Genomic DNA, 57,671 nt, shown 5'->3' with positions numbered 1-57,671 from the left:
GTTCCTGGACCCGGGACAGCAGAGCCGGGTCGGGGACGTCGACGGGAGCGAGGTGGGGATTCATCGGATTCATGGGGCAACCTCGAGTGTGGGCAGGTAGGTCGACGCCCAGGCCGACACGTAGGCGTCCAGGTAGGGCTGGAGCGGCTCGTCGACGGCCAGGCCGCGGAAGTCGATCTGCTCGGTGGTCCGGGTCATCACGACGTAGTCGGTGAAGCCGTCGCCTTCGGGGCGCATCGCCGGGTAGAGGGCGCTCGGGATGAAGCCCTGGGCGAGGCAGGCGGAGAGCAGGCCGTGCTGGGACAGCGGCAGCAGGGCTTCGACGTAGCCCGCGCCGGCGCGGGTGAGGGTCCGGGTGATGGGCTCCAGCCACGCGGCCGCGTCGGCCGGGCCGGGGTGCGCGGCGACCAGGGCGCAGTAGCCGCCGGTGCGGTTGAGGTAGGCGTACACCTCGAAGCGGCCGTCGTCGGGCATCAGCAGCACATTGGGGGTGTGCAGCGGGTAGAACCACTGGGCGGCGTCGGGGAAGCGCTCGGTGAAGCGGCGGCGGACGAAGGCCGGTGCCTCGATCATCTCCAGCGGCGTGGCCGTCGGTCCGGCGGGCGCGGGGAGCGGGGCGGTGGCCTCGGTGCTGGCGTAGCTGATGCCGAGGCTGCGTTCGACGGTGCGCAGCAGGGGTGCCAGCGGTGCGGGCACCTCGGGCACGGGGAGCCGGCGGTCCAGTACCCCGGCGGAGTGACGCGCGTAGAGTGCGAGGCTTTCACGGCTGCTGAGGTCCACGGCGTTGGGCAGGATGCCCATCGGCCGGAAGCCGTTGCGGGAGACGACGCGCTGCGGGCCGACGCTGACGGTACGGACCGTCGCGTACACCGAGTCCAGCCGCCCGGTGTCCAGCATCCGCGCGCACAACTCCTCGGTCAGCGTCCCGGCCAGTCCGGCCGCCCGGTGATCGGGGTGGACGGCGAGGCCCTCGAGCTTGCCGGTGCGGCTGCCGGCCTCGCCGCGGATGGCCGCCGATCCGGCCAGGCCGCCGGTCCGCGGGCAGCGGGCGACCAGCCAGAGGGAGTGCGGGTCCGCGATGAGGCGGGACATCTCGGCGGGGTCGGTGCCGAGCGCGACGGGGTAGTGCGGTCCGTAGACGGCGTAGTAGAGCTGGCGCAGATCGGCGATGTCGGCGGGGGTCGCCGTGTCGATCGTGGCGGTCATCGCGCTCCTCCCGCGTCGGCCATCGGCCGGCTCCCGGACGCCGGCGCGTCCGCCGCCGCGGCCTCGGTGTCGGTCGTGGTGGCGCTCTCGTGCAGCAGGGCCAGGGCGCAGGCCGCGGGGACGAGCCCGGCCGCCTGGATCAGGCACAGCGTCTGCGCGGAGAGATGGTCTCCGAGCAGGCCGAACAGCAGCGAGGCCACGGGGAACGTCGCACCCAGCAGGGCCTGCATGACGGCGAAGAAGGCGGGCTTGTCGGAGGTGGGGACCAGTCGCTGGAAGAGGGCCACGAAGCGGACACCGATCACACCGACGCACCAGCCGGCCACCGCGAGGCAGCCCGCGATGACGGGCCGTTCGGCGATCAGGCCGGGCAGGGCGAGGGCGACGGCCATGGTGCCCAGGCAGAGCGAGCCGACGACGGTGGGGCGGCCGGGTACCCGGGCGCCGGTGAAGGAGCCGATCAGGGTGCCCGCGCCGAGGGAGGCCTCGAGCAGGGCGACGGTGCCGCCGCCGCCCTGGAGGGACGACCTGGTGTAGAGCGGGATGATGACGAAGACGGCGGTGGTGAAGAGATTGGCCGCGGCGAAGCAGACCAGGATCTTGCGGACGAAGGGCAGGTCGGCGAGGACCTGTCGGAGCGTCCGCCGGGCTTCGGCGCCTTCCCCGGTCGCCTCCGCTGCCTCGGCGCCCTCGGCGGGCGCGGTGCGGAAGCGCGCGGTCGCGATGAGTGCCGCGGCGCACAGATAGGCGGTGGCGCAGCCGACCGCGAGCCCCGCCACCCCGGCGCGGTCGACGATCAGGGCGCCGAGCAGGGCCCCGCCGAGGCTGGCCAGCGACTGGGTGGACAGCTCGAAGCCGGTCGCGGCCTCGATGTCCTCGTCGTCGACGAGTTCGGGCACGGAGGTGGTCAGACAGGGGTCGAAGAACGCCTGGCAGGTGGCGAGCGCCAGCGTCGCGGCGTACGCGGCGGCGAGCGGCAGATTGCTCGTGCCGGCCCAGAGGGCGAGCGCCGCCGCGGTGGCACCGGCGGCGCCGGCCGCCGTGCGCAGCAGGGAGCGGTGCGCGAAGCGGGCGATGGCCCGGGCGACCACGGGGGCGAGGGTCACGGCGGGCAGGGTGCTGACCGCCATGAACAGACCCGAGGCGAGGCCGCGGCCGCTGGACACGGCGTAGGCGACGAGCCACCAGGACACGCCGACCTGGAACATCCGCACCGCGGCCTGGGTGAGGACCTGGCCGAGCCATACGGTGCCGAACGCGCGGTTGCGCAGCACGAGCGGCCGGGTGCGGCCGGTGCCGGTCGTCGGGGTGCTCATGCGGTCGGCCTCTCGTCGATGACGCGGACGAGCTTGCCCGAGCGGGAGTTGACGGCGAGGTCGCGGTGGCGCGCCCACTCGACCGTCAGGGGGTGCACGAATCCGGCGTGCTCGCTGTCGGGGTACAGCGGCCGGGCCGTGTACAGCTCGGTGATGATCTCCTTGGCGAGGACCTCCAGCTCCGCCGGGTCGTCGTCGCCCGGTGCGGTGGCCAGGCGCAGGATCAGGCCGTCGCGGCCGTCCCAGCGGCGGACCACGAGCTGGGAGCCCATGACGCGGCCCCGGGTGTCGGCGGCGGTGACGGCGGCCTGCGCGTCCTGCGAGTACAGCGAGACGGGTCCGACACGGACGCCCTCCTCCGCACGGCCGAGGATGCGGAAGTGGCCTTCGGTCTCCGTCCATTCCGCGCGGTCGCCCGCGGGGTAGCGGATGATCGGCATGAGGCGGCGGAAGAGGCTGGTGACGACGACGCGACCGGGCCGGTACGGCTCGGTGATCACTTCGCCGGTGGTCTCGTCGAGGATCTCGACGACGGAGTGCGGGGTGAACGCGCGGTGCAGCCGCGCGTCCGGTCCGGGCACGGGGCAGCCGAGCAGTCCGGCGTCGACGCTGGCGTAGCCGAGCGAGCGGGCCTCGGCGTTGGGGAAGGCGGCGGCCAGCAGTCGGCGCTGGTCGTCGAAGAGCGCCTCGCCGCCGAAGAACAGCAGCTCCACGTCGGGGAGCTGACGGCCCATGGAGATCAGGTGCTCGGCGAGCCGGCACAGGGTGGTCGGGGTACCGGCCACCACCTGTGCGGCGAAGTCATGGAGGGTGGGGATCGTCGACTCCAGCGGGGCGCCGCCGCCGATGGGCAGCCGGACGTTGTCGACCGGGGCGTGCGCGAGCGAGTCGAGGATGAACAGGAAGCTGGCGTACAGCTCCCCGGCGTAGAAGAGGTCCGCGACCCGGTGGCCGGGGCGCAGCCCCGCCTCGAGCAGACCTTGGCCGAAAACGGTGACGAACTCCCGCCACTCGTCCCGGGTGTAGCAGGAGAACTTCGGCGCACCACTGGTGCCGCCGGTCTTGAAGACGGTCGCTTCGGCAAGGGGCGCGGTCAATACGCGGTTGTTCTGCAAGGTGTTGGCTTGCCAGAACGCGCTCTGGTCCACGACGGGAAGGTCCGCGAGGCGGTCCGCGTCCGGCGGGAGGTCGGCGTAGAGCTCGGCGTAGAACGGCGAGTGGTGACGGGCGTGGCGTATGAGGTCCGAGAGCTGATGGACGGGCATGAAGGCCTTGTCTGGATGAAGACGAGAAGGGCAGGAGTGTGCGCGGCAAGGCGGGTCTCAGAGCCCGCCACCTGCCTACGGTGTTCGACGGGGATCGCAACGGCGTCAGAACTGACGCGCGGTCACGTCCCCGGAACATCGAAGAAGATACCGCAAACTTTCCTTCGCTTCTTACACAGATGGCCTGAATTGGCAATGATTTAACGGTGTACGAATGGGAAGCGCCTCGTTCTGGAACCTCGGTCCGGAACCTCAGGGAGTCAGCGGGGTGACGACCACGAAGCGCAGCCCCGGTGACTGCATGGGCAGGAACATCTGGGTGGTGACGAGGACCTCCGCCCCCTGATGGCACGGCAGGCGCAGCCGGAAGCGGCGGCCGTCGTGGTGTTCGGCGACCTCATAGCCCTCCGCCCAGATCCGCCGGCAGACGGCGTCGGCGGCCAGGACCTCCCGCAGCAGCTCCTGGAGCTGGGTGTTGCCCTGGTCCTGACAGCTCGCGACGCGCAGTGTGGCCAGATACACCCGCGCGCAGCTCTCCTCCCAGTCGAGCACCTGCTCACGGGCCTCCCGCGAGGTGAGCCCCCAGCGCATCAGATTGGGGCGGGGCCCCTTGACCCAGGGGAACCACTCGGCCATGGGCGCGTTCGCCGCGACGATGTTCCAGGCGGCGTCGGCGAGATAGGCCGGATGCGGCGCCTGGTGGCGCAGCAGCGCGAGCAGGGCCGGGTCGAGCGCGGTGTGCGCGGGCGGCGGATCGGTGGGCGGCCGACGCCCCAGGACGCCGAGGAAGAGCGTGAGCGTCTCGGTCCCGTTCAGCCGCAGCGCCGCCGCGACGCGCAACAGAAAGGCGTCGGAGAAATCGCGGTGGGAACCGGTTTCCAATGCCCGGTACCAGCCTTCGCTCACACCTGTCAGACGGGCCACGTCCGCCTGCGACAACCGCCCTCTCGACCGGTAGCCGGGGCCCCGCAACTCGGGTATGGAAGCACGGTCGACCCGGGCCCGCCAGGCGCGGAGCAGTCGGCTCATGGGCTCTTCACCGGGCCGCGAAAACCCTCGCGATCCCGTGACGCACCCTTGACTCTCCGTCATTCCGCTTGCCCCTCTTCGCTCGCCGTCGCAGATCAGGTTCTACATGATCAACACCAGAACACGCCAACATATGGCAAGTAAAGGACAAGGGGGATGAGGGGCGCGTTAGTTGATGCCAATACTTATTTGCTTTAGCAATCGAGCATAGAACCGTCACTGACACTCTCGGTACTGCGAGTGGCGGACGATCTGGTGCACACTCTGGCGGCACAGGGCACCGCCCACCTCCCGCTGGGCCACATGTCCGCAGGTGCGAGCCGGTATGCGGTGGCCGTGGGCGCAGCACGAAGCCGTACAGATCCGCGGAGGCACATCGGAATGCAATTCCAGGTTCTCGGGCCGTTGAGCATCACCGACGGTTGTGACAGTGTCGTGCTGCAGCCCTCGAAGCCGACGGTTCTGCTCGCCACCCTGTTGCTCCGCCATAACTCCGTGGTGTCCACCGAGTTCCTCCAGAGCGCGATTTGGGGCGAGGATCAACCCGCCTCCGCAAAGGCGGCTCTGCAGAATTGCGTGCTGCGGCTGCGGCGCATCTTCCTCAAGTACGGCATAGCCAACGCGCTGATCGAGTCGGTCCCCGGCGGATATCGGATATCGATCGGGACCGCGGCGCTCGACCTCATGAGGTTTCGGCAACTGCTCGATTCCGCCGATGCCGCGGGGGATCCCGATACGGAACTCCGGGCGCTCAAGGAGGCACTCGCCCTCTGGCAGGGCCCCTTCCTCTCCAATGTGCCCTCCGATGTGCTGCGCCGGGACGAGATTCCGCATCTCGTGGAGGAACGGCTGCGGGCGGTGGAACGCGCCCGTGACATCGAACTGTCCCTGGGACGGTGCCAGCAGGTCATCACGGAGCTGTGGACCGTGGCCCGGGCGTACCCGGCGCGCGAGCGGTTCCGGGAACAGCTCATCGAGGCCCTGTACCGGTCCGGCCGGCAGGCCGAGGCGCTGGCCGAATACCGTGCGGTCAAGGGATATTTGCGGGAGGAACTCGGCGTCAGTCCCGGCTCCTCGCTGCAACGGCTGGAGATGACCATTCTGCGGGGCGGCGACATCGGCCCGCCCGTCCCCGACGACCGCGGCGCCCTGGAGGGCCCGGCCGTTGCCGCCGCGGCAGCGGGCCTCCCGCCCGCCGAGGTCCCGCCGGCGCCGCCGAAGGCACGAGCCGCCCTGACCGCAGCACCACCCCCGACGGCGCGACCGATCGCCCCCGTCCCGCACTTCACCGGGCGGACGGCCGAGACGGCTTCCCTCGTCACCCGGCTCACCACCGGTGCCTCCCGGCCCGTCACCGTGGTGCTCTCGGGCGCGCCCGGCATCGGCAAGACCGCGCTCGCCCAGCACATCGCGCTGCTGACCCGTGACGCCTTCCCCGGCGGCCGGTTCCTGGTGCCGATGTCCCACCCCGACGGCACCCCCCGCTCCCCCGGCGAGATCGCGTCCGCACTCGCCCGGCGCGAGCACCACCGGGCGGACGACGCGCCGGACCACGGCGCCGGACGGCTGCTCGTGCTCGACGACGTCACCGACGCGGAGCAGGTACGGCCGCTGCTGCCGACCCGCCCCGGCAGTGCGGTGATCATCACCAGCGGTCTCGGCCTGGCCGGGCTGGTCGCCGCGCACGGCGGCTGGGCGCACCGGCTCGACACCCTCACCGAGGAGGAGTCCTGCCGGCTGCTGGCCGCCGTCCTGGGCACCGAGCGGGCCGAGGCCGAGCCGGACGCGCTGCGGCTGCTCGCCGCCGGGTGCGGGCACTTCCCGCTGGCCCTCACCATCATGGCGGCCCGGCTCCTCACCCGGCCGCGGCTGCGCGTCGCGGACTGCGCGGCCTGGCTGCGGGACGACCCGGTCACCCGGCTGTCCCTGGCCGGCGACCCGCGCCTGTCGGTGCCGAGGGTGTTCGCCACCGCGCTCGACCGGCTCGACCCGCTCCTCGCCGACGCGTTCCTGGCGATCGGCCGCTGCGACCGCCGGCGGTTCACGGCCCGGCTGGGCGCCCGGCTGCTGGGCGTGGCGCCGCAGGAGGCCGAGGAGACGCTGGAACGGCTGGTGGACGCCGGGTTGCTGGAGGAGGAGCCGGCCGGTGAGTACCAGATGCACGAGCTGCTCCGGGCGTTCGCGCGCGCCCGGCCGGGCGGCGGCGGCCCAACAGCGGTGCCGGCCGCCACCGCCGCGGCTTCCCCCTGAGTCTCCCGGCTCCTCCTGACTGGCCCTGACTTCCCGCTCGCCTGCCCCCGAAGTGCCCCCCGTAGCCGCCGACCACAGAGGTGTTCCACATGCCCGAAGCCTATGAGGCGATCGCCCGGACCCGGCCCCGCATCCGCCGGGACGTGCTCTTCACCGAGACCCCCGACGGGGTGCTGTTCCACAACGCGCACGGCGGTTTCCACCTCAATTCCCCCTCCGCCTACCGCTTCGCCACCCTGGTCGTCCCGCACCTCAGCGGCGAGAACCGCGTCGAGGACATCTGCCGGGGTCTCGGGGAGAAGCAGCGGGCCATGGTCGCCCGTCTGGTGATGACGCTCTACGAGCGGAAGTTCGCCCGCGACGCCCCCGCCCCCGACGAGGCGGCGACGGCCCTCGCCCCCGAGGTCGGCCGGCGCTTCGCCGCGCAGCTCGCCTACGTCGACCACTACGTCGACGACGCACCCCGGCGCTTCGAGCGGTTCCGGGACACGCGGGTGGCGGTGCTCGGTGACGACCTCGTGGCCCGCTGGTGCGTTCTCGCTCTCGTGCGCAACGGCTGCGCGTCGATCGACGTCCTGCCCGGCGCCGACACCGAGGAGAACCGGTTCGAGGAGGTCCGTGCCGAGGCGTCGGCCCTGGCCGCCGAAGGCTGCCCGGTGGAGATCGGCGTCCTCGGTGACGGCGACGCCGACCTCGGCTGGGCGGACCTCGCGGCGTACGACGCCGTTGTGGTCACCGGCGGGCCCGCCGGACCCCGGCGGCTGCTGCGGCTGCTGACGGCCGGTGTTCCCGAGGGCACGTACCTGCTTCCCGCCTCCATGTTCGGCTCCCACGCGGTCGTCGGCCCGCTGATGGCATCCGGCACCACCGGCTGCTGGGCCTGCGCCGTGCTGCGGCTGGGCGCCAACGGCGACGCGGGCGCGGCGGCCGAGCTGTGGAGCGGGCTGGCCCTGCCCACGGCCGGGGCGCCGGTGGGCGAACTGCCCGGCCGGAGCCTGTCGGCGATGATCGGTAATCTCCTCGGGTACGAGATCTTCCGGATCGCCACGGGGGCGCTGCCCGCCGAGACACGCGGACAGGTCATCGTCCAGGACACCGATTCCTTCGACGTCGTCGCGGAGCCTTTGCTGCCGCACCCGCGCTGTCCGTTCTGCGCCACCCACGACGAGACGCCCGAGGACCTCGCCCTGGAGGCCCTGCCGGGGCCGGGGCAGGCCCCCGTCACGGTGGAGGTCGACCCGGACGCGCTGCTCGCGGAGCTCAACGGCCGCCAGGCGCTGGTCCGCCCGCACACCGGTGTCTTCCACCGGTTCACCGACGAGCCCTGGCCCCAGACCCCGCTGAAGGTCGGCAGCGTGAGCCTGTCCGTCGGGCACACCGCGCGGCGGCAGATCGCCGCGTTCGACATCCACACGGTGGCCGGCGCCCGGCTGAGGGCCCTGGACGCGGCCGCTGCCGTCTACGCCGAACACGTCGCCCCGCTGAAGGGGGTCCGCGCCACCGAGGACGTCACCGCCGCCGAGCTGGAGCACGCCCCGGACCCCGCCGCGTACTCCGTCGCCGGCGGCCTTCCCGCCGGCCCCGGCCAGGTGACGCACTGGGTCCCCGCGACCTCGCTGCTCACCGAGGAGCGGGTGCTCGTACCGGCCGGTGCCGTGCGCACCTTCGGCCCGTACAACCGCCACCGGCTGTACGTTTCGACCTCCGCCGGTACGGGCGCGGGCCCGACGGCCGCCGCGGCGGCGGGCCGCGGGCTGCTGTCCGCTCTCGCCCACGACGCCCTGGGGCACGCGGTACGCGGCTCGGGGCAGGTGACGCGGGTGGCGGCGGAGACCGTCGGGGACGACGCGGAGCTGGTCTTCCTCCTCGCCTCCGCCCGTAACCTCGGCATCGGTATCGAGCTGGTGGACCTCGGGGAGTCGACGCGCTCCTCGGCCCACGTCCTGCTGTGCCGCGCCGCCGACCCGCGCGGCGGGGCCGGGCTGTGGGCGGTGGCCGGGGAACTCGGCTGGCGGGACGCGGCGGCCGCGGCGGTCCGCGATGTGCTCGGCCGCGCCCAGCTCGAACGGGAGCTGCCCGAGGGCGAGTCGGCCGACACCGGTGACCCGCTGCTGGGTGACCTCGCCCCCGAGACCCTGGCCGTCACCGGGGAGAGTGCCGCCCGCGGCGCCGAGGGCACCTCGTACCCGGCGGTGCTCGCGCGGCTGCGGGCGACGGGCCGGGACGCCCTGGCCGTGCCCACCGGCCCGGCCGATCTGGCGGCCGGCGGCATCACCACGGCCCGGGTGCTGCTCGCTTCGGGGGCGGCCCGTGCCCAGCGGTGACGCCGCCGGAGCGCCCGGCCCCGTGGCGGAGTTCTGCCGGGCCCTGGGCGACGCCGTGCGGCGGGCGCTGCGGGGGCGGGACGGCGAGCCGGTGGAGGTGGAGGTGTCGGCGCTGGGCGTGCGCGACGAGCTGACGGCCGGGCCGTCGGCGCCGTCCGACCCGGCGGCCGTGCCCGTGCTGCTCTACGGTCACCACGCGCTGGTCGGTCCGCTCCCCCGCCCCGGCGGCGAGCGGCGGCCCTGCGCGCGGTGTCTGGCCCGCCGTTGGCAGTCGGTGCGGCGGCGTTCGCTGCGCGACGCCCTGGAGCTCGGCTCCGGCACCCGGGCTGCGGGCGTCGCGCCCTACGCGACACCGTTCGCGGCCGACGCGATCGCCGCGCTGATCGTGTCGGCCCGGGCAGCCGACCGGGCAGCCGGCGAGGGGCCCTTCGCCGCCGTCCACCTCGTGGACCTGGAGACGCTCCGGGTGAGCCGCAGGCTGCTGGTGCCGGACGCGGAGTGCCCCGGCTGCGGGCGGCGCGTCCCCGACAGCCCGCGGGCCGCGGCGGTGGAGCTGCCGCCGACGCCCAAGCACCGTCCCGGCTCGTTCCGGCTGCGCGGCATCGAGACGTACGACCTGCCGGCGGATGCGTTCGCCAACCCGGTCTGCGGCGCGCTCGGCCCCGCCGTCGTGCACGACGTGGGCTCGGCGTCCACCGCCGCGACCGTCGGATGCTTCGAGCTGCGCTCCGGCTCCTACCTCCGGGAGACGTTCTGGGGCGGCCACGCCGATTCCTACGCGCACAGTGAGCGCGTAGGGATTCTGGAGGGGCTCGAACGGGCCGCGGGCATGCGGGCCCGGGCCAAGGCGACCGGGGTGGTGGCCTCCTGGGAGTCGCTGGGCGAGAACGCGCTGGACCCGCGCGTGTGCGGTCTGTACGACCCGGCGTTCCACCGCGACAACCCCCACGTGGTGCCCTTCTCCCCCGGCCGGCGCATTCCGTGGGTGTGGGGTCACTCCCTGCGGGACCGGCGCCCGGTGCTGGTGCCGGAGGTACTGACGTACTACGGCACACCCGGCCTGGAGAACCGCTTCGTGCAGGAGAGCTCCAACGGCTGTGCCTCGGGCGGCAGTCTCGCGGAGGCCGTCTACTTCGGGCTGATGGAGGTGATCGAGCGGGACGCCTTCCTGCTGGCCTGGTACGGCCGGGCGGCGCTCCCGGAGATCGACCCCCGCTCCAGCCGCGACCCCCGGACCCGGCAGATGGTCGACCGGCTGGAGATGTACGGGTACGAGGCGCGGTTCTTCGACACCCGGGTGACGTTCCCCATCCCGGTCGTGACCGCGGTCGCCGTCCGCCGGGACGGCGGGCCCGGCGCCCTGTGCTTCGGCGCGGGGGCGGGCCTCGACCCGGAGGCGGCGATCAGCGGCGGGCTCTGCGAGATCGCGACCGACGCCGTGAATCTGCGCGGCAGGACCGAGCGCGACGGGGCGCGGCTGCGCGCGATGGCCGCCGACTTCGACAAGGTGCTGGCGCTGCACGACCATCCGCTCGTCTACGGGCTCCCGGAGATGGCGCACCACGCGTCGTTCCTGCTCGGTGCGGCGGGCGCGCCCCGGCCGCCGAAGCTCTCCGTCGCGGAGCTGTACGGTCGGCAGCGGCCCGTGCTGCCGGTCTCGGCCGACCTGGCGACCGACGTGGGAACCTGCGTCGACGCGGTGGCCGCGGCGGGCTTCGACGTGATCGTCGTCGACCAGACCCTGCCGGAGCAGCGGGACCTGGGGCTGCACACGGTGAGCGTCCTCGTCCCCGGGCTGGTCCCCATCGACTTCGGCCGGCGGCGCCAGCGGGCGCTGCGGATGCCCCGGACCCGCACGGCCCTGTACGAGGCGGGGCTGCGCGAGCGGGAGCTGCTGCCCGGTGAGCTCAACCCCGCCCCGCACCCCTTCCCGTGACCCCGCGGCGTCCCGTCGCGCCCGCGACCACCGGCTCACGACCGACAACCCCCAGACAAGGAGTTCCCATGGGTTTCGCCCATGAATACGCGGCTGCGATCATGCAGCGCGGCCGGGTTCACATGGAACCCGTCAGCTTCGTGCCCGACTGGTCGGACCGGCCGCGCAAGGGCAAGTTCTATCCGGGGGCCGAGTCCTTCCCGCTGCCGGAGGGCGACTGCCCGGCCACCGCGACCGTGCGGGCCGGTGTCCTGCCGGACCGTGCCGAGCGGGACGATCTGTTCACGCTGCCGCTGCTCGGCGGCATGCTGCTGGACTCCTACGGCCGGGTGGGCCGCCGCCTCGGCGTCCAGGCCAACACCGATCTGCCGTCCCTGCCGTGCTACACGGATGCGAACTTCTCCCGCGGCACCGCGTCGGGGGGCGGCCTCTACCCCGTCACCGTCTACTGGGTGTCGGGTGCCTCCGGTCCTCTGACCCCGGGGGTGTACCACTACTCGACGACCCACCACGCGATGCAGCGCCTCCTGGCGGGCGACGTCAGCGCCGAGGTGCGCGAGGTGCTCGGGGACCCCGAACTCCACCGGGACTGCGACCAGTTCCTCGTCCTGGGTGTGAAGTTCTGGCAGAACTCCTTCAAATACAACAGCTTCTCCATGCACGCGGTGAGCATGGACGTCGGCGCCGTCCTGCAGACCTGGCGTATCTGGGCGCGCGCCCGGGGGCTGCGGGTCGAGCCCGCCCTGTGGTTCGACGAGGAGCGGCTGGGCCGGCTGCTCGGGGTGTCCATCGAGGAGGAGGGCGTCTTCGCGGTCGTCCCGCTCCGCTGGGAGCGGACCCGCCCCGCGGCTGCCCGCCCGGCGGCGGTGCCCGGCGATGCCCCGTCCGTGCGCCGTCGGGACAGCGAGCGTTCCCGGCGGGTGCTGACCTTCGAGACCGTACGGCGGATCCAGGCGGCGACCGCCGAGCACGCGACGGCCCGCCCGGCCGCCGGTGCGCTGCTGCCCGCCGCGGTGGCGGCCGTGCCCGGCGGGGAACGCCTCGCCCTGCCGGAGCCGCGGCCCCCGGAGATGCGGGTGCGCGAGGCGCTGCGCGGGCGCCGCAGCAGCTTCGGCCGGTTCGACGCGCGGCGCCCCGTCGAGGGCGAGGACCTGGCGGCCGCGCTGGCCGCCTGCGCGGCCGCGTCGCTCGACAGCGACGCCGGTGACGGCGCGGGCGGGGCGCGGCTGACCCGGTTGTACGTCTTCGTCAACCATGTGCGGTCCGTCGCCCCGGGCGCGTACGCCTACGACCCCGACACCGGGGAGCTGGTGCTGGTGAAGCCCGGTCCGCCGGGCGGTTTCCTCCAGCGCAACTACTTCCTGTCCAACTACAACCTGGAGCAGGCCGGGGCCGTCGTCGTCCCCGCCGTGCGCACCACGGCGGTGCTCGACGCGGTGGGTGACCGGGGGTACCGGCTGGTGAACGCCACGATCGGGGCGGTCGCCCAGACCTTCTACACCACCGCCACCGCGCTGGGGCTCGGCAGCGGGGTCGCGCTCGGCTTCGACAACCTCTCCTTCGTCGAGGAACTGGGGCTCGCGGCGACCGGTGAGGCACCGCTGCTGGTCATGCTGATCGGTCACGAGCGGCCGGGCACAGCCGACTTCCGCTACGAGATCGCCTGACGTGGGCAGGAGGAGAGAGACCGCCGTGGCACCCCCCGCCGTGACATCCGCCGTGACACCCCCCGGCACCCCGACGGCCCGGGACGCGGACCGCGCGTCGTGGGTCCTCCGCCGGCAGTTCATGCTCCGCGTCGCCGGGCTGCCCATCGCGTCGGTGGCTGCCTTGCGCTGTCCCGACAGCAGCCGGTGGGCGGACCGTGTGCTGCGCGAGGAGGACCGGCTGCTGGCCCGTGGCGCCGAACTCAGCGACCTGCTGCACCCCTTGGTCAAGGACACCCTCAATGACGGGGACCGCCGCGGGCTGCTGGGCCTGCGCCGCCGGCTCTTCAACGGGCGCCCGCCGAGGGACGGCGACGCCGCCGTGGCCCTGGTGGCCGGTGCCGACCCCGGCGGCACGCTGGCGGGCGAGGTGGCCGACTGGCTGCGCGACGGGCGGCGGCTGGCGGAACTCCACGCCGCCGGCGGGCCCGTGCTGGCCGAGGAAACCGTCCGGACGCGGGCCGCGCTGCGGCGCCTGATCGGTGAGGAGCGGCTTCGGCGGGGGCTGTTGCTCGCCTCGCCGACGCTGGAGGGCAGGCTCGATGCCTACGCGGCCCACGACCCGGCGGCCCCGCCGGACAAGCGGCTGCGCAAGGTCGAGCGCTCCGCCCTGGCCTATCTCTACCGGACCGCATGCAAGACCAGCCCGTTCAGTACCTTCACCGCGGTGGCACCGGGCGAGCTGGTCACCGGCGGCGAGGAGACCACCCTCGTCCCCGACACGTGGCACAGCCATCCGCGGCTCAATGTGGTCGCCCTGGCCCGGCTGGCCGAGCTGATAGCCGCCGAGCCCGGACGGCGGGCCGACCTCCCGGTCTCCCTCGCCTCGGGCTGGGAGCTCGACGACGACCGGATCCGCTACGTCCGGCGCCAGGTCACCACCGGCGACGACCAGGCGGCCGTCACCTTCGACGCGGCGGGTGACCAGCTGTTCTTCCTGCGCCGCAGCGGAACGCTGGAGCGGCTGCTCGGCCTGTTCGCCCAGCGGCCCGCACTACGGTACGGCGAGTTGGTGCACTGGCTGAGCGACGACCAGGGCGCCGGGACCGAGGAGAGCGAGCGCTATCTCGCCGCGCTGCTGCACCTCGGCATGCTGCACGTACCGTGTCTGCGCACCGACGTCCACAGCACCGACCCGCTGCGCTCCTTCCGTGACGCGCTGCGGGCCCTCGACCGCCCCTGGGCCGACCGCCTCGCGGACGCCCTGGGCCGGCCCCTCGCCTGCGTCGACGGCTACGCCACCGCCACTCTCGCCCGCCGCCGGGAGCTGCTGGCGGAACTGCGGGACGCGCTGCGGAGCATTCAGCGGGACCTGGGCGGGGACCACACACCCTCGTCCCCGGGGCTTCCGCAGACCCTCCTGTACGAGGACGTCACCGCCGGGCACACCGACGTGACCTGCGCGCCGGGGCCGCCGGGCGCGTCCGGCGCGCTGGACGCGCTGCGGGAGGTCGAACGGATCCTGCCCGCCTTCGATCTGACCCTGCCGCAGCGCATCACGCTGAAGGGCTTCTTCGTGGCCCGTTACGGCAGCGGCGGCCGTTGCACGGACCTCTTGAAGCTCGTTCACGACTTCCACGAGGACTTCTACGATCAGTACCTGACGTTCACCGCACGCCGGAAACCCTTCGACGAGGACGGCGCGTACGTCCCGGAGGCCAACTGGCTCGCGCTGCCGGGCATCACCGCCGTCGACCGCGCCCGCACCCGGTGGGTGGAGGGCATGCGCGGTGTGTGGGACACCGCGCGGGACGCCGAGGAGGTCCGTCTCGACACCGGCCTTCTCGACGCGGTCGCCGCCGAACTCGCGCCCGTGGCACCGGACTTCCTCCCACAGAGCCACTTCGTCCAGCTGGTGCGGAGGGACGGTGACCCGCTGGCGGTGCTCAACCAGTCCTACGGCGGGCTCGCGTTTCCCTTCAGCCGCTTCACGCACTGCTACCCGGGCGAGGGCGGTCTCACGGAGCGGCTCCGGCGGGCCGCGGCCGCGACGGCACCCGGGGGTGCGGTGTTCGCGGAGATCACCGGCGGGTCGGTCACCAGCAATCTCAATCTGCACGGGCGGCTCACCGACTACGAGATCGTCTGCCCGGGCGAGACCGGATCGGGTCCGGCAGACAGTCACATCCATCTGGACGACCTCTCGGTCGAGCACGACGCGGCCACCGACCGCCTCGTCCTGAAGTCCCGGCGGCTGGGGTGCGAGGTCGTGCCGGTCTACCTCGGCTATCTCGTACCGCTCGCACTGCCCGAGATCCCCCGCACCCTGCTGCTGCTCTCGCCCACCTCCATGGCCCCGCTCGACGTCTGGGGCGGTGTACCCACCGGCGGTGACGGCAGCGCCGTGGCCCACCGGCCCCGGGTGCGGTACGGCGGCGTCGTCCTCAGCAGGCGCAGCTGGACCACCGTGGCGGGGGCCCTGCCGCAGTGGTCCGCGCGGGTGGACGAGGCACGGTGGTTCGTGGACTGGCGGCGGTGGCGGCGCGCACACGGGGTGCCGCGCCGCGTGTACGCCACGGTCTCCCCTGCGGGCGGGGCCCGTGCGTCGTCCCCGGCGAAGCCGAGTTACGTCGACTTCGACAGCTATCTCTCCCTCACCGCCCTGGACGGCCTGCTCAAGGGCGGCGAAATGGACCGGGTGGTGTTCCGCGAGGCGCTGCCGGACGAGAACGAGCTGCACGTCACCTCCGGTGCCGGCCGTCATGTGGCCGAGCTGGCCGTGGAGACCCTGCGCACCACCCGCAACGGGCCTGACCGGGCTGACAAGGCTGACAGAAAGGAACCGGTGCACTGAGATGCCCGAGACGACCACGGGCGAGTGGCAGGCCCTGCACATCCACTACGCCGCCAACCCGCGGCCCCTGCTGATCCAGTGCGTCAGCCCGCTCCTGGCCCAGCTGACCGCCGACGGACTGCTCGCGGGCCACTTCTTCATCAACTACTGGCTGGAGGGCCCGCACGTACGGCTGCGCCTGAGACCGGCGACCGCACAGGCCACGGACGAGGTCCTCGCGCGTGCCGAGCGGGCGGTCGGCCGCTTCCTGCGGGAACGTCCGGCGCTGTACGAGGTGGATTCCTCCGGTTTCCTCAACGAGTTCTACAACACGCTGTTCGAGCTGGAGTTCGCCGAGGAGGAGCGGGGCGGCTTCCTCGCCCCCGACGGCCGGATGCGGCTGCGCCCGAACAACAGCTTCAGCCGTGAGCCGTACGAGCCGGAGTACGGCAAATACGGGGGCCCGGCCGGGGTGGAGCTCGCGGAGTGGCACTTCCAGCACTCCAGCGAGCTGGTCATCGACGCGGTGCGGGAGATGAATCTGCATCTGCGGACGGTCCGGCTGGGCACGGCGGCCCAGCTGATGATGGTGATGGCCGGTGTCTTCCTGCCCGACCGGGCGGAGCTGATCGACTACCTGGACCGCTATCACGCCTTCTGGCACAAGGCGTTCTCCGGCACCGACCTCATCGGCTCCGACGCCTACGACCGGGCGTACGCGTCGATGGGCTCCGGGCTCGGCCGGCGCTTCGACGCGGTGCGCGCGGCGGTGGGCGACGGCGGGACGGGCCGGCTGCCCGGTTTCCTCAGCGGCTGGGCCCGGCACTGCCGCGAACTGCGCGACCGCGCCACCGCCCTGACCACGGGCGAGGGCCTGGTCTTCCGCTCCTGGGACAGCACCCGGGACGAGCGGATCACGGACCCCGCCGTGTCGCTGCCGCTGCTCCTGTCGCCGTACATGCACATGACCAACAACCGGCTGCATGTGACGATCCGCGACGAGGCCTATCTGTCCCACGTGCTGGGGCGGGCGCTGCGCGAGGGCGCGCCGCCCGCGGAGGCCGGGCGATGAGCGTGCCGGCGCGGCGGCCGGCGCTCCGCCCTGAGGTACTGCTCAGCCCGGGGATGCGGCGGGGGACGGCCCGCATCCATGTGGTGAAGGACCCGGCGAGCGGAAAGTCCTTCGAGGTCGGGCCCAAGGAGTACTTCCTGATGGCCCGCCTCGACGGGGAGCGAACCCTGGACGGGATCGGCGAGGAGTACGCGCGGCACTTCGGGCGCGCTCTGGGCGAGGCGCACTGGCGGCGGCTGCTGGGGCTTCTGTGGGAGCGCGGTCTGCTGGTGGGCGCCGAGCCGGTCGCCCCCGCGCCGGTGGAGCCGCCGCCCCGCCCGACGCTGTGGAAGGGCAAGCTCCGGCTGGTCGCCGACGCCTCCGCCACCACTGAGCGGCTGTACCGGGCGACCGGCTTCGCCTTGTCCGCCCGCTTCCTGCTGCCGGTGCTGGCGCTGGTCGGGGCCATGGAGGCCACACTCGTCCTGCACCTGGAGGGGCTCGTCCGGGACACGGGCTGGCTGCTGAGCCGTCCGGTGCCGCTGCTCGCGGTGTTCAGCCTGCTGTGGGTGAGCACGGCGCTGCACGAATTGGCGCACGGGGTGGTCGCCCGGCACTTCGGGGGCACCGTCGGCGAGATCGGACTGCGCTGGCACCTGCCCATGGTGTTCATGTACTGCGAGGTCGGCAATTACCTGTATCTGCGCACCCGGTGGGCACAGGTGGCCACCGCGGTGGCGGGCACCGTCATGAACCTCCTGTTCCTGCTGCCCTTCGCCGCGCTGTGGGGCGTGCTGCCCGCCGGGGACCCGGTGCGCGCCGCCGTGGCGGGCCTGCTGACCCTCGGCACGGCACAGGCGCTGGTCAATCTGGTGCCCCTGCCCCCGCTGGACGGCTACCGGATGCTCGCCCACGCGCTGGGCATGGCCGACTACGCGACCGAGAGCCGGCGCTTCCTGCGCCTGTTGTCCGCCCGTGTCCTGCGGCGCGGCCCCGGCGTCGGCGCGTACCCGCGCGGGGCACGGATCGCCTACGCCGCCTACGGCGTCGGGTCGGTGGCGCTCGTCGGCGGCAGCGGCGTGGGGTTCGTGCTGCTGTGTCACCACTTTCTGGCGGACCGCTACGGCGTGCCGGCCGCCGTCGTCCCCGCCCTGCTGGTCGCCGTCCTGGTCGCGGTGACCGGCCCCTGGGCCCGCCGCGGCCCAGCCCGCTGAACCGCCTGCCCACCCTTTTCCGGAACCACCCCGGTTTTTTCATCGCTCCAGAGTCGAGGACCACATGACACAAGCAAGGCCGGACGAGCCCGCCATCGTGCTCGAGGACGTGCGCAAGCGGTACGGAGACGTCCAGGCGGTGGCCGGGATCTCGCTCACCGTGGGGCGCGGCGAGTTCTTCGGTGTGCTCGGGCCCAACGGCGCCGGGAAGACGACGCTGATAGAGATCGTGGAGGGACTGCGCGAGGCGGACTCCGGCTCGGTATCGGTCCTGGGCCTACCCCCCTGGCCGCGGAACAGGGCACTGCTGCCGCGCCTGGGCGTGCAGACCCAGAGTTCGGCGTTCTTCACCCGTCTGACGGCCCGTGAGCACCTGTCGACGGTCGCCGCGCTGTACGGCGTCGGGCGGGAGGGGGTGGAGCGGACCCTGTCGCTCGTCGGTCTCCTCGGCCAGGCCGACATCCGTGTCGAGGTGCTCTCCGGCGGACAGCGGCAGCGCCTCGCCATTGCCTCCGCGCTGGTGCACGGCCCGGAACTGATCTTCCTGGACGAGCCGACCGCCGCCCTCGACCCGCAGGCGCGGCGCGATCTGTGGAAGGTGCTGCGCGCGCTGAAGGGCGAGGGCCGCACCATCGTCTACACCACACACCATCTGGACGAGGCCGAGGCGTTGTGCGACCGCGTGGCCATCGTCGTCGCGGGCTCGGTGGTCGCCCTGGACTCCCCCGGCCGGCTGGTCGGCGCGGCGAAGGCACCCACCCGGCTGCTGGTGCCCGCCGACCGCCTCACGGTGGAGCGGGCCGAGCGGATCGAGGGAGTCGACCGGGTCTGCGTGGAAGGCGACTCGGTCGTCATCGAGACCCGCGCGGCCGGGCCCGTGCTGGCCGCCGTCGGCGAGGCCGCGGGCCTCGACGGGGTCCGGACCCGCACCGCCACCCTCGAGGACGTCTACCTCGAACTCACCGGATCGGAGCAGCACGCATGAGCGCGTACGGCGCACTGACCGCGGCCAGTTACCGGGCCTCGGTCCGCGACAAGACGACGGTCTTCTTCACCTTCGCCTTTCCCCTGATCTTCCTGGTGGTGTTCGGGCTGATCTTCCGGGGGCAGACCGTCGAGCAGAGCGGCCGTGGCTACATCGACTACATCGCGCCGGGCGTGCTGTCCTGGGGGGTGGGCAACGCGGCCGTGTTCGGTGTGGCGTTCACGCTCATGCAGTGGCGCAAGGACGATCTGCTGCGGCTCATCCGGATGTCGCCGACGCCGCTGACCTCGGTGCTCGCGTCCCGCTATGTGGTGGCCTTGGTCATCGGCGTGGTCCAGGCGGCGCTGTTCGTCGGCGTGGCGATGCTGCCGGTGTTCGGGCTGCGGCCGAGCTCCACCTGGCCGCTGGCGCTGCCGGTCCTGGTGCTGGGCATCACCGCGTTCCTGGCCATCGGCATGGTGATCGGCTCCCGGGCGAACACGCCGGAGGCGGTGGCGGCGGTCGCCAACTGCGTGATGGTGCCGATGGCCTTCCTGTCCGGGTCGTTCTTCCCGATCGACGCCATGCCCTCGTGGCTGCAGTCGCTCTCCCGGGTGCTGCCGCTGCGTTATCTCAACGACGGCATCTCGGCGGCGGTCTCCGGCCGTGCCGGTCTCGGCAGCACCGGTCTGGCCTGCGCGGGACTCGCCGTCTTCGCCCTGGTCTTCGGGCTGCTGGCCATGAGGACCTTCCGCTGGAGCAACGACACATGAGCACCGACGCCCCCACCCCCGCGCCGCTGGAAGAGGCCGGGCGCCATCTCCGGCGGGCGCTCACCGCACGCTTCGACGCCCGCCCCGAAGGCGCCGCCTCGCACCCCCCGGTCGTCGTCCCCCTCGGCGCGGCGGACGCGTTCCGTCCGGAACGAGACCCGTACGGCGCCGCCCGCGGCGGCGCGAACGTCCACCTCACCGCGCAGGCGGTGCTGATCGGCCCGTGGGGCGCGACGGACGCGGCCACCGCCGCGTGCGGCGGCTGTCTGGCCCGGCGCTGGCAGCGGCTGCGGTCCCGGTCCGAGCGCGACGCGCTGGAGGTCGGCACCGCCCCGCACCCGGTGGGCGACTGGCCGGCCCTGCCGGACTTCGCCGTCGACGCGGTGTGGGCGGTGTACGAGGCGGTCCTGCACTCCGGCCGTCCGGTGGCGGCCGGGCGGCCGGCCGGTGACTGGCACACCGCCGCCGACCTCCCGCTGCCGCAGGTCTCCCGGGTCGATCTGGCGACCCTGCGCGTCACGACGCTGCCGCTGCTGGCCGAGCCGCAGTGCCCGTACTGCCCGCCCCCCGCGTCTGCCGCCCCCGCCGCGTCCGAGGCGGCCCGCGCGCTCCTGCGCTCGCGGCCCAAGCCCGCTCCGGACCGCTACCGGCTGCGGCCGGCGAGGTCCTACCCGATGCCCACGGGTGCCCTGGCCAACCCGGTCTGCGGGGCACTGGGCGAGGGCACCTGGCTCAATGTGACCTCACCGACGACCGCGCCGGTGGCGGGCAGTGTCTTCGTCCGCACCTACGCGGGCCTGTCCGACGTCACCTGGAGCGGCCAGGCGAACTCCTTCGCGGCCAGCCGCGATCTGGCGTTCCTGGAGGGGCTCGAACGGTACGCGGGAATCCACCGGCGGCGCGACGGGCAGGTGGTGGAGGACTCCTACGACGGTCTGCGCTCCCGCGGCGAACACGCCGTCGATCCGCGCGAGTGCGGCACCTACGCACCGCAGACCTACCGGGACGACCCGATGGTGGCCCCCTTCGACCCGGCGCGGACGATCCCCTGGGTCCGCGGCCACTCGCTGCGCGACGAGCGCCCAGTCTGGGTCCCCACCCGGCTGGTGCACTACGGTGCCGGGCTCGCGTCGGACAATTTCGTCTTCGAGAGTTCCAACGGGTGCGCCACCGGGAGCTGTCCGGAGGAAGCCGTCCTGTTCGGACTGCTGGAACTCATCGAGCGGGACGCGTTCCTGCTGGCCTGGTACGGCCGGGCCCGCCTCACCGAGATCGACCTGGACTCGTGCCGGAGCGAGGCGGTGCGCGCCATGACCGCCCGGGCCGCGCTCCAGGGCTACGACGTCCACGCCTTCGACAACCGGGTGGACCTGGCGGTGCCCGTCGTCACCGGGCTCGCCGTGCGCCGGGACGGCGGGCCGGGAACCCTCTCCTTCGCCGCCGGCGCGCGGCTCGATCCGGAGGACGCCGTCGAGGCGGCCCTCTCCGAGGTCCTCAGCTACATCCCGCATCTGGACCGGCAGGTGGAGGAGGACCGCGCCGAGCTGGAGGCGATGGCACGGGACTTCTCCCGGGTGCGGCACCTGACCCACCACGCCCGGTTGTTCGGCCTTCCCGAGATGGCCGCCCACGCCCGGGAGTATCTGGAGCCCGTGGCCGTACGGCCGCTCGGGGACGTCTACCGCGACTGGCAGTCGGTCCGGCCGCGTTCGGGGGACCTGCGGGACGATGTGCTGCTGTGCCGGGACGAGCTGGTACGGGCGGGCTTCGATGTCATCGTCGTCGACCAGACCTCGCCCGAGCAGGAGCGGATGGGGCTGACCACCGTCTCCACCGTCGTCCCCGGGCTGCTGCCGATCGACTTCGGCTGGTCCAGACAGCGGGCGCCGCGCATGCCGCGCATGCGGTCCGCCTTCCGGCGTGCCGGATGGCGGTCGACCGATCTGACCGACGACGAACTCCGTATGGTGCCGCACCCCTTTCCCTGATGATTCCCCTGAGGAACGGCGAAACAGCCCCCTGCTGTCGCAGAGGGCTGTGCCGGGCGCCACGGCCCGATCGGTGAACCGATCAGGCGGAGCAGCTGGTGGTGCTCGTGGTGCTGGAGCAGGTGCTGGTGCTGCTGGAGCTGGTCGAACCGGCGAGGACGACCTCGCTCGCGTCCGAGTAGTCCGAGATCTCGAAGGTCTCGGACTCGAGCTCCAGGATCTCCTGGGCGAGCGAGGCGAGTTCGGTCTTCGGTGCCATGTCTTCTCCCGATGCGTCGAGTCCGGCCGGCCATGAACAGGGGCCCGGCCGGACGTGGTGTTGTCTTGCTCCGCCATCCCAGCAGGACGCGCTCGCCGGGCCCCCGGCGTTCCGCTCTCATTCCGCTCGCACGCGAGTACCACCGCCCGAGTGCTTCCCTCCGATCCCCTGCGAGGAACCGCCATGTCTCCTTCCTCCACGTCCTCCCCGGCCGACCGGGTCCACCGGGTCCTGCTGGGCCTCGACGGCATCATGCTCGCGGCCACCACGCTGTGCCTCGCCGTGCACGCCGAGCCCGAGCTGTCCGGGGAGGAGGAGCACACCGCGGCCCGCCTCGCCGCCTGGCTGACGGCGGACGGCTTCCGGGTGACCCCGGGCGTCGGGGGCCACGGGGTGGTCGGCGTGCTGCGCAACGGCGAGGGCCCGCGGGTCCTGGTGCGGGCCGAACTCGACGCGCTGCCGGTCGCGGAACGCACCGGCCTGCCGTACGCGAGCACGGTCCGCGCACCGGGCCCGGACGGCCGCGGTGTGCCGGTCATGCACGCGTGCGGGCACGATCTTCATCTCGCGGCGGCGGCCGGGGCGGCGCGGCTGCTGGCCCGCGCCGCGCACCTGTGGCGGGGCACGCTCGTGGTCGTCGGCCAGCCCGCGGAGGAGACGCTCCAAGGGGCGCGGGCCATGCTCGAGGACGGTCTGTACGACCGGTTCGGGCGCCCCGACGCCGTACTCGCCCAGCACACCGCGCCGTTCCCGGCGGGCATGGTCGCCCACGGCACCGGTGCGCTGATGGCCGGCAGTCTCTCCTTCGACGTCGTCGTCCACGGCCGCGGCGGTCACGCCGCCACCCCGCACCTGACCGTGAACCCGGTGGCGACCGCGGCGGCCGCGGTCGGCGCGCTGCACGGCCTCGTCGCCACGGTGACGGACCCCGCCGACCGGGCCGTGCTCACCGTGTGCCGGCTGCATGCGGGCGACAGCCTCAACGTGGTGCCCGACCGGGCCACGCTCGGCCTCAGCGTGCGCGCCCACTCCCAGGCCGCTCTCGACGCCCTCGCCGAGGCCGTGCGCCGGACCGTCCACGCCGAATGCGCCGCGTCCGGCCGCGTCGATCCGCCCGAGATCACCCTCGTGTCCCGCTCGGTGCCCAACGTCCCCGATCCGTCTGCCACCGCGGCCGTCCGGGCGGCGCACCAGGCGCTCTTCGGCGCGGAGCGGGTGGCGCTGTGGCCGCCGTCGATGGCCACGGAGGACTTCCCCCTGTTCGGCGACGCGGGACGGGGGATCCACGGCTTCGCCGGGATACCGACGGTGTACTGGATGCTGGGGTCGGCCGGCGCCCGGCAGTGGCGGGCGGCTCCCGGGCGGACACCGGCGGACAAGCTGGCGGCCCTGCCTCCCAATCACTCGCCGGAGTTCGCCCCGGACGTGCGAGGCGCGCTGCCCACCGGTATCTCCGCCATGGTCGCGGCGGCCCTGGACCGGCTGGGGAGCCGCTGAACCCGGTGGCCGGGGGGGCTCAGGCGGGCTCAGCGCCTGCCGCCGCCCGGGCCGAGCCAGGCCAGCGCGCCCGCCACCATGGCGGTCACCCCGGTGGTGAGGGTCGGTTCGATGACCGGGGCGAAGAACGGCGAGTGGTTCGCCGGAACGTCGTGTGTGGTCCCGGCGGCCTCCGCCTCGGCGTAGGTGTCGGGGTCGGTGCCGCCGAACTGCCAGAAACACACCGGCACGTCGGCCGCCGTGCCGAACACACCGATGTCCTCACCCCCGGGCAGCAGCCCCGGGTCGACCACCTTGTCCGCGCCGATCACGGCGCCGATGGCGGTCATGGTGCGGTCCACCGCGTCCACGTCGTTGACCAGCGAAGGGAAGGCGCCGAGCGCAGTGATCTCCGGTTCCCGTGCGGCTCCCGCGGCGGCGGCCTCCTCCCGTACGGCCCGCTCCAGCGCGGCCAGCGCGCGCTGCCGCATCGGGGCCGAGCAGGTGCGCAGGCTCACCTTCAGCCGGGCCGTGACGGGGACGCCGTCGCCCCGCTCGTCGCCCCCCACGGCGGGAGGCGCGTCGTCGGCCGTGATCCGCACGGTGCCCGCGTCACTCATCTCCCGCTCGAGCACCGTCTGCAGCCGGGTCGCCGTGGCGCCGGCCGGGCGGCCGGGGCCCGCGTCGGGCCCGTCCGCACCGAACATCCGTACCCGCAGCACGTCGGTCGCGGCGTACGCCGTACCGGGATGGCAGCCGACCGTGCCCGCGGGCAACCGTATGACGTGCTGCCCGAGGACCACGTCGGGCTTGCCGAACCGGGTGAAGAGGCCGTCGTCGACCATCGCCCGAGCACCCTGGCCCGTCTCCTCGGCGGGCTGGAAGACGGCCAGTACCGTGCCGGACCAGTGTTCACGCCCCTCCGCCAGCAGCCGCATCGCGCCCAGCAGACAGGTGGTGTGCATGTCGTGGCCGCAGGCGTGCATGACGCCGCCGGAGGTGGACGCGTACGGCAGACCGGTGCGTTCCTCCACCGGCAGGGCGTCGAAGTCCGCCCGCAGCAGTACGGTCGGCCCGGCGCCACCGCGCAGGACCGCCACCACACCGGTACGGCCGACCCCCTCGGTCATCTCGAACCCGTACGCCCGCGATCGGCGGGCGACCTCCGCGGCCGTGTGGTGCTCGGCGAAGGACAGTTCCGGGTGGGAGTGCAAGTCCCGGTACAGACCGGCCAGTTCACGGCGCCGTGCCTCGTCGAGGCCGGCCAGCACCCGCGTCGTTTCGTCTGACATGGCGCGACACCCTTCGATCCCTCCGATGCCCCTCCTTGCGGCACCAGCTTCACCCGAAGGGCGGTCACCCGCGACCGCTCGGCCGACGCCGTGGAGCCGGTCACGGCCCCCGGGGCGGCGGCCGGCCCGACGACGCACGCGGTCCGGCGTGTCGACACCCTGCGGGCCCGCTGTGGGCCGTCCGGGTGACAGCGGCATCATCGACCCCGCCACGGCCGGCGGGTCAGGTCAGCAACTCCTCCAGCGCGGCGGCGAAGCCCGGCGGCAGGTTCATCTCCCCGCCGAGCGTGCGGCGGTACGTCGCGTCCTTGGTCGCGGTCAGCCCGTCCAGCCGCAGGGAGGGAAGGGCGGCCGGGCCTTCCGCCAGGTCGGCGGCCGCCCCGCCGATGACCGGCCCGCTGGGGACGGACCGGCCCGCTCTGAGCAGCGGCAGGCGGGGGCGGAGTTCGGCGCCCGTCGGCTCGATCTCGTCCAGGGCCAGCCGCCATCGCGGCCCGGCCTCCCGGGCCTCGGGCAGGGCCCGGCGGGCCCGGTCGGCGGTGCCGGGCAGGTCCGCCAGCGCCTGGGTGAGGAGCCGGGCGGCCTCGGCGAGGGTGAGGGCTCCCACGACGGGGTCGGCCGACGCCTGACGCAGATTCACCGCCCGGCCGGCCGGCAGCCCCCGCACACCGGTCTCCAGCTGCCCGCCCGGGGTGAGATCGTCCATCAGCGCACGGGTACCGTAGCGCGCGTGGCCCGCGATCACGACCAGGCTCAGATCGCTGTCCCGGGCGTCGATCAGCGTGCTGTACGCGTCGCCGCCCGCCCCGGCCACGACGATGAGATCGGCCCGCGCGCCCGCCCGCAGCGAACCGAGGGCGGTTTCCCAGCGCAGCATGACGGCGGGGTTGCGGGTGGCCATGTCGACGAGGTCCCGGTCGGTGAAGACACCGCCGGCCGCCGCCGACGCCAGCCGGGCCGCCTTGAGCTCGCCCAGCAGTCCCTTGCTGCCGGACACCGTCCAGTCCGATCCCAGCGCGAGGCGTACTCCGGCCCGCCGGGCGGCGGCGATCTCGGCGGTACGGCCGTACAGCAGCAGGTTAGACAGCGGTGACCAGACCATGGATCCGCCGTGGCGGGCCAGTACGGGGAAGTCCTCGGCGAGCAGCCCGGTGCAGTGGATGCCGATCAGGTTCTCCGTGATGGCCCAATGGTCATCACGGTCGTCGGCGGAGAGTTTGAGGGCCAGGAAGTGTTCGCGGGCGTCCGTGTCCCTGCCCTCGGCGAGGTGCAGCAGCAGGCGGCGCCCCTGGTTCAGCCGTGCCAGGAACTTTCCGGCGTTCGCGGCCTCGACGTCCGCGATGCGGGTGGCCGCCTCCGGCAGGGCCGGGTCGTCCGTCGCCTCGACGTTGCGCACGACCCCCCGGTACATCCTGCGCGCGCCCGCGTTGGAGAACAGGGCGATGCCCTGGCTGGTGGTGGTGCCGTTGACGAGCGCCTTGGCCTCGACGTAGCGCACCACGGCGGGCATCAGCGCGGCGTCCTCGCCCAGGACGCGCATCGGCCCGGTGACGAGCCTGCCGTAGTCGGGATTCCGCGCCCCGCCCCACTCGGTGCGGTTGGGGTAGTTCTCGGGGACCTGCCACAGGGGCAGCACGTTGTAGGGCAGGTGGTTGTGCAGCTCGATCAGGCCGGGATAGATGCTGCCGCCGCTCGGGGTGACCGTCGTGTGCTCATGGCCGTCCGGCGGCCCGGTGCCGGCCGGTGCGACCTTGTCGATGACGCCCTCGTTGATGTAGACGACACCGTCGTCGATCACGTCGTGCCGGCCGTTCATCGTCACGACGCGGCCCCGCACCGCGAAACGCGGCCCGGCCAAAGGGTCCACCGGGGGCTCTACGGGTGGTGACATCTGCTGGTCCCTCCGCCGTGCGTACAGGGAACAGTCCTGATATGAGGTAACAATTTTCCCATGGGCGCGGCCGCCGCGCCCGCCGCGGGACCGCCCCGCGGGCAGGGCGCGGACGGGCGGGGCCGGCGGCAGGACAGGAGAAGTACGATGCACGACTTCGATCCCGGCTGCGTCGAGGAGCCGTACGCCACGCTGGCGCGGACGTTTCCCGGCACGGAGACCTATCCGCCGGACGACTTCCGTACCGAGTGGGGTCCCGTCTTCCACCGGGGGCGGCTCGACGGCACGGCCCGGGTGCTGGTCATCGGGCAGGATCCCGCGGCCCACGAGGCCGTCGTCCGGCGGATCCTGGTCGGCACGGCGGGCCGGCGTTTCCAGGGCTTTCTCGCCAAGCTCGGCATCGAGACCAGCTACGTCATGGTCAACACCTATCTGTACAGCGTCTACGGCCAGCAGGCGGGCAACGCCCACGCGAACGACCCCGACATCGCCCTGCACCGGCACGCGTGGCTCGACGCGCTGACGGCGAACAATCCCATCGAGGCCGTCGTCGCGCTGGGCCGGCTGGCGGACACCGCGTTCCGCACGTGGCGCGAGACCCCCGCGGGCCAGGCCTACGAGGGCGCCTACCAGCACATCCGGCACCCCACCTATCCCGACAGCGCCGCGTCCTCGGGGACGCCCCGGGCGGTCGCCATGGCGAAGATGCTCACCAACTGGAACGCCGCGCTGGACGCCCTGCACCCGGTGGTCACGCCGGACACCCCGGTGCCGCTGGCGCATTACGGCGAGGACCTCGACCCGGCGGATCTCGGCGAGATCCCCGAAGGGGACCTGCCCGCCGGTCTGCCGGCCTGGATGCGCGGCGGCGAGTCATGGGCGAGCCGCCAGGGTGCGACGGCGGTGGAGAAGCGGGCCACGATCATGGTGCAGATCCCGCTGTCCCAGCGCCCGTTCTGAGGCCCGCGCCCGTCCGGCCCCGGTCCGCACACCCCTGGATGGGGTGCGCGGACCGGGGCCGGTCGGTGGCGCGGGGTTCAGCTCTCGGCCGGTGCCTCCTCGGCCTCGGGTGCGGCCGCCGCCACGGCCTCCTCGGCTTCCTCGGCTTCTTCCTCCACCGGCTCGGTCTGGGCGGCGACGATCTGGAGGACGGCGGCGTCCTCCTCGACGGCCAGGGAGCTGCCGCGCGGCAGCTCGATGTCCCCGGCCCGGATGGTGTGACCGGCCTCCAGGCCCTCGATGGACACCGTCACCGCCTCCGGGATGTGGGTGGCCTCGGCCTCGACGGGCAGGGCGTTCAGGATGTGCTCCAGCAGATTGCCGCCCGGCGCCAGATCGCCCTCGGTGAGCACCGGCACCTCGACGGTGACCTTCTCGCCCTTCTTCACGGCCAGGAAGTCCACGTGGACGAGGAAGCCGCGGATGGCCTCGCGCTGTACGGCCTTGGGGATGACCAGTTCGCTCTTGCCGGCGACGTCGAGTCTGAGCAGGACGTTCGGTGTCTTCAGGGCCATCATCAGCGAGTGGCTGTCGAGCGCCACGTGCTTGGGATCGGCGCCGTGCCCGTAAATGACGCCGGGGACCTTGTTGTCACGACGGGTGCGACGGGCGGCACCCTTGCCGAAGTCATTACGCAGCTCGGCGCTCAGCTTTACCTCAGCCATGACGCACTCCTCGTGTTCGGACTGTCAGGTGACCGTCACCCGCCGCGGCGGGCCTGGTACGAGGGGTGCGCCGACAACGGTCGCCGCACCCCATGAGTACGGCCTCCCGCGCCGAGCAACGCCGCGAGTTTACCCAGCCGGGGCACCGCATGATCCAACCCTGCTCCATCCGGCCGAACCGGCGCGTCGGAGGGGGCGGCGGCCCCGCCGACAGTGCTTTCCGCCGCCGCGTTCACCTCGGGGCGCCGGGCGGGCTGACGGCCTCGCGGTGCTCCGGCGGGCGGGCGAGGGCGTGGAACTCCTCGAAGGGGGCCAGCCGGTCCGCCAGCGGCGCCGCGTCCCCGCTCCAGGACAGTTCGCCCATGACGTCGGCGACGGCCCGCGCGAGGGCCCGGGAGGCGAGCGTCGGGTACAGCGTCAGCGCATAGCCCATCTGCTGGAGTTCGGCGGCGGTCGGCGGGGGCATGGCGCCGGGGCTCGCGTCCGCCATCGCCGGGATGCCGCGCCGGGCGGTGATCTCCTCGGTGATCCGGCGCATCTGGTGTGCCGAGGCGGGGTTGGCGACGCAGATCGCGTCGGCGCCCGCGTCGACGCACCCGTGGGCACGGGCGAGGGCCTCGTCGATCCCGTGGGCCGCCACGGCGTCCGTACGCGCCATGATCAGCATGTCCGGGTCCCGGCGGGCTGCGACGGCGGCCTCGATCCTGCCGATCAGCTCCGCCGCCGGCACGACCGTGTCGTCCTCCGCCTCCCCCACCGCCTCCCCCACCGTCCGGCCGCGCTGCCGCCGCGCGGGCCGGTCCGCCAGGAACAGGCCCGCGGCGCCCGCGCTCTCGTACTGCCGTACCGTCCACGCCACGTGGGTGGCGTCGCCGTACCCGTCGTCCGCGTCCGCGAAGACGGGCACGCCGACGGCGTCGACGGTCCGCCAGACGACGTCCGCCATCTCCCGCGCGCTCAGCAGCCGGGCGTCGGGGCGGCCCAGCAGTGCCGCCGCGCTCGCGGCCCCGCCCACGCCGACGGCCTGGAATCCGGCGCGCTCGATGATGCGGGCGCACAGCGGGTCGTGCGCGATCGGCACCATGAGCATCTTCGGGCCGGCGAGGTGGGCGCGGAAGCGCTGCCGGTTGTTCATCGGTGTCTCCTGACTCGCTGCCCCCAGTGTGAGCGCGGTTCGCCGCCCGGGCCACGCGGATGGCTCCGCCTCCGTCCGGCCACGGGCGAGCGCCCGCGTCAGCGGCTCTCGTCCAGGCCGGTCCGGGCGCTGATCCGGGCGTGGGCCCGCGCCAGCGGGGCGGGGGTCCACCAGTTGGCGCGCCCCGCCACGGTCAGACAGGCCGGCACGAGAACCCCCCGCACCAGGACCGCGTCGACGAGCACGGCGACCGCGAGGCCCGTGCCCAGCAGCTTCAGCAGGGTCACCCCCGAGGTGGCGAGGGCGCCGGTGACGACGGCCACGGCAAGGGCTCCCGTGGTCACCAGCCGGCCCGTCCGGGCGACGCCCTCCACCACAGCCTGCCGGTTGTCGCCGGTCAGGGCGTAGTGCTCCTTCACCCTGGACAGCAGGAAGATCTCGTAGTCGATGGCCAGTCCGAACGCGATGACGAACATCAGCAGCGGCATCGTCATGTCGAGCGTCCCGGTGACCGTGAACTCCCCCACCGCCGCGCGCAGATGGCCGTCCTGGAAGACGTGCACCATCAGCCCGAAGCTCGTGCCGAGGCTGAGCGCCCCGACCACCAGTGCCTTCACCGGCAGCAGCACGCTCCCGGTGAGCAGGAAGAGCATCGCCCACGTCGTGACGGCGACGATCCCGGCCGCGAGCGGCAGCCGGCCGCGCACCGCGTCCCGGGTGTCGGAGAGGTAGGCCGCGCGCCCGGTGACGAGCCGTTCGCCGGGGGCGGGCAGCGAGCGCAGCCGCTTCACCAGGTCCCGTCCGGCCCGCGATTGGGGGTCCTCGGGGCCGGTCACGGTCAGTACCGCGCCCGGCCCGGGCGGTGCCGCCACCCGTACCCGGTCCCCTCTCGCGGCCCTGGCGGGCCCGTCGGGGCCCGCCCAGAGCGCCCCGCCCGTCGGCGCGGGCACTCCGACGACGCGTGCGACGGACGGCAGTGCCGCCACCCGGCGTTCGTACGCCGACAGTGCGGCCCGGTCGCCCGCGACGTCGACGTCCGGGAGGACGACGGTCAGATTCCGTTCGGCGCGGGAGGTGAAGCCCTCGCGGATGGCCTGGGACGTCCGGTGCGCCTCGGTGTGGGCGGGCAGTACCCGCTCGTCCGACAGCCCGAAGTGCACGTGCGCGAAGGGCGAGGCGAGCAGCAGGAGGGCCAGTGCGCAGCCGCCGCCGTAGAACACCGGGCGCCGGGTGACGACCCGGGCGACGGTCCGCCAGGCCGGACTGTCCGCCCGTGGTGCCCGCGGGCGGTTACGGTGCCGGCCGCGCGGCGCGGCGAGCGGGTCCCAGCGGTCGACGCGGGTGCCGAGGAGGTTCAGGACGGGCGGGACGAGCAGCACGGCGGTGGCCGCGGCGAGCAGGGCCACCGCCATCCCGGCGCAGGCCATGGACCGCAGGAACGGCAGGGGCAGCACCAGGAGCGCCGCCATCGACAGCGCCACGGTGCAGGCGGAGACGGCCACGGTGTGCCCCGCCCGGCGCGCGGTGCGTTCGACGGCGGCGGCCACGGGCTTGCCCGTGCGCAGTTCCTCGCGGTAGCGGGTGACGAGCAACAGCCCGTAGTCCACGGCGAGTCCGAAGCCGAGCGCGGTGGCGAGGTTCATGGCGAAGACCGACACCGGCATGGCGTAGCTGAGCAGCCGCAGCAGGGCGACCGTGCCGACGACGGCCACGACGCCGATCACGAGGGGGACGAGCGCGGCCACGAGGGAACGCAGCGCGAGCACCAGGATGAGCAAGGTGAGGGGGGCGGCGACGAGTTCGGCGCGCACCAGGTCGCGCTGGCTGACGCGCCCGGCTTCCACGCTGACCCAGGCGGGTCCGGTGGCCTGGACGCGCAAGGCCCCGTGGTGGCCGGTGAGTTCGGGCACCAGGGTTCCGGCGGTGCGTGCCGCGTCGCGGTCCGCGCCCGTGAGGTCCGCCGTGACCAGCGCCAGCGTGCCGTCCTCGGACCGCAGTGCCGGGTCCGTTCCGGCCGCGCCGCCCGGCCAGTAGGAGCGCACCCCGCCGACCCCGGGCGCGCGCGCCAGCCGCAGGGTCAGTTGTCGCCCTTCCGCCCGGGCCCGAGCGGTGTCGAGGCCGCCCTCGGCCCGTACGAGCAGCACGAGGTCGGGGCTGCCGCCGCCGAAGCGGTCGGCCAGCAGCCGGTTGGCGCGTTCGGACTCGGTGCCGGACGCGGTGTAGCCGCCGTTGGCCAGCCGCTCGGGGGTGCCGAGGCCGGCCACGCCGAGCAGCACGGTCACCACGAACGCGAGGGCGGGCACGAGCCAGGCCCGGCCGCGCCCATTGCGCCCGGCGGGGGCGGCGCGGCCCGCGGCCCCGGGCCCCCTGGCGCTCGGGGGGCTCGGGGCCGGGGCGGTGTCGAGGTCCTGGGAGCTCACGCGGCCCGGAAGAACAGCACGGCGTTCTGGCCGCCGAAGCCGAACGAGTCGCTGATCGCCGCCTCCATGCGGTGCGGCCGCGGCGTTTTCGTCACCACGTCCAGGTCCATTCCGTCGCCCAGCCGGTCCAGGTTGGCGGTCGGCAGGACGAGCTGTCGCTCCAGCGACATCACCGTGCACGCCGCATCGACCGCGCCCGCGGCCCCGAGCGAGTGCCCGATGGCGCCCTTGACGGACGTCACGGGCGGGGGCGTGCGGAACACCTTCGACAGCATGGCGGCTTCCACGCGGTCGTTCAGGGGCGTGGACGTGCCGTGCGCGTTGACGTGGTGCACCTCCGACACGTCCGCGCGGGCGTCGGCGAGCGCGGCGAGCACCGCGCGCCGGGCGCCGGCGCCCTCCGGGTCCGGTCGGGTGGGGTGGAAGCCGTCGCTGGAGGCCCCGTAGCCCGAGACGTAGCCGCGGATGCGCGCGCCGCGGGCGCGGGCGTACTCCGGCCGTTCCAGGACGAGGACGGCCGCCGCCTCGCTCAGGACGAATCCGTCGCGGTCCGCGTCGAACGGCCGTGACGCGCCCGCCGGGTCCTGGCGGTTCTCCGACAGGGCCCCCATCCGGTAGAAGGCGGCCGAGCCCATGGTGCTGCGCGCGCAGTCGGCGCCGCCGGCGATCGCGATGTCGCAGGCCCCGATCCGCAGCAGGTCGCGGGCGGTGCCGATGGCGGTGGTGCCGGCCGCGCAGGCCGTCGAGGTGGTGAGGCAGGGGCCCAGCGCCTGGAGGTCGGTGGACACCTCGCCCGCGACCATGTTGGGCAGCGAACGCAGCAGGGCGGTCGGCGAGATGGCCTCCACGCGCCCTTCGGCCAGGTTGCGGTACTCGACGTCCCAGCGGTCGCCGCCGTTGCTGGCGCAGCCGAGGACGACGGCCACCCGGGGGCCGTCCCAGGTGTCGGTGTCCAGCGCCGCGTCGGCGACCGCCTCCCGGGCGGCGACCATCGCCAGGTGGATGAACCGGTCGTTGCGCCAGGTGATCCGCTTGCCGAGCAGGGCTCCGCCGTCGAAGTCGTGGGCCCCGCAGGAGAAGTCGACCGGCAGGCCGGCCAGCCACGGGTCCCGGGCGCCGAATCCCACTCCCTCGCACAGCCCGTCCCAGGTGGCCTCCCGGCCCAGCCCCGCCGGCGTCACCATGCCGATCCCGGTGACGGCCGCGTCCGAGGCGCTCACCGCGCGGGCCCCGCCATCGCCACCGGCTGGTCCCCGACCGGGGCGGCGGCCCGCCCCCGGTCGGGGCGGCCCGCCACGAGCCCGTCGAGGTACGCGGCGGCCTCGCCGACGGTGGCGTCGCCGTGTTCCTCGGGCAGGGTCACGTGCAGCCGGTCCTCGAGCATGGTGATCAACTCGACCCTGGCCAGCGAGTCGACTTCGAGCTGCTCGAACGTGGCGTCCGGGGTGATCTCCTCCTCGGGGATACCGAAGTGCTCCGTGAGCAGACGGGCCATCAGGTCATACGCGGGTTCCATCGATCGCTCTCCTCGATCGGAGCCGGACACCGGACCACGGCGCGTTTGACGTATCAACTATCTGATGCCATAGCGCTATATTCCGGCTATTTGTCCGACGCAGCGTCACCCGCGGGGGCGCCGCCGGTCCACCGACACGCGCGCCGTCGGCAGGGGTATCACCCGTACTGCCGACGCCACGACGTGTGTCCGCGCACCGCACGGCCCCGGCCCGTCCCGGCCTGCCGGCGGCCTAGCCCTGGGGCGAGGCCGGCACGGCGGCCAGGTGCCCGCGCAGCGCCTTGATGACGGCCGGGGCCTGGCTGCTGAGGTAGAAGTGCCCACCGGGGTAGACCTGCATGTCGAACGCGCCGGTGGTGTGCCCCTTCCAGTCCTCGGCCTCGTCGAGGGAGGTCCTGGGGTCGTCGTCGCCCACCATGACGGTGACCGGGCAGCGCACCGACGCGCCCGGCTCGCTGCGGTAGGTCTCCACCGCGCGGTAGTCGGCGCGGATGGCGGGCAGGACCATCCGCAGCATCTCCTCGTCGCCGAGCACCCGGGTGTCCGTGCCGCTCATCTCGCGCAGCTCGGCGACGATGCCGTCGTCGTCGCGCCGGTGGACGTTCTCGTAGCGGTAGCGGGAGGGCGCGCGGCGGCCCGAGGCGACCAGGCGCGCGGGGCCCCGGCCGTCGCGTTCCATGCGGCGGGCCACCTCGAACGCCAGCAGGGCGCCCATGCTGTGGCCGAAGAACACCACCGGGCGGTCCAGCCAGCCGGCGAGGGCGGTGTGGACCTGTTCGGCGAGTGTCGCGATGTCGTCCACGCAGGCCTCCCGGCGGCGGTCCTGGCGCCCGGGGTACTGGATCGCCAGGACATCGGCGTCCGGCGTCAGCGCCGAGGCGACGGGCAGGAAGAAGCTCGCGGAACCGCCCGCGTGCGGGAAGCAGACCAGACGCACCGGTGCGTCCGGGGCGGGACGGAAGTTCCGGCACCACAGCGTGTCGTCCACGGGTATCTCAGCCATGCTCGTCCTTCGTCTCGTTCATTTTCGGCGCGATGCCACTATCCGTGCGGCGGCCGAGCGGGCACAAGACCGCACCGCACCGTGCAGGAAATCTCTGGGCGTTTCCCTTGCCCTTCGGCTGCCCTTCCACGGCCCTTCCCGCGCTTACCCCGGGTTCGCCCACGGACGACAGCTCGGCCACGGCGGAGAACCGTCGGGTATTTATGGCCCGAAAGTTCCGCCGTGGCCGAGCTGTTTCGGCCGGATGGCCGGCCGGTCGACGTCAATCCTTTATGGGGGTCACTTGATGAATTCCTCGACAACCTTCGGCGGCCAGGTGCCCACATTGAGCACCCCCATGGAGTAGGCCCGCGAGACGAGGGCGGCCCGGTTGGGCACCTTGAGCTTCCGGAGCAATCCGGTCACGTGGTACTCGACGCCCTGCCGGCTGAGGTAGAGCCGTGAGGCGAGCGGGACCGTGGAGATCCCGGCGGCTATGCCCTCGAGGATGCGTGCGTCTATCTCGGTGAGAATCTTCTTCCGGTTGGTGACCACCCCGGCGTCATCGGATCCTTGGGTCTGGGGCATCAGCACCAGGATCGACGCATCCTCGGGCGTACCACCGCGGACGGCGATGGCCGTCAGCGGGCTGGCGAAGGCCGAGTCCTCCTGCCGCACCCCGACCACATGGGTGGCGAAGCGCTGCCGCTTGCCCTCGACCAGCCGCGAGAACTGGCGCATCAGCGGCTGCTGCACGCTCGGGTGCACCAGCTCCTGGAAGCTGCGCCCGCACACGTCCGCCGAGGAGGCGCCGAACTGGCGGAAGAACTCCTGATTCGCCTGTCGGATCGTCAGGGTCGGATCGAGGGAGGCCATACACAGGCCCGGCTGGTCGAACTGCGGCTGGCCGACCCCAGGGTCGTCCGTGTATCCGCGAGTAACGCCCGGTACCAAGTCTGCAAGTAAGGAATTAGCCACGAGCCTGCCAATCTTTCAGGTTCCGCAGAGCGTTCAGAACCACGCGCTAGAAATGCGTCAGAAAACCGATGGCCGGGCCTCGTTCGGAATGCCCTGGACTGCCCGGCTCCGGAACCGCACAGTAGAGAGATTCGAGGAGGCGCGTCAACGTCATCCGGGCCCACACGACTAAGCCTGCGGTTTGTGCTTCCGAAAGGGTTCGGTTGGTTCGGTCCAATGCCGGTGTTTCGGTGGTTCGGTACGGTCCGCCCGCGGCGCCCGGGGGCCGGGCCGGTGCCCCCGCTGGTCGGTGCCCGGGACCGGCGCCGGTTCCACGGGCCGCCCGGCTCGGCGAAACACTAAGGACATCATTGGACATCCGCCCGCATGGTTGACGTCCCGGGGCGATCGCTGGTCTTCTACGCCCGGCACGGCCGACCCCCCTCATCTCGAAGATCAGGACTCGACGCATGGACATAGTGGGTAACGGATTCCTCGCCGGGAGTCTGCGACCGATAGCCGACCGCCACCCGGGGACCGTGGCGCTCGCGGCCGGGGTCTCCTGGGCCTCGGGGACCTCCGACGCCGACTTCGCCCGTGAGGCCGCGCTGGTGCGGGAGACCGCGCTGCGCTGCAAGGCCGACGGGCGGCGGCTGCTGTTCTTCTCGACGTCCGCGACCGGGATGTACGGGGCGGCGGAGGGGCCCGGGCGGGAGGACCGGCCCGTGGCGCCCTGCTCCCCTTACGGCGCGCACAAACTCGCCCTCGAGGAGCAGCTGCGCGCCACGGGCGCCGACCATCTGATTCTGCGCCTGAGCCATCTGGTGGGCCCCGGCCAGCCACCGCACCAGCTACTGCCCACGCTGGTACGGCAGTTGCGGGGCGGTGTGGTCCACGTCCACCGTGCCGCCACCCGCGATCTGATCGATGTGACCGACACGGTGACCGTGATCGACCGGCTGCTGGCGCTGGACCTGACGGCCGAGACGGTCAACGTCGCTTCCGGTGTCGCGGTCCCGGTCGACCAGATCGTCGACCACCTGGAGCGGAGCCTCGGCCTGACGGCCCGCCGCGAGTACCGGGAGACGGGCAGTCATCACACCGTCTCCATCGACAAGCTGCGGGCCCTCGTCCCCGAGGTGGACCGGCTGGGCTTCGGCCCGGACTACTACCGTCGCGTCCTGGACGTGTTCAGCTGGGAGTTCCGGGGCGACGCGGTCACGACACGGCTCTGAGGTCAGGGACGCTTCGCGAGCAGGTTGAACACGCTGCCGCCGACGAAGACCGGTGCCTGCGACACAGTGACCTCGAAGCCGAGGCCGGCCAGCTCGGCGACGATCCTGCCGAGCCGGCCGTCGATGTCGTGCACTTCGAGGAGCACGCGCTGGATCCGCGGCCAGAGCCCGGCGTCGATGCCGCGCAGCACCTCCAGTTCACCGCGCTCCACGTCGATCTTCAGCAGACCGATCCGCTCGATGCCGTGCTCCTTCACCACGGCGGTCACCGTGGTCACGTCGACGGTGACCGTCTGCTTCTCGCCGAAGGCGCTGAGCATCAGCTCCCGGGCGTCCCCGGGCACCTCGGTGTTGTCGACGAACGCCGTGAAGTTGCGCAGGTCGTCCTCCGGGTCGGCGTGCAGGGTCGACGTCGAGGAGTTGAAGGGGTGGAAGGTGAGCTCCGCGGTCCCCGCCTCGCCGCCCACCGCCTGGGGGAACGCGGTGCCGGTCGGGACGTGCCGGGTGACGTTGTCCGCCAGGCAGGCGTAGGTCACGGGGGCGGGTTCGAACGACAGAATCCGGGCACCGGGGGCCTGTTCGGCGAAGCGCATCGAGGCCAGGCCGATGTGCGCGCCGATGTCGAGGATCACATCATCGGGGCCCAGCCCGGCGGACGCGCGCGCGTACGGGGAATCCCCGGCGATCTCCCCCCAGAGCGTGACCGTCTCCATGGGGTGGATACCCAGGACGGACCGGCCGTCGGGGAGGTCGCACTCGACGGCGGACTGGCCGGGCCGGCCGGGCTGCTCGGTCATCAACGGGGCTCCTTGTGAGGATGGGGGTGCGGCCGTCCGGCCGCACCCCGGGGTGACGGGGGTGGTTCGGGCGTGCATCGAGGGCGGACGGGGTCAGAGGAGTCGCCCGAGCCCGGCCACGACCTCGGAGGGGGCGGGCATCTCCCGCATGGCTTCCCGCAGTTCCCACGCCCCCTTGGCGTAGCCGGGATCCGTCAGCAGCTCCTCCAGCGCGCCCCGCAGGCACACCGGGTCGTTCTGCCCCGCGGCGTCGTCGATCATGATGCCCGCCCCGGTCGCGACCAGCTGGTCGGCGTGCCCGAACTGGTCGGCCATCTGCGGCAGTACGAGGTGCGGGAGCCCGGCGTGCACGGTGGTCAGGACCGTGCCCGAACCCCCGTGGTGGACGACCGCGTCGCAGGTCTCCACGAGCAGGTGCAGCGGCACCGGGTCGGTCATGCGCACATTGCCCGGCACGGCTCCGATCTCGTCGCGGAACGCCCCGGGGACCGTGGCGATGGCCTCCACGTCCCGCAACCCCTCGAAGGCCCGCAACAGGCCGCGCATGAAGGGCACGCCGTGGAGCGCGAGCGTACGGGTGCCCAGGGAGACCACGACACGCCGCTTCCCCGGGGCCGACGGCCGCTCGGCACGGAGCCAGGAGGGCACCTCGCCACTGCCGTTGAAGGGCACGTAGCGGATGGGGAGGGCCTGGAGGAGTCCGGGCAGTTGCAGGTCCGGGGGGCAGGGGTCGAGCTGGATACCGGGGTCGGGCAGCTCGTCGAGGCCCAGGGCCCGGCAGGAGTCCCGCAGCGCGATCCGCGCGGCCGCGCGCACCGGCTCGGACACCGCGTCGACACCGAACCGGTGGTGCAGGACCGGGACGCCCAGCAGGCCGCCCACCACGAGGGAGTTGAACTCCATCGGGTCGGCCACGATCAGGTCGGGGCGGTACGCGCGGGCGAGCTCCAGGTAGGCGGGGAGTACGCGGTCGCTGTGGTCCTTCCAGACCGGGGGGAAGTGCTCCAGGTGCGCGGGGTCGAGCCGGCCCCACAGCTCGATGGGGCGCTTGCCGGGCACCAGCATGCTGTGGAAGACGTCCTCCATGCCGAACCGGTCGCCGATGCTCACGGCGTTCAGCCCGGCCTGCCGGGCGACGCCCATCACGTCCGGCTGCCCGACGACGAGGAGCTCGTGACCCGCGGCGCGCAGCGCCCAGGCCAGCGGCACCAGGGGCATGAGGTGGGTGACGACGGGGCTCGGGATGATCAGGACCCGCAGGGGGGCTCCTCGGTCCACGGTGCTCACTTCGCTTCCTCCTGCGGCTTGGACACTTTCCACCAGCCGGGGTTGTCCCGGTACCAGCCGACCGTGTCGGCGAGACCGCGCTCGAAGGGCGTCAGCGGGACGTATCCCAGCTCGTCCCGGATCTTGTCCTCCGCGATGGAGTAGCGCAGGTCGTGTCCCTTGCGGTCGGCGACGTGGCGGACCATGGACTCGTCGGCGCCGCACAGCTCCAGCAGCCGCCGGGTGATCTCGACGTTGGTGTATTCGTTGCCGCCGCCGATGTTGTAGACCTCACCGGACCGCCCGCTGGTGAGGACGAGCTGGATGCCCCGGCAGTGGTCGTCGACGTGCAGCCACTCGCGGATGTTGTGGCCGTCCCCGTAGAGGGGGACGGTCCGGCCCTCCAGCAGATTGGTGATGAACAGCGGGATGAGCTTCTCGGGGTGCTGGTACGGCCCGTAGTTGTTGGAGCAGCGGGTGATCGACAGGTCCAGGCCGTGCGTCTTCCAGTACGAGCGTGCCACCAGGTCGGAGGCCGCCTTGGAGGCCGCGTAGGGGGTGTTGGGTTCCAGCGGCCACTCCTCGGTCCAGGAGCCCTCGGCGATGGAGCCGTACACCTCGTCGGTGGAGACGTGCACGACGCGCTGGACGCCGCTGCGCAGACATGCTTCGAGGAGGTTCTGGGTGCCGCAGACGTTCGTCCGGATGAATTCCGCGGCGGCCGTCAGGGAGCGGTCGACGTGCGACTCGGCGGCGAAGTGCACCACGGCGTCGTGCCCGGGCAGCAGATCGAGCAGGAGCGGCAGGTCGTTGATGTCACCGCGGACGAAGGTCATGCGGGGGTGCGTGGCGGGCAGGTTGTCGCGGTTGCCCGCGTAGGTCAGCTTGTCCAGGACGGTGACGCGGGCGTCCTCGTAGCCGGGGTAGCCGCCGTCCAGGAGCGTACGGACGTACGTCGAGCCGATGAAGCCGGCCGCGCCGGTGACCAGGAGCCTCATGCCACCACCTCGACGCGGGCGTGGCAGCCGACGACGATGCGGTGGCGGTCCGCGCCCACCTCGGTGGCGTCGACGGTGGCCGAACGGCCGATCAATGAGCCGTGCAGACCGCGTACATGGGTCACCGTGGCACCTTCCAAGGTGATGGAGTAGTCGATTCTGGTGTGGCGCAGCACGCAGTCACGGCCGAGGGCCGTGTACGGGCCGACGCGGCTGTCCTCCACGAGGGTGCCCGCGCCGACGATCGCCGGGCCCTCGATCCGGGAACGGACGACGCGGGCACCGGCCTCGACGATCACGGGGCCGGTCAGTTCGCTGGCGTCGTCGACCTCCCCGGCAATGGAATGCTCGATGCCGTCGAGGACCTTCCGGTTGCACTCCAGCACGTCCTCGACGCGACCGGTGTCCTTCCAGTACCCGTGGTACTCACGGGCGCGTACGTCGGCGCCGGCGGTCACGAGCCACTGGACGGCGTCGGTGATCTCCAGCTCGCCCCGGTGGCTCGGTTCGATGGCGTCCACGGCCTCGTGGATCGCGGGGGTGAAGAAGTACACGCCGATCAGCGCGAGGTCGCTGCGCGGTTCCGCGGGCTTCTCCACGAGACGGACGACCTCGCCGTCCGCTCCGAGTTCGGCCACTCCGAAGGCACGCGGGTCCGCGACCTTGCGGACGACGACCTGGGCTGCGGGGCGGTGCTCGGCGAACTCCGCGGCGAGTTCGGTGATGCCCTCGGGAAGCATGTTGTCCCCGAGATACATCACGAAGTCGTCGTCACCGAGGAACGGCCGGGCCACCGAGACGGTGTGGGCGAGGCCGAGCGGTTCCTTCTGTTCGATGAAGGTCAGCCGCACGCCGAAGCGGGAACCGTCGCCGAGGACGGCCGCTATGTGCGGCCCCCGGTCACCGACGATCACTCCGATGTCAGTGACGCCCAGCTCACGGATGGTCTCCAGCACATGCTCGAGAACGGGCTTGTTGGCGATCGGTATGAGTTGTTTCGGCATGGAGTAGCTGAACGGTCGCAGACGGGTTCCCGCCCCGCCCGACAACACCAGAGCCTTCATGGAAGGTCCTTTCCTCGCGATACTGAAGGGCTTCAGGCCTTGACCGCATTTCGACCGCACCGAACACCTCGGGTCGTCCCTTCCTTCGATGTCTCGTGCCACCGGGTCACATCAGCGCGACGGCCACCCCATTTCAGAGGATCGGGAGTGGGAAAATTGCTAGTTTCCGCGCCCTTCGGTCACGGATCCGCATACGGCCGCCCGGCCGGGGACATCCCCGGCCGGGCGGGCCGGCCACCGGATCACGGTGGCCGGCAGCGGGACCGACGGGACGTCAGGACAGGCCGAGCTCGTCGTCGAGCAGCGCGAACACCTCGTCGTCCGAGGCCGAGTCGATGTCGAACTCCTCCTCCTCGGCCCGTGCTTCGCCGCGCAGGGCCTCCCACTTGGCCCGGAGCACCTCGAGGCGACCGGACACCTGCTGGTGGACCTGCGCATCGACGTCCAGCTCCGCGATCGCCTTCTCCAGCGTGTCGAGCGCGCCGAGGACCGTCCCCGGTCCGGCGTCCCCTTCCGCCGCGAGCCGGGTGTGGAGATGGCCCACGAGCTCGGCGGGGGTCGGGTAGTCGAACAGCAGCGTGGCAGGCAGCCGCAGCGCCGTGGCCCTGTTCATGCGGTTGCGGAACTCCACGGACGTGAGCGAGTCGAAGCCCAGATCCTGGAATTGCCGGGTGGCGGCGATCGCCTGCCCGTCCGCGTGTCCGAGGACCGCCGCGGCCTGGTCGCGGACCAGGTCCAGGAGGACGTCGCGGCGTTCGTCGTCGCTCAGCCCGCCCAGCCGCTGTGCCAGGCCCTCGGCGGCGTTGGACACGGCCGTCACGGTCCGGCGAGAGGGGGTGTGGATCAGCCCGCGCAGCAGCGCCGGCGTCTCCCCCAGGGTGCGCAGCGCCGGAAGGTCGAGCCGTACCGGCACCACCACGGGGTCCGCACCGGCCAGGGCCGCGTCGAACAGCGCCAGGCCCTGCTCGGCCGACAGCGCGGGCATACCCGAGCGGGCCAGCCGCTGGAGATCGGCGTCATCGAGGGTGCCGGTCATGCCACCGGACTGGTCCCACGGGCCCCACACCAGCGACACACCGGCCAGGCCCTCTGCGTGACGCCGCTCCACGAGCGCGTCGAGGAAGGCATTACCGGCCGCGTAGTTGCCCTGACCCGCGCCGCCGAACGTACCGGCGACGGACGAGAACACCACGAAGGCACCCAAGTCCAGGTCGCGGGTCAGCTCGTGCAGATTCCACACCGCGTCCACCTTCGGCCGCAGCACCGCGGACACCCGCTCGGGAGTGAGCGAGCCGATCACACCGTCGTCCAGGACACCTGCCGCGTGCACCACGGCACTGATCGGGTGCTGAGCAAGGAGCTCGGCCACACCATCACGGTCGGCGATGTCACACGCGGCCACCACAGCCTCGGCACCCAGCTCCGCCAGCTCCGCGACCAGCTCCTGGGCACCATCGGCACCCAGTCCCCGGCGACTCACCAACAGCAGGTGCCGCACGCCATGCTCGGCCACCAAGTGCCGTGCCACGAGCGCACCCAGGCCACCCGTGCCACCGGTGACGAGCACCCGGCCCTCGGCGTCCCAGACCACCGGCTCGGAACCTTCGCCCGGCACCCGGGCCAGTCGCGCGGCCGTGAGCTCGCCCTCACGCAGGGCCAACTGCGGCTCGTCGGAAGCCAACGCCTCCGCCAGCGGCAGAGACGTCACGTCCTCCGCGCCGAGGTCCAGCAGACCGAAGCAACCGGGGTTCTCCGACTGCGCCGAACGCACCAGACCCCACACCGAAGCAGCAGCCAGATCAGCACCGTCCACCGCGCCACGCGTCACGAACACCAGACGCGAACCGGCGAACCGCTCCTCCTCCAACCACCCCTGCAACTGACCCAACGTCCGGGCCACCAGATCGTGCACGGAGCCGGCCGTGTCGGCGCCGGCCACACCGGCCACGGGGATCAGGACCACATCCGGCAGCGCCAGGCCGGAAGCCTTCAAGGACTCCAGGTCCGGGTGCAGGACCATGCCCGGCAGGGCCTGGGCCAGACCGAACGTGTCCGGGCCGACCAGCGCCACCGTGTCCGTTCCGGTCGGCTCGACCGTCCGCACCGGCGTCCAGTCCACCCGGAACACCGAGTCATCGACCGGCTTTTCGGGGCCGTTCAGCTGTTCGGGCGTCACGGTGCGGACCAGCAGCGAATCCACCGAGGCGACGGGGGCGCCCGAGGTGTCGGCGAGCGCGATGGACACCGCGCTCGCACCGGCCCGGGTCAACCGCACCCGTACGGCGGAGGCACCGGACGCGTGGAGCGAGACACCTTCCCACGAGAACGGCAGGCCACCACGCTCATCGGAATCGAAGCCGGTGAACACCGAGGCGTGCAGCGCGGCATCGAGCAGGGCGGGGTGCAGGCCGAACCCGTCGGCCTCCCGGCCGTCCGCTGCCGGCAACGCCACCTCGGCGAACACCTCGCCGTCACGCCGCCACGCCGCCCGCAGCCCCTGGAACTCCGGCCCGTACACGAATCCGTCCTCGGCCCGTGCCTCGTAGAAGCCGGCCAGGTCCACCGGCTCGGCCCCGGCCGGGGGCCACACAGCGGCGTCGAAGCCGGTGTCTGCCGGGTCCGTTCCCGGGACCAGCGCACCCATCGCGTGCTGCGACCAGGGCAGTTCCTCGCCGCCGTCGGGGCGGGAATGGACCGTGACCGCGCGCCGACCGGCTTCGTCGGCGACACCCACGCGGACCTGCAGCTGGACGCCACCCTGCTCGGGCAGGACCAGCGGTGCGGCGAGGGTCAGCTCGTCGATCCGGTCGCAGCCGACCTCGTCACCGGCACGGATCGCCAATTCTACCAAAGCGGTACCAGGCAACAGAACCCTGCCCATCACCACATGATCCGCCAGCCACGGATGCGACTGCACCGACAGCCGACCGGTGAACAACACACCCTCACCACCGGCCAGTTCCACCGCCGCACCCAACAACGGATGCCCGGCAGACCCCAGACCGACCGCACGCATATCACCCGGGGTGCTCAGCGCACCCGCCGGCCAGAACCACTGGTGCTGGAAGGCGTAGGTGGGCAGGTCCACCCGCTCGGCGCCGGTCCCGGCGAAGAACGCCTCCCAGTCGACGGGGACGCCTTGCACGTGCAGCCAGGCCAGGGCGGTGACTGCCGCGGTCTCCTCCGGACGGTCCTTGCGCAGAAGGGGAACCGTCACGGTCTCCTCGGCCACCGACTCGGCGGCCATCGCGGACAGCACACCGTCCGGACCCAGCTCCAAGAACGTTCCGACGCCCTCGGCCGCCAAGGTCCGTATCCCGTCGGCGAAGCGGACCGCTTCACGGACGTGGCGCACCCAGTACTCGGGCGAGCACAGCTCCTCGGAGGTGGCGAGCCGCCCGGTGAGGTTGGACACCACCGGTACCGAGGGAGCACTGAACGACAGACCGCTCACCACCGCGCGGAAGCCCTCCAGCATCGGCTCCATCAACGGCGAGTGGAAGGCGTGCGACACCGGCAGGCGATGCGTCTTGCGGCCCTCGGCCGCAAGCTTGGCCGCGAGCTCCAGGACGGCGTCCTCGGCGCCGGAGACGACCACCGACGACGGGCCGTTGACCGCCGCGACCGACACCTCGTCGGTCAGCAGCGGCAGCACCTCCGCCTCGGTCGCCTGCACGGCCACCATCGCACCGCCCTCAGGCAGCGCCTGCATCAAACCGGCACGTGCCGCGACCAGTCGGCCGGCGTCCTCCAGCGAGAACACCCCCGCGACATGCGCCGCGGCGATCTCACCGATGGAGTGACCGGCCACGAAGTCCGGGGTGATCCCGAGGGACTCCACCAGCCGGAACAGCGCCACCTCCACCGCGAACAACGCGGGCTGCGTGCAGGCGGTCCGGTTCAGCTCGTCGGGGTCGTCACCCCACATCACGTCCCGCAGGGGCCGGTCCAGGTGCTCGTCGAGCACCGACAGGACCTTGTCCAGGGCGTCCGCGAAGACCGGGAACCGGGCGTACAGCTCACGCCCCATTCCGATCCGCTGGCTGCCCTGCCCGGAGAACAGCACCGCCGGCGAACCCGCACCGGCCGCCGTGCCCCGGGCCGCCTCGATCACCTGGTCGCCGGTGGCCAGCAGCACCGCGCGGTGCTCGAACACCGAACGGCCGGTCACCAGCGAGAACCCGACGTCGACCGAAGTCGCCGCCGTGTCCTGCGCCACGAAGGACCGCAGCCGGTCCACCTGGGCGTCGAGCGCAGCCTCGGACTTGGCCGACACCAGCCACGGCACCACGCCCGGCGAAACCACCGGCTCCCGGCTCGGCTCCTTCACCGAGGGGGCCTGCTCGACGATGACGTGCGCGTTGGTGCCGCTGATACCGAAGGACGAGATGCCCGCGCGGCGTGCGTGACCGGTCTGCGGCCAGGCCGTGTTCTCCCGGAGCAGCTCCACCGCGCCGGCCTCCCAGTCCACGTGCGAGGAAGGTTCCGTCACGTGGAGGGTCTGCGGGAGGACGCCCTCCCGCATGGCCATGACCATCTTGATGACACCGGCAACACCGGCCGCGGCCTGCGTGTGACCGATGTTGGACTTCACCGAACCGAGCAGCAGCGGACGCTCCCCGTCACGGTCCCGGCCATAGGTCGCCAGCAGTGCCTGCGCCTCGATCGGGTCACCCAGCGTCGTACCCGTACCGTGCGCCTCCACCGCGTCCACGTCCTCAGGGGACAGACCGCCGCTCGCCAGCGCCTGGCGGATCACCCGCTGCTGCGACGGACCGTTCGGAGCCGTCAGACCGTTCGAAGCACCGTCCTGGTTGACCGCGCTGCCGCGGACGACCGCGAGGACCTGATGGCCGTTGCGCCGGGCGTCGGAGAGACGCTCCAGCACCAGCATGCCGACACCCTCCGACCAGCCCACACCATCGGCCGAGTCCGAGAACGCCTTGCACCGGCCGTCCGCCGACAGGCCGCGCTGACGCGAGAACTCCACGAACACCGACGGCGTCGACATGACCGTCACACCGCCCGCCAGCGCCAACGAGCACTCGCCACTGCGCAGGGCCTGCGCGGCGAGGTGGAGGGACACCAGCGACGACGAGCACGCGGTGTCGACCGTCACCGCCGGGCCCTCCAGCCCGAAGGTGTACGAGACGCGGCCGGAGGCCACACTGCCCGCACTGCCCTGGCCCTGGTGGCCCTCGAACTCCTTGCCGCTCAGCGTGCTGCCGTAGTCGCTGTACATCACACCGGCGAAGACACCGGTCTGGCTGCCGCGCAGCGACGCCGGATCGATACCGGCCCGCTCGAACGCCTCCCACGACGCCTCCAGCAACAGACGCTGCTGCGAGTCGGTGGCGAGCGCCTCACGCGGGCTCATCCCGAAGAACTCCGGGTCGAACTCACCCGCGTCATGCAGGAAACCACCGGAACGCGTGTACGACGTACCCGCATGCCCCGGGTCCGGGTTGTACAGACCGTCGACGTCCCAGCCACGGTTGACCGGGAAAGCGGACACGGCGTCCGTGCCCTCGGTGACGAGCCGCCACAGATCCTCCGGCGAGCTCACCCCACCCGGGTACCGGCACGCCATCCCCACGATCACCACGGGGTCGTCGCCCGTCGTCGTGCGCGACGGGGCCGGCACGGCGACTGCCGCGTCCGAGCCCAGCAGTTCGTCTTCGACGAACGACGCAAGGGCCTGGACGCTCGGGTAGTCGAAGACCAGCGTGGCCGGCAGCCGGAGTCCGGTGACGGTGTTCAACCGGTTCCGCAGCTCCACCGCCGTGAGCGAGTCGAAGCCGAGGGCGCGGAACGCCCGCGACGGGTCGATCTCATGGCCACTGACATGCCCCAGCACGAGAGCCACCTGGCTCCGGACCAGGTCCAGCAGCGCCTCACGGCGCTCCTCGCCGCTCAGTCCGGACAGTCGCTGTACCAGACCCGCGGCCGTGCTCGAACCGGCCACCGCGGCCCGGCGGGAACGCACCCGCACCAGACCGCGCAGCAAGGACGGCACCTCGCCCGAGGCACGCAGCACTGGCAGGTCCAGCCGCACCGGCACCACCACGGGGTCCGCACCGGCCAGGGCCGCGTCGAACAGCGCCAGGCCCTGTTCGACCGACAGCGCGGGCATACCCGAGCGGGCCAGCCGCTGGAGATCGGCGTCATCGAGGGTGCCGGTCATGCCACCGGACTGGTCCCACGGGCCCCACACCAGCGACACACCGGCCAGGCCCTCTGCGTGACGCCGCTCCACGAGCGCGTCGAGGAAGGCATTACCGGCCGCGTAATTGCCCTGACCCGCGCCGCCGAACGTACCGGCGACGGACGAGAACACCACGAAGGCACCCAAGTCCAGGTCGCGGGTCAGCTCGTGCAGATTCCACACCGCGTCCACCTTCGGCCGCAGCACCGCGGACACCCGCTCGGGAGTGAGCGAGCCGATCACACCGTCGTCCAGGACACCTGCCGCGTGCACCACGGCACTGATCGGGTGCTGAGCAAGGAGCTCGGCCACACCATCACGGTCGGCGATGTCACACGCGGCCACCACAGCCTCGGCACCCAGCTCCGCCAGCTCCGCGACCAGCTCCTGGGCACCATCGGCACCCAGTCCCCGGCGACTCACCAACAGCAGGTGCCGCACACCGTGCTCGGCCGCCAAGTGCCGTGCCACGAGCGCACCCAGGCCGCCCGTGCCACCGGTGACGAGCACCCGGCCCTCGGCGTCCCAGACCACCGGCTCGGAACCTTCGCCCGGCACCCGGGCCAGTCGCGCGGCCGTGAGCTCGCCCTCACGCAGGGCCAACTGCGGCTCGTCGGTAGCCAACGCCTCCGCCAGCGGCAGAGACGTCACATCGTCCGTTCCGAGGTCCAGCAGACCGAAGCAACCGGGGTTCTCCGACTGCGCCGAACGCACCAGACCCCACACCGAAGCAGCAGCCAGATCAGCGCCGCTCACCGCGCCACGCGTCACGAACACCAGACGCGAGCTCGCGAACCGCTCCTCCTCCAGCCACCCCTGCAACTGACCCAACGTCCGGGCCACCAGGCCGTGCACGGATTCGACCGTGTCATGGCCGGCAACGGGGACCAGGACCACACCCGGCAGAGCCGTGGCGGCAGCCACCGACGCCAGGTCCGCGTGCAGAGCCATGTCCGGCAGGACGTCAGCCAGCCCGAACACATCCGGGCCCACCAGGGCCACCGACTCGGCGCCCGGCGAAGCGGCTCCCCGCACCGGCGACCAGTCCACCCGGAACATCGCGTCCCCGACCGGCATCTCCGGGCCGCCCAACTGCTCGGGCGACACAGCACGGACCAGCAGCGAATCCACCGACGCGACCGGAGCACCCACAGCGTCGGCGATCGCGATGGACACCGCGCTCGCACCGGCCCGGGTCAACCGCACCCGTACGGCGGAGGCACCGGACGCGTGGAGCGAGACACCTTCCCACGAGAACGGCAGGCCACCACGCTCATCGGAATCGAAGCCGGTGAACACCGAGGCGTGCAGCGCGGCATCGAGCAGGGCGGGGTGCAGGCCGAACCCGTCGGCCTCCCGGCCGTCCGCTGCCGGCAACGCCACCTCGGCGAACACCTCGCCGTCACGCCGCCACGCCGCCCGCAGCCCCTGGAACTCCGGCCCGTACACGAATCCGTCCTCGGCCCGTGCCTCGTAGAAGCCGGCCAGGTCCACCGGCTCGGCCCCGGCCGGGGGCCACACAGCGGCGTCGAAGCCGGTGTCTGCCGGGTCCGTTCCCGGGACCAGCGCACCCATCGCGTGCTGCGACCAGGGCAGTTCCTCGCCGCCGTCGGGGCGGGAATGGACCGTGACCGCGCGCCGACCGGCTTCGTCGGCGACACCCACGCGGACCTGCACCTGTACGGCGCCCCGCTCGGGCAGCACCAGCGGTGCGGCGAGGGTCAGCTCGTCGATCCGGTCGCAGCCGACCTCGTCACCGGCACGGATCGCCAGTTCCACCAACGCGGTACCGGGCAGCAGAACCCTGCCCATCACCACATGATCCGCCAGCCACGGATGCGACTGCACCGACAGCCGACCGGTGAACAACACGCCCTCACCACCGGCCAGTTCCACCGCCGCACCCAACAACGGATGCCCGGCAGACCCCAGACCGGCCGCACGCATATCACCCGGGGCATTCAGCGCACCCGCCGGCCAGAACCACTGACGCTGGAAAGCGTACGTGGGCAGATCCACCCGCCGGGCGCCCTCGAACACGGTCTCCCAGCTCACCGGGGTCCCGGTCACGTGGATGCGTGCGAGTGCCGTCATGGCCGCGAGCTCTTCGGGCCGGTCCTTGCGCAGGACCGGAACCGTGACCGTGCCGTCCGGCACCGAGGCCTGGGCCATGGCGGACAGCACACCGTCCGGCCCCAGCTCCAGGAACGTTCCGACGCCCTCGGCCGCCAAGGTCCGTATCCCGTCGGCGAAGCGGACCGCTTCACGGACGTGGCGCACCCAGTACTCGGGCGAGCACAGCTCCTCGGGGGTAGCCACCTGCCCGCTGAGGTTCGAGACCACCGGCACCGACGGCTCAGCGAAGGCCAAGCCCTCGACCACCGCGCGGAAGTCCTCCAGCATCGGCTCCATCAGCGCCGAGTGGAACGCATGCGACACCGACAACCGCGACGTCTTACGACCCTCGGCAGAAAGACGACCCGCGAGCTCCAGCACCGCGTCCTCGGCACCCGAGACGACCACCGACGACGGACCGTTGACCGCCGCGACCGACACCTCGTCAGTGAGGAACGGCAGCACCTCCTCCTCGGTCACCTGCACAGCGACCATCGCACCGCCCTCAGGCAGCGCCTGCATCAAACGGCCTCGAGCAGAGACGAGACGGCACGCGTCCGACAGCGACAGCACACCCGCCACATGGGCAGCAGCCACCTCACCAATGGAGTGACCCGCCAGGAAGTCCGGCTTCACACCCCACGAACGCACCAGACGGAACAACGCCACCTCGACCGCGAACAACGCGGGCTGCGTCCGACTCGTCTCGTTCAGCAGAGCGGCATCGTCACCCCACATCACCTCACGCAGCGAGCCCTCCACCAGCGGCTCCAGCTCCGCCAGCACCACATCCAGCGCCTCCGCAAACACCGGGAAACGCTCGTACAGCTCCCGGCCCATCCCCAGCCGCTGCGCACCCTGACCCGAGAACAGCAGTGCCGTCTTCCCGCCGGTGGGCGAACCCTCCAGCACCGCGGGGTCCGGTGCGCCGGCCGACAGGGCCGCCAGACCGCGTACGGCCCGCTCGTGGTCGTCGGCGAGCACAACAGCCCGGTGCTCGAACACCGAGCGGCTGGTGGCCAGCGAGAACCCGACGTCAACGGACCGGATCCCGCCGTCCCGCACAGCCGACAGCAAGCGATCGGCCTGTGCCCGCAGCGCCTCGGCCGTCCGTCCCGACAGGACCCACGGCACCACGCCGGACTCCGGCATCGGCGACTCGTCCGGCCCCGCCTGAGGGGCGTCCGCCGCGGGGGCCTGCTCCAGGACGACGTGCGCGTTGGTGCCGCTGATGCCGAACGACGAGACACCGGCCCGCCGCACCCGGCCGGACTCCGGCCACGCCGTGTTCTCCGTCAGCAGCTCGACCGCGCCCGCCTCCCAGTCCACGTGCGAGGACGGGGTGTCGACGTGCAGGGTCTGCGGCAGGACACCCTGCCGCATGGCCATGACCATCTTGATGACACCGGCCACGCCGGCCGCGGCCTGTGTGTGACCGATGTTGGACTTCACCGAACCGAGCAGCAGCGGACGCTCCTCGTCACGGTCCCGGCCATAGGTCGCCAGCAGTGCCTGCGCCTCGATCGGGTCACCCAGCGTCGTACCCGTACCGTGCGCCTCCACCGCGTCCACGTCCTCAGGGGACAGACCGCCGCTCGCCAGCGCCTGGCGGATCACCCGCTGCTGCGACGGACCGTTCGGAGCCGTCAGACCGTTCGAAGCACCGTCCTGGTTGACCGCGCTGCCGCGGACGACCGCGAGGACCTGGTGGCCGTTGCGCCGGGCGTCGGAGAGACGCTCCAGCACCAGCATGCCGACACCCTCCGACCAGCCCACACCGTCGGCCGAGTCCGAGAACGCCTTGCACCGGCCGTCCGCCGAGAGGCCGCGCTGTCGCGAGAACTCCACGAACACCGACGGCGTCGACATGACCGTCACACCACCGGCCAGCGCCAACGAGCACTCACCGCTACGCAGGGCCTGCATCGCCCAGTGCATCGCGACGAGCGACGACGAGCACGCCGTGTCGACGGTCACCGCCGGGCCCTCCAGGCCCAGCGTGTACGACACGCGGCCCGAGGCCACGCTCGGTGAGGTGCCGCTGCCCTTGAAGCCCTCGAACTCGTCCCCACCGAGAACGACGTTGTAGTCGTTGTACATGAGGCCGGCGAAGACACCGGTCTGGCTGCCGCGCAGCGACGCCGGATCGATACCGGCCCGCTCGAACGCCTCCCACGACGCCTCCAGCAACAGACGCTGCTGCGAGTCGGTGGCGAGAGCCTCACGCGGGCTCATCCCGAAGAACTCCGGGTCGAACCCACCCGCGTCATGCAGGAAACCACCGGAACGGGTGTACGCGGTCCCCTGGTGATCCGGGTCCGGGTTGTACAGACCGTCGACGTCCCAGCCACGGTTGACCGGGAAGCCGGACACCGCGTCGGCACCTTCGGAGACGAGCCGCCAGAGGTCCTCGGGCGAGCTCACCCCACCGGGGTAGCGGCACGCCATACCGACGATGACCACCGGGTCGTCGGCCACCGGCGGCAGCGCCCGCACGGGCACCGAAGACTCGGCCGCGGCGCCGAACAGCTCGTCCAGCAGGTAGTCCGCCAGCACGTCCGGTGTCGGGTAGTCGAACACCAGCGTCGCCGGCAGCCGCAGACCGGAGACCGTGCCCAGGCGGTTCCGCAGCTCCACCGCCGTGAGCGAGTCGAAGCCGAGGGCGCGGAACGCCCGTGCCGGATCGATCTCGTCGCCGCCGGCATGCCCCAGCACCAGGGCCACTTGGCTCCGGACCAGGTCCAGCAGCACCTCACGCCGGTCGGCTTCGTCGAGTCGGCCCAGCCGCTGCACGAGACCCGCGGCGGCGCTCGATCCCGTCACCGCGGCCCGGCGGGAACGCACCCGCACCAGACCGCGCAGCAGGGACGGCACCTCGCCCAGGGTGCGCAGCACCGGCAGGTCGAGCCGTACCGGCAGGACGACGGGCTCGTCGGACGCCAGTGCGTTGTCGAACAGCGCCATGCCCTGCTCGGCCGACAGCGCGGGCATACCCGCACGGGCCATGCGCTGGAGGTCGGCTTCGGTGAGCGTGCCGGTCATGCCACCGGACTGGTCCCACGGGCCCCACACCAGAGAGATGCCCGGCAGGCCTTCCTGGCGGCGCCGCTGTACGAGCGCGTCGAGGAAGGCATTACCGGCCGCGTAGTTGCCCTGACCCGCGCCGCCGAACGTACCGGCGACCGAGGAGAACACCACGAAGGCACTCAAGTCCAGGCCGCGGGTCAGCTCGTGCAGATTCCATGCCGCGTCCACCTTCGGCCGCAGCACCGCGTCGACGCGCTCGGGCGTCAGGGAAGCGATCACACCGTCGTCGAGCACACCCGCCGCGTGCACCACGGCAGTGATCGGGTGCTGAGCCAGGAGCTCGGCCACACCATCACGGTCGGCGATGTCACACGCGGCCACCACGGCCTCGGCACCCAGCTCCGCCAGCTCTGCGACCAGGTCACGGGCTCCATCGGCGCCAAGGCCCCGGCGACTGACGAGCAGCAACTGCCGCACACCGTGTTCGGTCACGAGGTGCCGCGCCAGCAGCGCTCCCAGACCGCCGGTGCCGCCGGTGACGAGCACCCGGCCCTCGGCGTCCCAGACCGCCGCTTCGGAGCTTGCGCCCGGTACCCGGGCCAGTCGCGCGGCCGTGATCCCGCCCTCGCGAATGACCAGCTGCGGTTCATCCACTGCAAGGGCCTGCGGCAGTACGGCCAGGGACGTAGCGGCCGCGTCCAGGTCCACCAGGCCGAAGCGGCCCGGGTTCTCCGTCTGAGCCGAACGCACCAGACCCCACACCGAGGCGGCGGCCAGATCAGTGCCGCTCACCGCGCCACGCGTCACGAACACCAGACGCGAACCGGCGAACCGCTCCTCCTCCAGCCACGCCTGCAACTGACCCAACGTCCGGGCCACCAGACCGTGGACGGAGCCGACCGTGTCGTCGCCGGACACTCCGGCCACGGGGACCAGGACCACATCCGGCAGAGTCGTAGCGGCAGCCACCGACGCCAGGTCCGTGTGCGGAGCCATGCCCGGCAGGGCTTCCACCAGCCCGAACCCGTCCGGCCCCACCAGCGCCACCGACTCGGTACCGGCCGATTCGGCCACCCGCACCGGCGTCCAGTCCACCCGGAACATCGCGTCGCGGGCCGGTGCCTCCGAGCCGCTGAGCTGCTCGCCCGACACCGCGCGGACCAACAGGGATTCCACCGACGCGACGGGCGCGCCCGAAGCGTCGGCCATCGTGATCGCGAGAGCGTTCTCACCGGCCGGGGACAGCCGGACGCGCAGCGCCGAGGCGCCGGAGGCGTACAGCGAGACGCCCTCCCACGAGAAGGGCAGCCCGCCGCTCTCCGTGCCGGCCGCGGCCGGCAGTGCGGCGTGCAGGGCCGCGTCGAGCAGGGCGGGGTGCAGGCCGAAGCCGTCTGCGTCGCGCTCGACGCTCTCGGGCAGCCGCACCTCGGCGAAGACGTCGTCGCCCCGGCGCCATGCCGCCTCCAGGCCCTGGAAGGCCGGTCCGTACTGGAAGCCCTCCTCGGCGAACTGCTCGTAGCAGCCGTCCAGTTCCACCGGCTCGGCTCCGGCCGGCGGCCACTCCTCGGCGTCGAAGCCGGCGTGGGTGACAGCCGGTCCCTCCGTGAGCACACCTGTGGCGTGCTGTGCCCAGGGCGCGTCCACCGCGCCCTCGGGCCGCGAGTGGACCTCCACGACGCGCCTGCCCGACTCGTCGGGTGCGCCCACCGAGACCTGCACCTGCACCGCACCCTGCTCGGGCAGGACCAGCGGGGCGGCCAGGGTCAGGTCCTCGATCCGGTCGCAGCCGACCTCGTCACCAGCACGGATCGCGAGCTCCACGAAGGCCGTGCCCGGGAGGAGCACGCGTCCCATCACCACGTGATCGGCCAGCCAGGGGTGCGACCGCACCGACAGCCGGCTCGTGAACAGCACCCCTTCGCCGACCGCGAGCTCCACCGAGCCGTTGAGCAGCGGGTGCCCGGCGGGCGTGAGACCCACCGCGGTGGCGTCCACCACCGACAGCGCCGTACCGGCCGGCCAGAACCACTGACGCTGGAACGCGTACGTGGGCAGGTCGACCCGGCGGGCACCGGTCCCGGCGAAGAACGCCGACCAGTCGACGGGGACACCCTGGACGTGCAGCGTGGCCAGCGCGGTGACGGCAGCCGTCTCCTCCGGGCGGTTCTTGCGCAGGACCGGCACGAGGGCAGTACCGTCAGGCACCGACTCGGCGGCCATCGCGGACAGCACACCGTCCGGACCCAGCTCCAGGAACGTTCCGACACCCTCACCTACCAGGGTCCGTACCCCATCGGCGAAGCGCACGGCCTCGCGGACGTGGCGTACCCAGTACTCCGGAGAGCAGATCTCCTCGGCAGTAGCCACCAGTCCGGTGAGGTTGGAAACCACCGGCACCGAAGGCTCAGCGAAGGCCAAGCCCTCGACCACCGCGCGGAAGTCCTCCAGCATCGGCTCCATCAGCGGCGAGTGGAACGCATGCGACACCGACAACCGCGACGTCTTACGACCCTCGGCCGCCAGACGACCCGCGATCTCCAGCACCGCGTCCTCGGCACCGGCGATGACCAGCGCGTTCGGACCGTTGACCGCCGCGACCGACACCTCGTCGGTGAGGAACGGCAGCACCTCCGCCTCGGTCGCCTGGACGGCCACCATCGCACCGCCCGCAGGCAGTGCCTGCATCAAACGGCCTCGCGCCGCCACCAGTCGGCAGGCGTCCGTCAGCGAGAACACACCGGCCACATGCGCGGCCGCCACCTCACCGATCGAATGACCGGCCACGAACTCCGGGGTGATGCCCAGCGATTCCACCAGACGGAACAGCGCCACCTCGACCGCGAACAGCGCGGGCTGCGTGCAACCCGTCTCGTTCAGCGGACCGGCGTCGTCACCCCACATCACCTCACGCAGCGAGCCCTCCACCAGCGGCTCCAGCTCCGCCAGCACCGCATTCAGCGCCTCCGCGAACACCGGGAAACGCTCGTACAGCTCCCGGCCCATCCCCAGCCGCTGCGCACCCTGACCCGAGAACAACACCGCCAGCGGTCCCTCGCCGGTCGCAACGCCGCGTGCCGCTTCGGTCAGGCCGCCGTCGTCCGAGGCCAGCAGCACCGTGCGGTGGTCGAACAGCGACCGGCCCGTGGCCAGCGAGAGCCCGACGTCGACCGAAGTCGCCGCCGTGTCGTCCGCCGCGAAGGACCGCAGCCGGTCCACCTGGGCGTCGAGCGCAGCCTCGGTCCTGGCGGACACCACCCACGGCACCACGCCCGGCGAAACCACCGGCTCCCGGCTCGGCTCCTTCACCGAGGGGGCCTGCTCGACGATGACGTGCGCGTTGGTGCCGCTGATACCGAACGACGACACGCCCGCCCGGCGTACCCGATCGGCCTCGGGCCAGGCGGTGTTCTCCGTCAGGAGCTCGACCGCGCCCGCCTCCCAGTCCACGTGCGAGGACGGGGTGTCGGCGTACAGGGTCTGCGGCAGGACACCCTGCCGCATGGCCATGACCATCTTGATGACACCGGCGACACCGGCCGCGGCCTGCGTGTGACCGATGTTGGACTTCACCGAACCGAGCAGCAGCGGACGCTCCCCGTCACGGTCCCTGCCGTACGTCGCCAGGAGTGCCTGCGCCTCGATCGGGTCACCCAGCGTCGTACCCGTACCGTGCGCCTCCACCGCGTCCACGTCCTCAGGGGACAGACCGCCGCTCGCCAGCGCCTGGCGGATCACCCGCTGCTGCGACGGACCGTTCGGAGCCGTCAGACCGTTCGAAGCACCGTCCTGGTTGACCGCGCTGCCGCGGACGACCGCGAGGACCTGGTGGCCGTTGCGCCGGGCGTCGGAGAGACGCTCCAGCACCAGCATGCCGACACCCTCCGACCAGCCCACACCATCGGCCGAATCGGAGAACGCCTTGCAGCGACCATCGGCGGCCAGGCCGCGCTGACGCGAGAACTCCACGAACACCGACGGCGTCGACATGACCGTCACACCACCGGCCAGCGCCAGCGAGCACTCGCCGCCTCGGAGCGCCTGAGCGGCCCAGTGCATGGCGACCAGCGACGACGAGCACGCCGTGTCCACCGTGACCGCCGGGCCCTCCAGGCCCAGGGTGTAGGACACCCGGCCGGAGGCGACGCTCGCGGCGCTGCCGTTGCCGCGGAATCCCTCGAACTCCTCGCCCGTCAGGGCGTTGCCGTAGTCGTTGTACATCACGCCGGCGAAGACACCGGTCTGGCTGCCGCGCAGCGACGCCGGATCGATACCGGCCCGCTCGAACGCCTCCCACGACGCCTCCAGCAGCAGACGCTGCTGCGAGTCGGTCGCGAGGGCCTCACGCGGGCTCATCCCGAAGAATTCCGGGTCGAACTCACCCGCGTCGTGCAGGAATCCGCCGGAGCGGGTGTACGACGTACCGGCGTGTTCCGGGTCCGGGTTGTACAGACCGTCGACGTCCCAGCCACGGTTGGCCGGGAAGTCGGAGATCGCGTCGGTGCCCTCGGTGACGAGCCGCCACAGGTCCTCGGGCGAGCTCACCCCGCCCGGGTACCGGCAGGCCATGCCGACCACGACGATCGGGTCGTCGGCCACCGCGGTCCGCGAGAGCTTCGGCACGACCGGCTCGGCGTCCGGTCCGCCCATCAGCTCGTCGAGGATGTACGAAGCCAGGCTCCGCACGGACGGGTAGTCGAAGACCAGCGTGGCGGGCAGCCGCAGTCCGGTCGCGGTGTTCAGCCGGTTGCGCAGCTCGACCGCCGTGAGCGAGTCGAAGCCGAGGTCGCGGAAGGCCCGTCCGGGGTCGACCTCGTCGCCCTTCGCGTGGCCGAGCACCAGGGCGACCTGGCCGCGGACCAGGTCCAGCAGCACCTCGTGCCGCTCGGTGCCATCCAGACGGCCCAGCCGCTGCACGAGGCCGGCGGCCGTGCCCGACCCGGCCACGACGGCCCGGCGGGAACGGGTGCGGACCAGGCCGCGCAGCAGCGCGTGCACCTCGCCCTGGGCGCGCAGCGCGGGCAGGTCCAGCCGCACCGGCACCACCACGGGCGCGTCGGTGGCCAGGGCCGCGTCGAACAGCGTCACGCCCTGTTCCGCCGACAGCGGCGGCACGCCGGAGCGCGCGAGGCGCTCGGCGTCCGCGTCGGCCAGGGTGCCGGTCATGCCGCCCGTCCGGTCCCAGGGGCCCCACGCCAGTGACACACCGGGCAGCCCCTCGGCGCGCCGGTGTTCCATCAGTGCGTCCAGGAAGGCGTTTCCGGCCGCGTAGTTGCCCTGACCGGCGCCGCCCAGGAGGCCGGACATCGAGGAGAACACCACGAACGCCGACAGGTCCAGGTCGCGGGTCAGCTCGTGCAGGTTCCACGCGGCGTCGACCTTGGGCCGCAGTACCGCCGCCATGCGTTCGGGGGTCAGCGAGCCGATGACACCGTCGTCCAGCACGCCCGCGGTGTGTACGACCGCAGACACCGGGTGTGCGGCGAGGAGCGCGGCCAGCGCGTCGCGGTCGGCGACGTCGCAGGCCACGACCTGGGCGTCGGCGCCGTGGGCCGCCAGTTCGGCGACCAGTTCGACGGT

General features: G+C 72.6%; 33 protein-coding genes (2 of these 33 only partly in view). 13 read left to right on the top strand and 20 right to left on the bottom strand.

Going from position 1 to position 57,671, the window contains the following annotated elements; translation table 11 throughout:
• The 5 genes from JO379_RS31220 to JO379_RS31200 all read right to left on the bottom strand — a co-directional run.
• Nucleotides 1-64, bottom strand: the beginning of a protein-coding gene (locus tag JO379_RS31220; protein ID WP_209518986.1) for a LuxE/PaaK family acyltransferase. The gene continues 1,142 nt to the left of window position 1, outside the view; only the first 64 of its 1,206 coding nucleotides appear in the window; its start codon is at nucleotides 62-64; its stop codon lies beyond the left edge, outside the window.
• Between the two features lie 5 nt (nucleotides 65-69).
• On the bottom strand, nucleotides 70-1,206 hold the full coding sequence (locus JO379_RS31215) for a GNAT family N-acetyltransferase (protein ID WP_130880373.1): 1,137 nt from the start codon (nucleotides 1,204-1,206) through the stop codon (nucleotides 70-72).
• Nucleotides 1,203-2,522, bottom strand: a complete 1,320-nt coding sequence (locus JO379_RS31210; protein ID WP_209518090.1) for an MFS transporter — start codon at nucleotides 2,520-2,522, stop codon at nucleotides 1,203-1,205. The genes JO379_RS31215 and JO379_RS31210 overlap by 4 nt, the downstream gene beginning before the upstream one ends.
• Nucleotides 2,519-3,787: a phenylacetate--CoA ligase family protein gene (locus tag JO379_RS31205; protein WP_209518088.1), complete on the bottom strand. Its 1,269-nt coding sequence runs from the start codon at nucleotides 3,785-3,787 to the stop codon at nucleotides 2,519-2,521. The genes JO379_RS31210 and JO379_RS31205 overlap by 4 nt, the downstream gene beginning before the upstream one ends.
• Before the next feature lie 252 nt (nucleotides 3,788-4,039).
• On the bottom strand, nucleotides 4,040-4,816 hold the full coding sequence (locus JO379_RS31200; RefSeq protein ID WP_209518086.1) for a helix-turn-helix transcriptional regulator: 777 nt from the start codon (nucleotides 4,814-4,816) through the stop codon (nucleotides 4,040-4,042).
• Between the two features lie 381 nt (nucleotides 4,817-5,197).
• Between JO379_RS31200 and JO379_RS31195 the strand changes: the two genes are divergently transcribed.
• From JO379_RS31195 to JO379_RS31150, 10 genes are all read left to right on the top strand, one after another.
• Nucleotides 5,198-7,066, top strand: a complete 1,869-nt coding sequence (locus JO379_RS31195; RefSeq protein ID WP_209518084.1) for an AfsR/SARP family transcriptional regulator — start codon at nucleotides 5,198-5,200, stop codon at nucleotides 7,064-7,066.
• An 89-nt stretch (nucleotides 7,067-7,155) separates the two neighbouring features.
• Nucleotides 7,156-9,390 carry a TOMM precursor leader peptide-binding protein gene (locus JO379_RS31190; RefSeq protein ID WP_209518082.1) on the top strand — a complete coding sequence of 745 codons (2,235 nt, stop codon included), beginning with the start codon at nucleotides 7,156-7,158 and terminating at the stop codon, nucleotides 9,388-9,390.
• Nucleotides 9,377-11,326 carry a TOMM precursor leader peptide-binding protein gene (locus JO379_RS31185; RefSeq protein WP_209518080.1) on the top strand — a complete coding sequence of 650 codons (1,950 nt, stop codon included), beginning with the start codon at nucleotides 9,377-9,379 and terminating at the stop codon, nucleotides 11,324-11,326. Before JO379_RS31190 ends, JO379_RS31185 begins: the two co-directional genes overlap by 14 nt.
• Before the next feature lie 68 nt (nucleotides 11,327-11,394).
• Complete coding sequence (locus JO379_RS31180; protein ID WP_209518078.1) at nucleotides 11,395-12,993, top strand: SagB family peptide dehydrogenase; 1,599 nt, start codon at nucleotides 11,395-11,397, stop codon at nucleotides 12,991-12,993.
• A gap of 121 nt (nucleotides 12,994-13,114) precedes the next feature.
• Nucleotides 13,115-15,826, top strand: coding sequence for a lantibiotic dehydratase (locus JO379_RS31175; RefSeq protein ID WP_209518985.1), 2,712 nt, complete (start codon nucleotides 13,115-13,117; stop codon nucleotides 15,824-15,826).
• 1 nt (nucleotide 15,827) lies between these two features.
• On the top strand, nucleotides 15,828-16,877 hold the full coding sequence (locus JO379_RS31170) for a lantibiotic dehydratase C-terminal domain-containing protein (RefSeq protein ID WP_209518076.1): 1,050 nt from the start codon (nucleotides 15,828-15,830) through the stop codon (nucleotides 16,875-16,877).
• On the top strand, nucleotides 16,874-18,070 hold the full coding sequence (locus JO379_RS31165) for a peptidase M50 (RefSeq protein ID WP_245381597.1): 1,197 nt from the start codon (nucleotides 16,874-16,876) through the stop codon (nucleotides 18,068-18,070). The genes JO379_RS31170 and JO379_RS31165 overlap by 4 nt, the downstream gene beginning before the upstream one ends.
• A gap of 64 nt (nucleotides 18,071-18,134) precedes the next feature.
• Nucleotides 18,135-19,055, top strand: coding sequence for an ABC transporter ATP-binding protein (locus JO379_RS31160; protein WP_209518074.1), 921 nt, complete (start codon nucleotides 18,135-18,137; stop codon nucleotides 19,053-19,055).
• Complete coding sequence (locus JO379_RS31155; protein WP_130880363.1) at nucleotides 19,052-19,807, top strand: ABC transporter permease; 756 nt, start codon at nucleotides 19,052-19,054, stop codon at nucleotides 19,805-19,807. The genes JO379_RS31160 and JO379_RS31155 overlap by 4 nt, the downstream gene beginning before the upstream one ends.
• The gene (locus JO379_RS31150) at nucleotides 19,804-21,795 is read left to right on the top strand and encodes a TOMM precursor leader peptide-binding protein (RefSeq protein WP_130880362.1); all 1,992 of its coding nucleotides are present in this window, start codon (nucleotides 19,804-19,806) and stop codon (nucleotides 21,793-21,795) included. The genes JO379_RS31155 and JO379_RS31150 overlap by 4 nt, the downstream gene beginning before the upstream one ends.
• 82 nt (nucleotides 21,796-21,877) lie before the next feature.
• On the opposite strand, the gene JO379_RS31145 is transcribed toward JO379_RS31150, so the two are convergent.
• Entirely contained in the window at nucleotides 21,878-22,054 is a 177-nt protein-coding gene (locus tag JO379_RS31145; protein WP_130880361.1) for a thiazolylpeptide-type bacteriocin, read from the bottom strand.
• A gap of 252 nt (nucleotides 22,055-22,306) precedes the next feature.
• On the opposite strand from JO379_RS31145, the gene JO379_RS31140 reads away from it, so the two are divergent.
• Nucleotides 22,307-23,551 carry an amidohydrolase gene (locus JO379_RS31140; protein WP_130880667.1) on the top strand — a complete coding sequence of 415 codons (1,245 nt, stop codon included), beginning with the start codon at nucleotides 22,307-22,309 and terminating at the stop codon, nucleotides 23,549-23,551.
• 29 nt (nucleotides 23,552-23,580) lie between these two features.
• On the opposite strand, the gene JO379_RS31135 is transcribed toward JO379_RS31140, so the two are convergent.
• Both JO379_RS31135 and JO379_RS31130 read right to left on the bottom strand, forming a co-directional pair.
• Nucleotides 23,581-24,822 (bottom strand): amidohydrolase, encoded by a 1,242-nt coding sequence (locus JO379_RS31135; protein WP_130880360.1) that lies wholly within the window; start codon nucleotides 24,820-24,822, stop codon nucleotides 23,581-23,583.
• A 223-nt stretch (nucleotides 24,823-25,045) separates the two neighbouring features.
• The gene (locus tag JO379_RS31130) at nucleotides 25,046-26,713 is read right to left on the bottom strand and encodes an amidohydrolase family protein (protein ID WP_130880359.1); all 1,668 of its coding nucleotides are present in this window, start codon (nucleotides 26,711-26,713) and stop codon (nucleotides 25,046-25,048) included.
• A 147-nt stretch (nucleotides 26,714-26,860) separates the two neighbouring features.
• Between JO379_RS31130 and JO379_RS31125 the strand changes: the two genes are divergently transcribed.
• Nucleotides 26,861-27,673 carry a uracil-DNA glycosylase family protein gene (locus JO379_RS31125; RefSeq protein WP_130880358.1) on the top strand — a complete coding sequence of 271 codons (813 nt, stop codon included), beginning with the start codon at nucleotides 26,861-26,863 and terminating at the stop codon, nucleotides 27,671-27,673.
• Between the two features lie 77 nt (nucleotides 27,674-27,750).
• Here the strand turns inward: JO379_RS31125 and JO379_RS31120 are convergent, their stop codons facing one another.
• The 7 genes from JO379_RS31120 to JO379_RS31090 form a co-directional block, all read right to left on the bottom strand.
• Nucleotides 27,751-28,377, bottom strand: coding sequence for a 50S ribosomal protein L25/general stress protein Ctc (locus JO379_RS31120; protein ID WP_209518071.1), 627 nt, complete (start codon nucleotides 28,375-28,377; stop codon nucleotides 27,751-27,753).
• Nucleotides 28,378-28,609: 232 nt separating this feature from the next.
• Nucleotides 28,610-29,512 carry an isocitrate lyase/PEP mutase family protein gene (locus JO379_RS31115; protein ID WP_209518069.1) on the bottom strand — a complete coding sequence of 301 codons (903 nt, stop codon included), beginning with the start codon at nucleotides 29,510-29,512 and terminating at the stop codon, nucleotides 28,610-28,612.
• A 98-nt stretch (nucleotides 29,513-29,610) separates the two neighbouring features.
• A complete protein-coding gene (locus tag JO379_RS31110; RefSeq protein WP_130880355.1) occupies nucleotides 29,611-31,932 on the bottom strand; it encodes an MMPL family transporter in 2,322 nt (773 codons plus the stop codon).
• Nucleotides 31,929-33,152, bottom strand: a complete 1,224-nt coding sequence (locus JO379_RS31105) for a beta-ketoacyl-[acyl-carrier-protein] synthase family protein (protein WP_372449123.1) — start codon at nucleotides 33,150-33,152, stop codon at nucleotides 31,929-31,931. The genes JO379_RS31110 and JO379_RS31105 overlap by 4 nt, the downstream gene beginning before the upstream one ends.
• Nucleotides 33,149-33,448 carry an acyl carrier protein gene (locus tag JO379_RS31100; RefSeq protein WP_130880354.1) on the bottom strand — a complete coding sequence of 100 codons (300 nt, stop codon included), beginning with the start codon at nucleotides 33,446-33,448 and terminating at the stop codon, nucleotides 33,149-33,151. Before JO379_RS31100 ends, JO379_RS31105 begins: the two co-directional genes overlap by 4 nt.
• 232 nt (nucleotides 33,449-33,680) lie before the next feature.
• Nucleotides 33,681-34,451 (bottom strand): thioesterase II family protein, encoded by a 771-nt coding sequence (locus JO379_RS31095; protein ID WP_209518067.1) that lies wholly within the window; start codon nucleotides 34,449-34,451, stop codon nucleotides 33,681-33,683.
• 279 nt (nucleotides 34,452-34,730) lie between these two features.
• Nucleotides 34,731-35,384, bottom strand: coding sequence for a PAS domain-containing protein (locus JO379_RS31090; protein ID WP_372449122.1), 654 nt, complete (start codon nucleotides 35,382-35,384; stop codon nucleotides 34,731-34,733).
• 473 nt (nucleotides 35,385-35,857) lie between these two features.
• Between JO379_RS31090 and JO379_RS31085 the strand changes: the two genes are divergently transcribed.
• Complete coding sequence (locus JO379_RS31085) at nucleotides 35,858-36,622, top strand: NAD-dependent epimerase/dehydratase family protein (protein ID WP_209518065.1); 765 nt, start codon at nucleotides 35,858-35,860, stop codon at nucleotides 36,620-36,622.
• A 2-nt stretch (nucleotides 36,623-36,624) separates the two neighbouring features.
• Here JO379_RS31085 and JO379_RS31080 read toward each other — a convergent pair whose 3' ends face one another.
• The 5 genes from JO379_RS31080 to JO379_RS34320 form a co-directional block, all read right to left on the bottom strand.
• On the bottom strand, nucleotides 36,625-37,419 hold the full coding sequence (locus tag JO379_RS31080) for an FkbM family methyltransferase (protein WP_130880350.1): 795 nt from the start codon (nucleotides 37,417-37,419) through the stop codon (nucleotides 36,625-36,627).
• 93 nt (nucleotides 37,420-37,512) lie between these two features.
• Nucleotides 37,513-38,706, bottom strand: a complete 1,194-nt coding sequence (locus JO379_RS31075) for a nucleotide disphospho-sugar-binding domain-containing protein (RefSeq protein WP_307842193.1) — start codon at nucleotides 38,704-38,706, stop codon at nucleotides 37,513-37,515.
• Complete coding sequence (rfbB, locus tag JO379_RS31070; RefSeq protein WP_209518063.1) at nucleotides 38,703-39,683, bottom strand: dTDP-glucose 4,6-dehydratase; 981 nt, start codon at nucleotides 39,681-39,683, stop codon at nucleotides 38,703-38,705. The genes JO379_RS31075 and rfbB overlap by 4 nt, the downstream gene beginning before the upstream one ends.
• A complete protein-coding gene (locus JO379_RS31065; RefSeq protein ID WP_130880348.1) occupies nucleotides 39,680-40,747 on the bottom strand; it encodes a glucose-1-phosphate thymidylyltransferase in 1,068 nt (355 codons plus the stop codon). The genes rfbB and JO379_RS31065 overlap by 4 nt, the downstream gene beginning before the upstream one ends.
• A gap of 274 nt (nucleotides 40,748-41,021) precedes the next feature.
• Nucleotides 41,022-57,671 carry the 3' portion of a type I polyketide synthase gene (locus JO379_RS34320; RefSeq protein ID WP_209518061.1) on the bottom strand. 15,678 nt of this gene lie beyond the right edge of the window, so only the last 16,650 of its 32,328 coding nucleotides appear in the window; the start codon falls outside the window, past its right edge — the gene reads right to left on this strand; its stop codon occupies nucleotides 41,022-41,024.

The organism is Streptomyces syringium, assembly GCF_017876625.1.
GTDB lineage: Bacteria > Actinomycetota > Actinomycetes > Streptomycetales > Streptomycetaceae > Streptomyces > Streptomyces syringius.
This window is presented reverse-complemented; position numbering and strand designations above follow the sequence as displayed.

What these genes read in the sequence shown, in the direction of transcription:
- JO379_RS31100 (WP_130880354.1), bottom strand. Translation starts at nt 33,448, where the DNA reads ATGGAACCCGCGTATGACCTGATGGCCCGTCTGCTCACGGAGCACTTC.
- JO379_RS31145 (WP_130880361.1), bottom strand. Translation starts at nt 22,054, where the DNA reads ATGGCACCGAAGACCGAACTCGCCTCGCTCGCCCAGGAGATCCTGGAG.
- JO379_RS31175 (WP_209518985.1), top strand. Translation starts at nt 13,115, where the DNA reads ATGCTCCGCGTCGCCGGGCTGCCCATCGCGTCGGTGGCTGCCTTGCGC.
- JO379_RS31170 (WP_209518076.1), top strand. Translation starts at nt 15,828, where the DNA reads ATGCCCGAGACGACCACGGGCGAGTGGCAGGCCCTGCACATCCACTAC.
- JO379_RS31150 (WP_130880362.1), top strand. Translation starts at nt 19,804, where the DNA reads ATGAGCACCGACGCCCCCACCCCCGCGCCGCTGGAAGAGGCCGGGCGC.
- JO379_RS31120 (WP_209518071.1), bottom strand. Translation starts at nt 28,377, where the DNA reads ATGGCTGAGGTAAAGCTGAGCGCCGAGCTGCGTAATGACTTCGGCAAG.
- JO379_RS31065 (WP_130880348.1), bottom strand. Translation starts at nt 40,747, where the DNA reads ATGAAGGCTCTGGTGTTGTCGGGCGGGGCGGGAACCCGTCTGCGACCG.
- JO379_RS31125 (WP_130880358.1), top strand. Translation starts at nt 26,861, where the DNA reads ATGCACGACTTCGATCCCGGCTGCGTCGAGGAGCCGTACGCCACGCTG.
- JO379_RS31215 (WP_130880373.1), bottom strand. Translation starts at nt 1,206, where the DNA reads ATGACCGCCACGATCGACACGGCGACCCCCGCCGACATCGCCGATCTG.
- rfbB (WP_209518063.1), bottom strand. Translation starts at nt 39,683, where the DNA reads ATGAGGCTCCTGGTCACCGGCGCGGCCGGCTTCATCGGCTCGACGTAC.
- JO379_RS31140 (WP_130880667.1), top strand. Translation starts at nt 22,307, where the DNA reads ATGCTCGCGGCCACCACGCTGTGCCTCGCCGTGCACGCCGAGCCCGAG.
- JO379_RS31195 (WP_209518084.1), top strand. Translation starts at nt 5,198, where the DNA reads ATGCAATTCCAGGTTCTCGGGCCGTTGAGCATCACCGACGGTTGTGAC.
- JO379_RS31200 (WP_209518086.1), bottom strand. Translation starts at nt 4,816, where the DNA reads ATGAGCCGACTGCTCCGCGCCTGGCGGGCCCGGGTCGACCGTGCTTCC.
- JO379_RS31135 (WP_130880360.1), bottom strand. Translation starts at nt 24,822, where the DNA reads ATGTCAGACGAAACGACGCGGGTGCTGGCCGGCCTCGACGAGGCACGG.
- JO379_RS31160 (WP_209518074.1), top strand. Translation starts at nt 18,135, where the DNA reads ATGACACAAGCAAGGCCGGACGAGCCCGCCATCGTGCTCGAGGACGTG.
- JO379_RS31205 (WP_209518088.1), bottom strand. Translation starts at nt 3,787, where the DNA reads ATGCCCGTCCATCAGCTCTCGGACCTCATACGCCACGCCCGTCACCAC.
- JO379_RS31190 (WP_209518082.1), top strand. Translation starts at nt 7,156, where the DNA reads ATGCCCGAAGCCTATGAGGCGATCGCCCGGACCCGGCCCCGCATCCGC.
- JO379_RS31080 (WP_130880350.1), bottom strand. Translation starts at nt 37,419, where the DNA reads ATGACCGAGCAGCCCGGCCGGCCCGGCCAGTCCGCCGTCGAGTGCGAC.
- JO379_RS31165 (WP_245381597.1), top strand. Translation starts at nt 16,874, where the DNA reads ATGAGCGTGCCGGCGCGGCGGCCGGCGCTCCGCCCTGAGGTACTGCTC.
- JO379_RS31115 (WP_209518069.1), bottom strand. Translation starts at nt 29,512, where the DNA reads ATGAACAACCGGCAGCGCTTCCGCGCCCACCTCGCCGGCCCGAAGATG.
- JO379_RS31155 (WP_130880363.1), top strand. Translation starts at nt 19,052, where the DNA reads ATGAGCGCGTACGGCGCACTGACCGCGGCCAGTTACCGGGCCTCGGTC.
- JO379_RS31210 (WP_209518090.1), bottom strand. Translation starts at nt 2,522, where the DNA reads ATGAGCACCCCGACGACCGGCACCGGCCGCACCCGGCCGCTCGTGCTG.
- JO379_RS31095 (WP_209518067.1), bottom strand. Translation starts at nt 34,451, where the DNA reads ATGGCTGAGATACCCGTGGACGACACGCTGTGGTGCCGGAACTTCCGT.
- JO379_RS31180 (WP_209518078.1), top strand. Translation starts at nt 11,395, where the DNA reads ATGGGTTTCGCCCATGAATACGCGGCTGCGATCATGCAGCGCGGCCGG.
- JO379_RS31085 (WP_209518065.1), top strand. Translation starts at nt 35,858, where the DNA reads ATGGACATAGTGGGTAACGGATTCCTCGCCGGGAGTCTGCGACCGATA.
- JO379_RS31130 (WP_130880359.1), bottom strand. Translation starts at nt 26,713, where the DNA reads ATGTCACCACCCGTAGAGCCCCCGGTGGACCCTTTGGCCGGGCCGCGT.